This is a genomic window from Pseudoalteromonas sp. S16_S37, assembly GCF_014694405.1.
Classification (GTDB): Bacteria; Pseudomonadota; Gammaproteobacteria; order Enterobacterales; family Alteromonadaceae; genus Pseudoalteromonas.
On the sequence record NZ_JAAUWV010000033.1, the window covers coordinates 1 to 49,253 of the forward strand.

Annotated in this window: 42 protein-coding genes and 3 pseudogenes; 20 read left to right on the forward strand and 25 right to left on the reverse strand. The window is 44.9% G+C overall.

The window, feature by feature from the left end:
- Positions 1-149 precede the first annotated feature (149 nt).
- Complete coding sequence (locus HC733_RS14150) at positions 150-950, forward strand: alpha/beta hydrolase (RefSeq protein WP_238937555.1); 801 nt, start codon at positions 150-152, stop codon at positions 948-950.
- Positions 951-1,005: 55 nt separating this feature from the next.
- Here the strand turns inward: HC733_RS14150 and HC733_RS14155 are convergent, their stop codons facing one another.
- A complete protein-coding gene (locus HC733_RS14155; protein WP_190365679.1) occupies positions 1,006-1,377 on the reverse strand; it encodes a DUF3224 domain-containing protein in 372 nt (123 codons plus the stop codon).
- 89 nt (positions 1,378-1,466) lie between these two features.
- Between HC733_RS14155 and HC733_RS23540 the strand changes: the two genes are divergently transcribed.
- Positions 1,467-2,270: a helix-turn-helix domain-containing protein gene (locus HC733_RS23540; protein ID WP_190365680.1), complete on the forward strand. Its 804-nt coding sequence runs from the start codon at positions 1,467-1,469 to the stop codon at positions 2,268-2,270.
- Here HC733_RS23540 and HC733_RS14165 read toward each other — a convergent pair.
- Together HC733_RS14165 and panP are read right to left on the reverse strand one after the other, a co-directional pair.
- On the reverse strand, positions 2,267-3,307 hold the full coding sequence (locus tag HC733_RS14165) for a sensor domain-containing diguanylate cyclase (protein WP_190365681.1): 1,041 nt from the start codon (positions 3,305-3,307) through the stop codon (positions 2,267-2,269). The two genes, HC733_RS23540 and HC733_RS14165, sit on opposite strands and share 4 nt — an antisense overlap.
- A 132-nt stretch (positions 3,308-3,439) precedes the next feature.
- Positions 3,440-5,068, reverse strand: a complete 1,629-nt coding sequence (gene panP, locus HC733_RS14170) for a pyridoxal-dependent aspartate 1-decarboxylase PanP (RefSeq protein ID WP_190365682.1) — start codon at positions 5,066-5,068, stop codon at positions 3,440-3,442.
- A 426-nt stretch (positions 5,069-5,494) separates the two neighbouring features.
- On the opposite strand from panP, the gene HC733_RS14175 reads away from it, so the two are divergent.
- Positions 5,495-7,351: a bifunctional diguanylate cyclase/phosphodiesterase gene (locus HC733_RS14175; protein WP_238937556.1), complete on the forward strand. Its 1,857-nt coding sequence runs from the start codon at positions 5,495-5,497 to the stop codon at positions 7,349-7,351.
- Here HC733_RS14175 and trmB read toward each other — a convergent pair.
- The 7 genes from trmB to rph form a co-directional block, all read right to left on the reverse strand.
- Positions 7,319-7,987, reverse strand: a complete 669-nt coding sequence (gene trmB, locus HC733_RS14180; RefSeq protein WP_190365684.1) for a tRNA (guanine(46)-N(7))-methyltransferase TrmB — start codon at positions 7,985-7,987, stop codon at positions 7,319-7,321. The genes HC733_RS14175 and trmB overlap by 33 nt on opposite strands.
- Positions 7,987-8,760, reverse strand: coding sequence for an ABC transporter permease (locus HC733_RS14185; RefSeq protein WP_190365685.1), 774 nt, complete (start codon positions 8,758-8,760; stop codon positions 7,987-7,989). The genes trmB and HC733_RS14185 overlap by 1 nt, the downstream gene beginning before the upstream one ends.
- Positions 8,757-9,677: an ABC transporter ATP-binding protein gene (locus HC733_RS14190; RefSeq protein ID WP_190365686.1), complete on the reverse strand. Its 921-nt coding sequence runs from the start codon at positions 9,675-9,677 to the stop codon at positions 8,757-8,759. Before HC733_RS14190 ends, HC733_RS14185 begins: the two co-directional genes overlap by 4 nt.
- 1 nt (position 9,678) lies before the next feature.
- Positions 9,679-10,302: a UbiX family flavin prenyltransferase gene (locus HC733_RS14195; protein WP_190365687.1), complete on the reverse strand. Its 624-nt coding sequence runs from the start codon at positions 10,300-10,302 to the stop codon at positions 9,679-9,681.
- A gap of 28 nt (positions 10,303-10,330) precedes the next feature.
- Positions 10,331-11,701 carry a UDP-N-acetylmuramate:L-alanyl-gamma-D-glutamyl-meso-diaminopimelate ligase gene (gene mpl, locus HC733_RS14200; RefSeq protein ID WP_190365688.1) on the reverse strand — a complete coding sequence of 457 codons (1,371 nt, stop codon included), beginning with the start codon at positions 11,699-11,701 and terminating at the stop codon, positions 10,331-10,333.
- 256 nt (positions 11,702-11,957) lie between these two features.
- Entirely contained in the window at positions 11,958-12,602 is a 645-nt protein-coding gene (gene pyrE / locus HC733_RS14205; protein WP_190365689.1) for an orotate phosphoribosyltransferase, read from the reverse strand.
- Between the two features lie 31 nt (positions 12,603-12,633).
- Positions 12,634-13,347: a ribonuclease PH gene (gene rph, locus HC733_RS14210; protein ID WP_190365690.1), complete on the reverse strand. Its 714-nt coding sequence runs from the start codon at positions 13,345-13,347 to the stop codon at positions 12,634-12,636.
- 183 nt (positions 13,348-13,530) lie between these two features.
- On the opposite strand from rph, the gene HC733_RS14215 reads away from it, so the two are divergent.
- On the forward strand, positions 13,531-14,391 hold the full coding sequence (locus HC733_RS14215) for a YicC/YloC family endoribonuclease (RefSeq protein WP_190365691.1): 861 nt from the start codon (positions 13,531-13,533) through the stop codon (positions 14,389-14,391).
- Between the two features lie 374 nt (positions 14,392-14,765).
- Positions 14,766-16,022: a tyrosine-type recombinase/integrase gene (locus HC733_RS14220; protein WP_190365692.1), complete on the forward strand. Its 1,257-nt coding sequence runs from the start codon at positions 14,766-14,768 to the stop codon at positions 16,020-16,022.
- Positions 16,023-16,031: 9 nt separating this feature from the next.
- Here HC733_RS14220 and HC733_RS14225 read toward each other — a convergent pair whose 3' ends face one another.
- Positions 16,032-17,246 carry a type II toxin-antitoxin system HipA family toxin gene (locus HC733_RS14225; protein WP_190365693.1) on the reverse strand — a complete coding sequence of 405 codons (1,215 nt, stop codon included), beginning with the start codon at positions 17,244-17,246 and terminating at the stop codon, positions 16,032-16,034.
- Positions 17,239-17,550 (reverse strand): helix-turn-helix domain-containing protein, encoded by a 312-nt coding sequence (locus HC733_RS14230; protein ID WP_115425836.1) that lies wholly within the window; start codon positions 17,548-17,550, stop codon positions 17,239-17,241. The genes HC733_RS14225 and HC733_RS14230 overlap by 8 nt, the downstream gene beginning before the upstream one ends.
- Positions 17,551-18,314: 764 nt before the next feature.
- On the opposite strand from HC733_RS14230, the gene HC733_RS23645 reads away from it, so the two are divergent.
- Both HC733_RS23645 and HC733_RS23650 read left to right on the forward strand, forming a co-directional pair.
- Entirely contained in the window at positions 18,315-18,584 is a 270-nt protein-coding gene (locus HC733_RS23645; RefSeq protein ID WP_238937557.1) for a hypothetical protein, read from the forward strand.
- Positions 18,585-18,629: 45 nt separating this feature from the next.
- The gene (locus HC733_RS23650; protein ID WP_238937558.1) at positions 18,630-19,004 is read left to right on the forward strand and encodes a hypothetical protein; all 375 of its coding nucleotides are present in this window, start codon (positions 18,630-18,632) and stop codon (positions 19,002-19,004) included.
- A gap of 284 nt (positions 19,005-19,288) precedes the next feature.
- On the opposite strand, the gene HC733_RS14240 is transcribed toward HC733_RS23650, so the two are convergent.
- Entirely contained in the window at positions 19,289-19,501 is a 213-nt protein-coding gene (locus tag HC733_RS14240) for a hypothetical protein (protein ID WP_190365694.1), read from the reverse strand.
- Positions 19,502-19,639: 138 nt separating this feature from the next.
- Between HC733_RS14240 and HC733_RS14245 the strand changes: the two genes are divergently transcribed.
- The 11 genes from HC733_RS14245 to HC733_RS14295 all read left to right on the forward strand — a co-directional run bounded on the left by HC733_RS14245 (position 19,640) and on the right by HC733_RS14295 (position 35,373).
- Entirely contained in the window at positions 19,640-19,828 is a 189-nt protein-coding gene (locus HC733_RS14245; RefSeq protein ID WP_190365695.1) for a helix-turn-helix domain-containing protein, read from the forward strand.
- Between the two features lie 2 nt (positions 19,829-19,830).
- The gene (locus tag HC733_RS14250; protein WP_190365696.1) at positions 19,831-20,208 is read left to right on the forward strand and encodes a hypothetical protein; all 378 of its coding nucleotides are present in this window, start codon (positions 19,831-19,833) and stop codon (positions 20,206-20,208) included.
- A gap of 86 nt (positions 20,209-20,294) precedes the next feature.
- Positions 20,295-22,448 (forward strand): HsdM family class I SAM-dependent methyltransferase, encoded by a 2,154-nt coding sequence (locus HC733_RS14255; RefSeq protein WP_190365697.1) that lies wholly within the window; start codon positions 20,295-20,297, stop codon positions 22,446-22,448.
- A 2-nt stretch (positions 22,449-22,450) separates the two neighbouring features.
- The gene (locus tag HC733_RS14260) at positions 22,451-24,010 is read left to right on the forward strand and encodes a restriction endonuclease subunit S (RefSeq protein WP_190365698.1); all 1,560 of its coding nucleotides are present in this window, start codon (positions 22,451-22,453) and stop codon (positions 24,008-24,010) included.
- Positions 24,011-24,012: 2 nt separating this feature from the next.
- Positions 24,013-25,377 carry a hypothetical protein gene (locus HC733_RS14265; RefSeq protein WP_203219212.1) on the forward strand — a complete coding sequence of 455 codons (1,365 nt, stop codon included), beginning with the start codon at positions 24,013-24,015 and terminating at the stop codon, positions 25,375-25,377.
- Positions 25,377-29,663 (forward strand): hypothetical protein, encoded by a 4,287-nt coding sequence (locus tag HC733_RS14270; RefSeq protein ID WP_190365699.1) that lies wholly within the window; start codon positions 25,377-25,379, stop codon positions 29,661-29,663. The genes HC733_RS14265 and HC733_RS14270 overlap by 1 nt, the downstream gene beginning before the upstream one ends.
- 10 nt (positions 29,664-29,673) lie before the next feature.
- Positions 29,674-30,522, forward strand: coding sequence for a hypothetical protein (locus HC733_RS14275; protein WP_190365700.1), 849 nt, complete (start codon positions 29,674-29,676; stop codon positions 30,520-30,522).
- Between the two features lie 2 nt (positions 30,523-30,524).
- Entirely contained in the window at positions 30,525-31,682 is a 1,158-nt protein-coding gene (locus HC733_RS14280) for a hypothetical protein (RefSeq protein WP_190365701.1), read from the forward strand.
- Positions 31,672-33,357 carry a helicase HerA domain-containing protein gene (locus HC733_RS14285; protein WP_190365702.1) on the forward strand — a complete coding sequence of 562 codons (1,686 nt, stop codon included), beginning with the start codon at positions 31,672-31,674 and terminating at the stop codon, positions 33,355-33,357. Before HC733_RS14280 ends, HC733_RS14285 begins: the two co-directional genes overlap by 11 nt.
- Positions 33,350-33,907 carry a hypothetical protein gene (locus tag HC733_RS14290; protein ID WP_203219213.1) on the forward strand — a complete coding sequence of 186 codons (558 nt, stop codon included), beginning with the start codon at positions 33,350-33,352 and terminating at the stop codon, positions 33,905-33,907. The genes HC733_RS14285 and HC733_RS14290 overlap by 8 nt, the downstream gene beginning before the upstream one ends.
- The gene (locus HC733_RS14295; RefSeq protein WP_190365703.1) at positions 33,904-35,373 is read left to right on the forward strand and encodes a serine/threonine-protein kinase; all 1,470 of its coding nucleotides are present in this window, start codon (positions 33,904-33,906) and stop codon (positions 35,371-35,373) included. Before HC733_RS14290 ends, HC733_RS14295 begins: the two co-directional genes overlap by 4 nt.
- Positions 35,374-35,593: 220 nt before the next feature.
- On the opposite strand, the pseudogene HC733_RS14300 reads toward HC733_RS14295, so the two are convergent.
- From HC733_RS14300 to HC733_RS14320, 5 genes and pseudogenes are all read right to left on the reverse strand, one after another.
- Positions 35,594-36,352: pseudogene (locus HC733_RS14300) on the reverse strand (DUF927 domain-containing protein); the annotation flags it as partial.
- A gap of 132 nt (positions 36,353-36,484) precedes the next feature.
- Positions 36,485-37,045, reverse strand: a pseudogene (locus HC733_RS14305) (DUF927 domain-containing protein); the annotation flags it as partial.
- Positions 37,032-37,292, reverse strand: a complete 261-nt coding sequence (locus tag HC733_RS14310) for a helix-turn-helix transcriptional regulator (protein WP_446727641.1) — start codon at positions 37,290-37,292, stop codon at positions 37,032-37,034. The gene HC733_RS14310 and the pseudogene HC733_RS14305, both read right to left, overlap by 14 nt.
- Positions 37,293-37,632: 340 nt before the next feature.
- Positions 37,633-38,898: a type II toxin-antitoxin system HipA family toxin gene (locus tag HC733_RS14315; protein WP_190365704.1), complete on the reverse strand. Its 1,266-nt coding sequence runs from the start codon at positions 38,896-38,898 to the stop codon at positions 37,633-37,635.
- The gene (locus HC733_RS14320; protein ID WP_036984862.1) at positions 38,895-39,200 is read right to left on the reverse strand and encodes a helix-turn-helix domain-containing protein; all 306 of its coding nucleotides are present in this window, start codon (positions 39,198-39,200) and stop codon (positions 38,895-38,897) included. The genes HC733_RS14315 and HC733_RS14320 overlap by 4 nt, the downstream gene beginning before the upstream one ends.
- A gap of 318 nt (positions 39,201-39,518) precedes the next feature.
- Here HC733_RS14320 and HC733_RS14325 point away from each other — a divergent pair, with 318 nt between their 5' ends.
- A complete protein-coding gene (locus tag HC733_RS14325) occupies positions 39,519-40,832 on the forward strand; it encodes an ATP-binding protein (RefSeq protein WP_190365705.1) in 1,314 nt (437 codons plus the stop codon).
- A 229-nt stretch (positions 40,833-41,061) separates the two neighbouring features.
- Here HC733_RS14325 and HC733_RS14330 read toward each other — a convergent pair whose 3' ends face one another.
- The 5 genes from HC733_RS14330 to HC733_RS14350 all read right to left on the reverse strand — a co-directional run bounded on the left by HC733_RS14330 (position 41,062) and on the right by HC733_RS14350 (position 46,537).
- Positions 41,062-42,156, reverse strand: coding sequence for a hypothetical protein (locus tag HC733_RS14330; RefSeq protein ID WP_238937561.1), 1,095 nt, complete (start codon positions 42,154-42,156; stop codon positions 41,062-41,064).
- A 95-nt stretch (positions 42,157-42,251) separates the two neighbouring features.
- A complete protein-coding gene (locus HC733_RS14335; protein ID WP_190365707.1) occupies positions 42,252-43,670 on the reverse strand; it encodes a DUF6880 family protein in 1,419 nt (472 codons plus the stop codon).
- Between the two features lie 212 nt (positions 43,671-43,882).
- Positions 43,883-44,887, reverse strand: coding sequence for a YecA family protein (locus tag HC733_RS14340; RefSeq protein WP_190365708.1), 1,005 nt, complete (start codon positions 44,885-44,887; stop codon positions 43,883-43,885).
- Positions 44,884-46,257: a type II toxin-antitoxin system HipA family toxin gene (locus tag HC733_RS14345; protein ID WP_190365709.1), complete on the reverse strand. Its 1,374-nt coding sequence runs from the start codon at positions 46,255-46,257 to the stop codon at positions 44,884-44,886. The genes HC733_RS14340 and HC733_RS14345 overlap by 4 nt, the downstream gene beginning before the upstream one ends.
- On the reverse strand, positions 46,247-46,537 hold the full coding sequence (locus HC733_RS14350; RefSeq protein ID WP_190365710.1) for a helix-turn-helix domain-containing protein: 291 nt from the start codon (positions 46,535-46,537) through the stop codon (positions 46,247-46,249). The genes HC733_RS14345 and HC733_RS14350 overlap by 11 nt, the downstream gene beginning before the upstream one ends.
- Before the next feature lie 623 nt (positions 46,538-47,160).
- On the opposite strand from HC733_RS14350, the gene dcm reads away from it, so the two are divergent.
- The gene (dcm, locus tag HC733_RS14355; protein WP_190365711.1) at positions 47,161-48,204 is read left to right on the forward strand and encodes a DNA (cytosine-5-)-methyltransferase; all 1,044 of its coding nucleotides are present in this window, start codon (positions 47,161-47,163) and stop codon (positions 48,202-48,204) included.
- 61 nt (positions 48,205-48,265) lie between these two features.
- On the opposite strand, the gene HC733_RS14360 is transcribed toward dcm, so the two are convergent.
- Both HC733_RS14360 and HC733_RS23195 read right to left on the reverse strand, forming a co-directional pair.
- Entirely contained in the window at positions 48,266-48,844 is a 579-nt protein-coding gene (locus tag HC733_RS14360; RefSeq protein ID WP_190365712.1) for a hypothetical protein, read from the reverse strand.
- A gap of 220 nt (positions 48,845-49,064) precedes the next feature.
- Positions 49,065-49,253: pseudogene (locus HC733_RS23195) on the reverse strand (IS5/IS1182 family transposase); the annotation flags it as partial.

A 49,253-nucleotide genomic window follows, 5' to 3' on the forward strand; every position in this document is an offset into this window, starting at 1 on the left:
ATTGGCACGTGAAAATCAACAACAATAACGTTAGATGGTTAACCGAATCTAAAGATAGCAATCCAAATTGAACAACCTCAGTTTTTTGAAAAACCGAGTTTTTCAGAATCGACTATGTAAAAAAATAATAACAATAAGGAACGCATATTTTGAAAACGCTGCTTGTAATGCTATTTGCTTTAATTGCCTTTGCTAGCCATGGTGCAAACTTCTCAAATGTTGACTTGCCACACTCACAGTTTATGAGCGTGACTCCTGAAGTAACCATTGCCCTCCCCGCTTCTTACAAACAAGATAAGTCAAAGCATTACCCAGTTTTATACCTGCTAGATGCCAAGCTCAATGACGAGTCAGTGTTTGGCATGCTGCAAAGGCTGCATAGTTCAAACGGCGCTAACGAGCATATTATCGTGGGGATCGAAAGCCATGACAGGCTCAACGACTTTGCGCCTACCGTCAACAAAGACCCTAGAGGACCTGTTGGCGCTGGAGGCGGGGCCGATAAGCTACTCGATTTTATTCAGTCTGAGCTGATGCCTACCATCAATAAAAACTACCGAACCAAGCCACACAATGTGATCGCAGGCCACTCTATTGCGGGCTTATTGGTGATACACAGCTTTCACGCGCGCCCTAGCCTTTTTCAAGGCCATTTAGCGTTTAGCCCTGCTGTTTGGTGGGCAGCAAGAGAAACCGCCAACGCGACGAAGCAATACATGCACTCAAACAAGAAAGTAGGCAACTTTTTATATATGAATATTGGCAGCGAAGGCGGCGAGATGCGCCAGGTGTACGATGATTTATCACAAACAATTTTAAGAAATCGCTCTACCGATTTAGTTGTTCAGTTAGATACATTCAATGATGAAGGCCATGATTTTACCATGGCTGCGGGTTTGTATAATGCGCTAAGAGCACTGCACCAGTATCAGCAAGGTAACAACCTCTAAAATACGCATAATACGCTTAGCTGAAGGGATTAACTTCAGCTAAGTTGTTACCCGATTAGCCTAAGCGATACTGCGCTTGCCCGTCTTCAGTTGAGCTAAACTCACCTTGTGCATTTAGCCAATCGTTGGGCTCACTGGCTATCACTGTAAACTGGCTACTGGCAACGCCAGCCACAAACTGCCCCGTGTGCATTAAAGTGAGTAGATAAGGCGTGCCGTTAATGCTGCCCTCTAGCATTTCAAAACCAGTAAAATGCGCATCGCTCGTACTGTTGTATTTTAATTGATATTTAAGCGTGCTCTGACCTTGAATATCGCCACTGTAACTTTGCTTTACCAACGCAGTTTTTAACTTTGCTTGCTCTGCAAAATCTGTATCGGGTGTTTCTTGCCATTGCTGTATTTGTAGGGTGCCTGTTAATGTCATAACGCCTCAAAATTTGTTTTATTAATTAACCTTAACATTATCACCCTCTTCGCTTAGAGTATTGTAAAAACACGCCAGCAGACGCTATTGTGCAACAGCCTATTGTAGTTAACAAAGCCAACATCACTGGGGTGATGCATCATACTCAAAGCCAACAATTTTATGAGCTAAGGCGCTATGTGCCCACCGACGAGTTAGCTTATCTGGTTGAGCAATTTTGGATTGTTGATTGGGCATTACCAACGGGGGAGATACATGTTCAGCGCAACCTGCCCGACCCCAACTTTCATCTTGTTTTAGATAAAAATACGCTGTCGTTACTGGGCCCCGTGAGTAAATCTTATCAATACACCATGCGTGGAGCCGGTCGGGTTATTGGCGTAAAGTTTGCGCTTGCCGCAAGTTTACCAGCACACGATATTGTGCCTAGCCAGTTTGTAGACACACGTATTTTAGCGCAGGAAAAGTTTACTTTTGCAGCGCAGCTAACCAACCAGCTTATGCGTGCCGATGATGATAACCGTATCATAAAAGCCCTAAGAGAGGCGTTAAAACCGTTTTGTATCGCGCCGAAACAACCGCAACTGAAAGTACAGCAGCTGGTTGCGATGATAAAAAATAACCCTGAACTTACGCAGGTTGAGCAGCTATCGCAAAGTGCCAACATGCCAATGCGTACAATACAAAGATACTTTAAAGAGCAACTTGGCTTAAGCCCCAAATGGCTGATCAGAAAATACCGTATGCATCAAGCGCTGGCATTGTTAGATTTAAGCGATAAGTCACTTGCAGAGGTGACCATATGGTTAGGCTATAGCGACCAAGCACACTTTATTAAAGACTTTAAGCACTTTACGGGGGCAACACCCGCACGTTTCAGCCACAAACGTTAGTACACCACCACGCAATTTCTGCCTTTTGCTTTGGCGTCGTACACTGCGTGATCGGCTTCTTTTAATGACTGACTAAATGGTTTTGCTAAATTAACCTCACCCACCCCACAACTTACCGTTACTTGAATATGATGAGTACCACTTTCAATTATGTTCTTTTCAACGTTTTTCCGTAATCGCTCTGCAACTTCTACCGCGCCCTCTACCGAGGTGTTAGGCAGTAAAACAATAAACTCTTCGCCACCTAAGCGGCATAAGCAATCTTCAGTTCTCAAGGCTTGTACACATTGCTGTGAAAATGCTTTTAAAACAATATCCCCTATTTCATGACCATAACTATCGTTAATCTGCTTAAAATGGTCGATATCCAGCATAACCACACTCAGCTGCTGGCCCAATCGGATATGTCGGCTGATCTCACGGTGTGCGTAGTCCATCAAGTAACGGCGGTTTTTTAACCCCGTTAGCGCATCTTGAAACGCCATTTTAGTGAGTTGTTTTTGCAAAGACCAAAGATCATTAACCAGTAATCGACGACTACAGCAATCGGCCATCATTTCTGCATAAGCAATTTCGGCACTTTGCCAAGATCGTTGCTCACCTGTGCCTTCAAAACACACCACGCCATGTGGAATGCCATTTTTAAAAATGACCGTATCAAGCATGGTGGTAATATTATGCACATCGAGATAACCGTCTTTAAATTCGCTGGTACGGGGATCGCTCGCAGCGTTGTGAGCATCTATAGAAATACCACTGGCTATTGCTTTGAAATAGTTAGGAAACTCTTCACAGAGCAACTGGGGGTATTCATCTGCACTTAGGTCGTTTTGCCATTGGGTGCTGGCTACATTGATAAGTTTTTTGGGCGCGGTGATATCATCGAATAACCAAACAGACACATGCTCTACAGCAAGGGTTTTTTTACCCTCGTTGATCAGATCTTGCAAAAAATTTTGGTAACTGCCAGATACATCTAACTCTTCAGAACTCATTCGTCTTAAGCGTTGAGTTACTTCACTGAGGTCAATAAACATAATAAGCCACTATTTTGGAATAAAACATTGGTGCCTGTAAGCCATACCCACTTGCTCATAATAATACCTAAAAGAAGGAACAAGTGGGTAATATTTTATACACAAATATTTTAAAAAATAGTACCGTTATTATTATTTCATATACTTCGATAAATACTTTTTGAATATAGGATCGGTTTTAGCCAATGCCTTTTGCTCATCCAAAATACTTTGCAAAATACTGTGTGAGGTTAAAGGGTTAGCCAGCACAACACGAAATACCACTGTTGGTTGATGATCATATTGCAGCGGTGTTAAGCGCGTACGTGATACAAACGAAATACCAGCCTCACGCTGACGTTTTTGCATACTTGCGGTAAAGCGGTTCAAAGCCGCATAAATATCAATGCGCTCTTGCTCGTTGGCGTTTTCTATGGCTTTACGTATTTGTTGCGGTACGTAACGGTACGTGAGCAAACACAGTTCAGGCTGTGAAATAAGCTCAAAATCAGGGTCTTGCTCTATTAAGCTGGCAAAATACTTGGCCTTTTCTATGCCTTTATCAATAAGCATTTCATAGCCTTTGCGACCAATAACACGCAAACATGCATGCACAAGCATCGCCATGCCTGGGCGACTACCTTCAAGCGTATGGCTACCTAAGTCTTTTGAACCTTTACGTAAAATGTATTCGGCATGGTGCTCAATGGCATCCGATGCAGCAGGGTCTTTAAATAACACCAAGCCCGCTCCCATCGGCACGTACATCTGTTTATGGGCATCAATGGTGATAGAGTCAGCACGCTCGATACCATCAAGTAAGTGACGGTTGTTACCAGATAACAAGGTTGCTCCGCCCCAAGCCGCATCAACATGAAAATGACAGCCCAGCTCTTCACTGAGATCAGCCATTTGCTCTAATGGGTCAATATTGCCAGTTTCGGTTGTACCAGCAACCCCCACTAAGGCCATAACCTTGATCCCCTGCGCTTCAAGTCCTTGTGCTTTTTCACGCATTTTTTGCACATTCACTTTATTATTAGCATCGGTTTCAATGGCTATAAAGTTGTCTCGACCAAGACCGAGCACATCAGCCGCCTTGCCTAGTGAGTAATGTCCCCGTTCAGACACTAACACTGCCAATCCCTTGTAGCCATAATGCAGCATGGCAGCAACCATACCTTGCGCGGCAATACCTTTAAACTGACCATCGGCCTTTAATAAACGGTTACGCGCAATCCACAAAGCAGTAATGTTGGCAACCGTTCCGCCTGAGCAAAATGCGCCCAAAGACGTGCTAGCACTGTGCATCCACTTATCATAAAACTTATCAGAAGCACCATAAGCTAAGTGGTGCATCATACCCAGTACTTGTCTTTCAAGTGGTGTGAATGCTTTCGATGTTTCGATTTTTACGAGGTTTTGATTTAGCCCTACCATCAACTTAGACAATGGTAATACAAAATGCGGCAATGCCGATGTCATATGACCGATAAAACTCGGGGCGGCAGTATGCACTGAGTGTGCAACCAACTGCTCCATAATATCTTGTGCATAATCAGACACAAACATAGGTTCTTCTGGGATCACTGCAGACTGAAAGTCCTTCTCAATCTCGTGTAAGGGCTTTTCTATCGCTGCAATGTTCTCGTTTAAAAAACCTGCTAAGTTACTTGAGATCTCTGACTCTATCTTACTTAGAGTCGAGTCAGGCGCTTCTGGCACCGTAAAAATACGCATCAAACTTTCTTCAGAAGCGACAGCACAACGCTTTGGACCCATTACATTACCCAGTTAATTATGAACAGCCTACTTACCGTTCATACGCTTGTTATTTTGAAATGGCTAACTTTACTGCAAGTAAGCCACAATGTCTCCTATTGTAAGTCGAAAAATCACGATATGACCAAGTTAGTTATGACATTTTAATGTTTGAGCCAAGACAATTCTCTGAAATTTACCCATCGCAAAGCCGCGATTAAATCTCCAAAACATCATCAATTTTTATTAAAACAGCTACGAGTGCAAGCTAAAACAGCTACATAAAACTGCAATAACACACCGTTATAAGGTCTATCCAAATGGTAAAAAGCTGACTAGACTAGATGGGCATACTCAATTTACATGTTTTGCAATCATTTTGGACAAAGTTTAAAATTTGGGAACAGATTAATTAAAAGGATAGTTATGTACCGAAGGACGTCGGCAATGACTTGGTCGCTAATAGGGTTTTCATTATTTATTTCGAGCCTCGCGGGATATGTGGTTTATACATATCAATCGACTCGCACAGCGATCATGGCTGAGATTGATGAACAACTTTTGCGAGCAGCTAAAAGCACTCAGCTACTGGTTGGTGATGACTATCATGATCGCTTAAATGCCATTACCCCCGAAGAATTCCAACACAAAAGTGTACAACTTACCGCTTTGGCAAAAGCCATAGATGTCGAGTACGTTTATACCATGGTATACCAACCGCCACATGTGCACTTTACGGCATCAAGCTATACCAAAGCGGATATTAAGCACAACAAATTAACTCAGTTTCTCGATCACTATAAAGAAGCCACAACAATAAATAAAACTGCCTTTCAATCCACCGAGCCTGTTTTTGAAGTCTCAAGAGATAAATGGGGGCACTTTAAAAGCATTTTTGTACCTTATATATCGAGTAATGGTACGGCCTACATTGCAGGGGCTGATATGACCATTAGTCAAGTGGATACACTGCTACAAGAAAGCGTGGCAAAAGCCACCTTAACGGCGTCTTTTTTCTTTTTTATCGCAGTATTGGTCGCAATATTTTATATCGCACTGTATAGAAGATCGATGAGTACCGATCCTCGCACTGGTTTTGCTAATCGAGTGGCGCTTGAACAAGACTTAAGTAAAAAACAAAGCCAACACCTCAGCTTGGCAATCATCTCAATTGATGAATTAGAAGACATCATTAGCTTTTACGGCACCCACGTAGGCGACAGAGTATTAAAAAAGGTGATGGAGTACTTTAAACCTATTACTTCACCACATCGCGTATACCGACTAGCTACTTCTAAGTTGGTTATTATGAGTGATATCAAAGATGGCGAAGCCTACTTAAGCCGTATTATTGCTGACTTTCCTAAATCGAGCCCAGTTTTAACTAAGCCGCATTTGTATATCCAATTACATGCGGGCATTGCCACGGGTAATAAATCTTTATTGCTAGAGAATGCCTCTATTGCATGCCGCCAAGCTAAGCAAGGGAATCAGTCGATATGCATGTTTAGTGTCGACAGCCAAGATGCGCGTTTAAAGCAAAAAAATCACTTAGCCATTGCCAATATTTTGCAAGATGCATTTGCCGATAACCGAGTAGCGACCTACTTTACACCCAGAGTAGACCCAAAAACTCAACAGGTGGTACAGCATGGATGTAGTGCTCGAATAGTGACCGAGCAAGGCGCTATCTTAAAAACTGAAAGCTTTAGCGAAGTGGTGCGTCAATCACGCTTACAAAGTCAATTAACGCGCAATATTTTAACCCAGTGTATTGATCGTTTTAGAAAATCAGGTACGGCGTGGAGCATAAAACTCAGTTATCACGATGCCACAGATCCACAATTACTGGATTTTATTGATCAAGAACTCAGGCGCTACCCGCAGCCGCGTTTGATCACCTTTGAACTGGATGAAAAAGACGTACTAGAGCATTTTAATGCTATGGCTGTGTGTATTAATGTACTCAAAAGCAAAGGTGTTAAGGTATTGATCAATGCAGTAAGCAGTGGGCTATTAACCGTTAGCCGCGTGATGAAGTTAAATATTGATATGATTTTACTTGATGAAAGTAACACCACCCACATTGCCGACGATGAGCAAGTTTTTGACTTTATTAAACATATTGCAAAATTATGCCACGACAAAGACATAATGTTGCTAGTGGCAGGTGTGGAGTCTGAAGAGCAATATAACCAACTTTCTAAAGCGGGCGTTGACTTAGTCGAGGGCCGCCATATTGCCACCGCAGCCCCTCATTTATGCACTAAGTTAAGACAACTGAGCAACCAAGCGCGTGCTTGATTGACCACTGGCCCAGTATTTACGCTCAAATGGTGTAATGGCCGTATCACTATGGTACGGCTCAACTGGGGTTGGATGACCTGCCAATTGTAAAGCGCGAGCAAACTCTTTTACGTAGATATCCCAGTTACTGCGCACTTCAAGACGCCCACCTAGTTTAACAATATAAGGAAATACAGCCGCACCGTGCCAGCGACGCTGAACATGTTTTGCCTTAGGCCACGGGTTTGGATAAAACAAATAATGATGTGTTGGACGCCAGTTTGCCTCTACCGCTAAACGCCAAAAATCATTTAAGTCTGCCTGTACTAACAAATACTGCCCCGACTCTGTTTGTTTATATTCCACATCGTGTTTATCTAATCGGTGAGATGACTTATCAATTCCGATCACCAACGCATCAGGATGCTGCTTTGCTAAATTAGCGGTGCTTTCACCCACTCCGCAACAGGAGTCTAAAATAATTGGCCCTGCAAACGCCTGTACACGTTCATTCACTTCGTCAAAAGCGCGTTGTGTGTGCTGTGCAATTGGCTTTTTAAACTCGGCCGATAGATGCTTATTTACGATGTCGTCGAGCTTGTCGTGCAAGCTCGGTTGATTTGATACTATGCTTCTTGAATTTGCTTCACTCATCAGTGACGTAACCCTACTCCTCGGCGTATTAAACTCAACGCCAAGATAAATAATCCAGAAATAAACGCCAATAATACCGCAAATGCCACGTAAATGTTGACATCCGACACACCTAAAAAGCCGTATCTAAAGGCATTGACCATATAAATAATCGGGTTTACTTGCGACACACCTTGCCAAAACTCTGGTAATAATGTGATTGAATAAAACACCCCGCCTAAATAGGTCAGTGGCGTTAACACAAAGGTTGGAATAATGCTGATATCGTCAAAGCTGTTAGCAAATAACGCGTTGATCAAGCCGCCTAAAGAAAAAACAGCAGAAGTTAAAATCACCGTGGCAATGATCACCCCTAAATTATGGATTTGTATGTCGACAAAAAACAACGATACTAGACTCACAATAAAACCGACGCAAATTCCTCGCGCCATGCCACCGCCCATGTAACCCAGTACAATGATATAGTTTGGAACAGGCGCTACCAGCAGCTCTTCAATGCTTTTTTGGAACTTGGTGGAATAAAAGCTAGATGCAACATTCGAAAATGAGTTGGTGATCACTGACATCATGATAAGACCTGGAACAATAAATTCCATGTAGCTAAAACCGCCCATATCACCAATACGAGAGCCTATTAAGCTGCCAAAAATCACAAAATACAAAGTCATGGTAATCGCAGGTGGTACTAGGGTTTGCACCCAAATACGCAAAAAGCGAATACACTCTTTAATCCAAATACTTTTTAGCGCAACGCTGTAACGACCTAAACTCATGATGCACGTCCCTGCTCTAATAGTCCCACAAATAGCTCCTCTAAACGATTGGCTTTGTTACGCATACTCAGCACCGTATTGCCTTGCGTGGTGAGTTGCGTAAATACCTCATTAAGCCCCTGAGATTTAGCCACTTCTACCTCAAGCGTATGGTCATCAACCATCTTAAATTGATAGCCTTGCAGGTTCACAGGCTGAATTGGTGCTTTAAGGTCCAGCACAAAGGTTTCTTTATCCAGTTTCGCAAGCAACGCCTTAATCGTGGTGTTCTCTACGATAATGCCCTTGTCGATAATCGCGATGTTTTTACACAACAACTCGGCTTCTTCAAGGTAGTGCGTGGTTAAAATAATGGTCACGCCTTGTTTGTTTATTTCGCGCAAAAAGTCCCACATTGAGCGGCGCAGTTCAATATCGACTCCAGCAGTTGGCTCATCAAGGATCAGTAGTTTAGGCTCATGCATTAAAGCTCGGGCAATCATCAAACGACGCTTCATACCGCCCGATAGAGTGCGCGCTTGTTTGTCTTTTTTATCAAACAAACCAAGCTGTTTAAGGTATTTTTCGGCGCGCTCATGGGCCAGAGCTCTGGGTACACCGTAGTACCCTGCTTGATTCACTAAAATCTGATTTAAGGTTTCAAACTGACCAAAGTTAAACTCTTGTGGCACAAGGCCAAGCTCAGATTTAGCATCTTCAAGCGCGGTATCTATGCTATGACCAAACACCTCTACTTTACCCTCGGTTTTGTTTACCAAAGAGGCAATAACGCCGATAGTCGTTGATTTACCCGCACCGTTTGGGCCAAGTAATGCAAAAAAATCACCCTGCTCTACTTGCAGGTCAATTCCTTTTACGGCTTCAACACCGTTTTTGTAGACTTTTTTTAAGCCTTGAATATTCAATGCAATCGTCATGTTAGTGTTGTTCTCCATAACCCCAACGCTTAGTTAGGGTATGTTCGATATGTAAATGATCTAAAATTCTGGCCACCATAAAGTCGACCAAATCTTCAATTGATTGAGGCTGATGATAAAACCCCGGTGCCGCTGGCATAATGGTGACACCAAGCTGGCTCAGTTTGAGCATGTTCTCAAGGTGAATCGAGCTAAACGGGGTTTCTCTGGGTACTAAAATAAGTTGCCCACGCTCTTTGATCACCACATCTGCTGCACGCTCAAGCAGGTTATCAGAGGCGCCTGTGGCTATGGCCGATACGCTGCCTGCACTACATGGACATACCACCATTTTTTTAGGGGCAGCAGAGCCCGACGCGACTGGGCTAAACCAATTATCTTTACCGAATACTTGGATTTGCTCGGGCTGCGCATTAAACAGCTCACTGAGTTGCGCCGTGGCTTTTTGCTCATTACCTGAGAGCTTAATGTTTGATTCGGTATCAAGCACGACTCTTGCAGCGCTTGAGATCAACACAAACACTTGGTAGTTCATCGCTACCAAAACCTCTAAAAGACGCAATCCATATGGCGCGCCAGATGCGCCACTGAATGCCAAAGTAATTGCTGGTTTAAAGTTGTTCACACGTTTGCCTTTGAATTAAGTTCAATATTTATGCGTTAGCCTTAAGCGCGCTCAACAATTTTTGGTGTAATCCTTCAAAACCGCCATTGCTCATGATCAGAATATGTTGCCCTGGTTGCGCTTTTGCACATACCGTTGCAATGATCTCATCGGTGCTATCAAAGCACTGTCTGCCCGCTTTGCTTGCTTGCTCTTTTAATGACCAATCAAGCCCTTGTGGTTCAAACAAATACACTTCATCAGCTTCACTGAGTGATGCCAGCAGTGTATGTTGATGCACACCCATTTTCATGGTGTTTGAGCGAGGCTCTAAAATGGCAATCACTGGTTCATCGCCTATTTTGGCTTTTAAGCCCGCAAGGGTGGTTTTAATGGCTGTGGGGTGATGGGCAAAATCGTCATACACATGCACTCCATTTGCTTCACCGAGTAATTCCATACGACGCTTTGGCGATTTAAATTCGCGTAATGCATCAATACTAACAGAGACAGGAATACCCACATGACGCGCCGCAGCAATCGCCATAACGGCATTTTTTACGTTGTGTTCGCCAATCGCTGACCAAGTCACAACGCCTTCAAGTTGACCGCCTAAGTACACTTCAAATTGTGAGCCATCGCGCTTAAGTAACTTATACGTCCAATCACCGTTTAAGGTTTCTTGCAGGCTCCAAAAGCCACGTTTAACAACCTCAAGCAATGCCGTATCGTCGGCTGGATAAATTGCTTTACCTTGACTTGGTAAGGTACGTAACAAGTGATTGAACTGAGTTTGAATGGCATCCAAGTCTTTAAAAATATCCGCGTGATCAAACTCTAAATTATTCATAATAAGAGTGCGCGGTAAGTAATGTACAAACTTACTGCGTTTATCAAAAAACGCCGTGTCGTACTCGTCTGCTTCAATGACAAAAAACGGTGTATCGCTCACGCGAGCAGACACCCCAAAGTTTTGTACTATGCCACCAATTAAAAACCCTGGGCGCAAGCCCGCATACTCTAATAACCATGCCAGCATACTCGCCGTGGTAGTTTTACCATGCGTACCCGCCACCGCCAGCACCCATGATTTTTGCAGTAGATTATGTTTTAACCACTCTGGCCCCGAGGTGTAAGGCAAGCCCTTTTCAAGCACATATTCAACGCAAGAATTACCACGACTCATAGCATTGCCGATGATCACCATATCAGGCGCGGGATCTAACTGCTTTGGATCATATCCAGAGGTAAGCTCAATCCCTAAAGATTCTAACTGTGTGCTCATTGGCGGATACACATTTTGATCAGAGCCGGTTACTCGGTAACCCAAAGACTGAGCGATAGCGGCAATCCCCCCCATAAAGGTGCCGCAAATACCTAAAATATGAATATGAGTTTGTTTTTTATCCTGACTTGCCATGAAAATAATGTGCCTTATTAAGTGTTATACCGCGGTTGGCGCGATGCCTACTATGCCAAATTTAAGCGCAATAGACCAATCATAACAGCTGTGTGCAGTGCGCTTAGCGCTGTGCGCAATAATACCCAGCCATGCTGAACAATTTATGATACCAATGTGCTTAACCAAGTGTTATTGCAAGTTGCTATAAGTACCGATTAGATAAAAAAAATGCCAGTCGCTGACTGGCATCTTTTATCACTTAATAACGTGTGGCTTAAGCAACACCGTATTGATCGCGGTACGCTTTTACCGCTGCTAGGTGTTCGCCCATGCTACCTTGCTCTTCAAGGTAAGTAATTAAATCAGCAAGTTTCACGATTGAAACCACTTTGGTATTAAAATCGCGCTCAACTTCTTGAATCGCTGAAAGCTCAGCTTTGCCTTTTTCTTGACGGTCAAGGGCGATTAACACCCCAGATAGGTCTGCACCCGCTGCAGCAATGATCTCCATTGACTCGCGAATTGCAGTACCCGCTGTTATTACATCATCAACCAGCATAATGCGGCCTTCAAGCGCAGAGCCCACTAATGAGCCGCCTTCGCCGTGTTGCTTTTTCTCTTTACGGTTAAAGCAATAAGGCACATCTTTGTTGTAGTGATCAGCAAGTGCAACCGCGGTTGTTGTGGCGATTGGAATACCTTTGTATGCCGGACCAAACAAAACATCGTACTCAATACCAGCATCTTCTAAAGCCGCCGCATAAAAACGACCTAAACGCGCTAAGTCACGACCAGTATTAAACAAGCCTGCATTGAAAAAGTAAGGGCTAGTACGGCCCGACTTTAAAGTAAACTCACCAAACTTAAGCACCTGCTTCTCAAGGGCAAATTCAATAAACTCTTTTTGATATGCTTTCATGTCTTACCTACTAAACTGTTACTGAGCGAACTTATGCAAGTGCTTTTTTTTGTAAATCAATGATTTCTCGAATCGAATGCTTAGCAAGCTCTAGTAGCTCGTCTAACTCATCAAACGAGAACGGTTCGCCCTCGGCGGTGCCTTGTACTTCAATCAATTTACCCGTCTCGGTCATGATCACGTTCATGTCGGTTTCGGCTTCTGAGTCTTCCAAGTATTCAAGGTCAGTGATGGCCTCACCGTTGTATACACCCACTGAAATTGCAGCAATCATAAACTTAAGCGGGTTGGTGTTGATCATCCCTTTTGCGCGCATGTGGGTAAGTGCATCAACCAATGCCACACACGCACCACTGATAGAGGCTGTACGTGTACCACCGTCTGCTTGCAGTACATCACAATCGATTGTAATAGTGTTTTCGCCAAGCGCTTTTAAATCAACCGCTGCACGAAGTGCGCGCGCGATCAAACGCTGAATTTCCATGGTACGACCGCCTTGCTTACCTTTTGCAGCTTCGCGGTTGTTACGAGTGTGGGTAGAACGCGGTAACATGCCATACTCAGCGGTGATCCAGCCTTTACCTTGACCTTTCATAAAACGCGGTACACCCGCTTCAACAGTGGCAGTACACAGTACTTTGGTGTTACCAAACTCCACTAATACCGAGCCTTCGGCATGCATTGTGTAGTTACGAGTAAATGTTACAGGTCTAATTTGGTTTGCTGTTCTTTCGCTTGGACGCATCCACGTTCCCCTAAAGTCAAAGTTTTGCCTATTATAATGGCTCAACCGATACGATGCCATGCGTTAAGCAATAAATAGTTGTGGTATCACGTTGTAAATTTGATAAATAATTGGGCTGTCGCCTTGCGCGCTTTATAAGCTATAATGGCGCCTGAAATTTTGTTAATAGATTAGGAACTTTACATGATCCATAGTATGACCGCCTACGCACGCCGAGAAGTAAAAGGTGATTGGGGCACTGGGGTTTGGGAAATTCGCTCGGTTAACCAGCGTTACCTTGAAATCTTTATCCGCGCACCTGAGCAATTCCGTGCCATGGAGCCTGTTGTACGTGAGCGCCTACGCAAGCACTTACAGCGTGGCAAGGTTGAAGTGTATTTAAAGTTTACAGCCAACCCTGCCCATGTCGGTGAGCTATCTATTAACGAAACACTGGCAGAGCAATTAATTAAAAGTGCCAAGTGGGTGCAACAGCACAGCCAAGGCGATATCAACCCAGTTGATATTTTACGTTGGCCAAGTGTAATGGAAGCACAAGAAGTTGACCTAGACACAGTTAACGGTGAGCTTTTAAAAGGCTTTGATGAACTGGTTGAAGACTTTAAAGCCGCACGCGCTAGCGAAGGTGAAAACCTCGAAACCATGATCACCACACGCCTTGATTCAATTTTAGAGCAAGTGGCCATTGTTGAAGGCCATATGCCAGAAGTGAACAAGTGGCAGCGCGAAAAACTCACCGCCAAACTAGAAGAGCTAAAAGCAGAAATTGACGAAAACCGCCTAGAGCAAGAGCTAATCTACCTTGCGCAAAAGCAAGATGTAGCCGAAGAGCTAGACCGCTTAAAGTCGCACGTAAAAGAAACTCACAAAATCTTGAAAAAAGGCGGCGCCTGCGGCCGTCGTTTAGACTTTATGATGCAAGAGTTCAACCGCGAGTCGAACACCCTCGCCTCTAAATCAATCAACACCGAGATCACCACCGCAGCGGTAGAGTTAAAGGTATTGATAGAGCAAATGAGAGAGCAGATCCAGAACATCGAATAGTTTTTTTGCCCGTCCAAGAATGTCTTAAAAGCCCTGTATTACCTTGTAAAGAGCCTTGTAAAGAGCCTTGTAAATACAGGGCTTTTTTATTTTCCCCGTCCAAATCGGTTTGCAGATGTCCGTTACCAGTTGCTGTTTAAGTGGTGGGTAAAATGGTGGGCAAGCCCTGTTTTTTTGACTCAATAAACAAAAAGTCAAGGTATCTGGTGAGCAGATTTTTGCATCTATCTCACCACCGCCTTATGCCATCTCCACTTATCGTGCTGCTTGCAGGTTGTTCAATCACTCAACTATCGAACCAATCGATAAACAAACAGTGGTGGGCAATGGTGAGCAAATTTTAACGATTTCTTAGGAATATAGAGTAACAAACAATGGCAAAACTAACCGCAACTCAGGTGCAGTCTTATGCTCGCACCGCAGCAGCAAATAAAAAATACAGTGATGGTAATGGCCTATATTTTTGCGTAAGAAAATCTGGCATGCCGTATTGGATGCTAAGGTATACCAGCCTAAACGGACGACGAGAAGCCACGCTCGGTCAATATCCAAGTATGACCTTAGCAGAGGCTCGACTTGAATCGTCTAAAATGCAGCTACAACTTCAGCAAGGTGAAGACCCATTAGCAATCCGTGCTATTGAAACCATCCCTGAGATTCAAAATGTCAGTCAGCTGTTTCAAGACTGGTATGCCAAAGACTTAAGTCGCCGATTAAAGCACCCCAATATACCCAAACGTGTTTTTACCAAAGAAATTGCACCAGTGATTGGTCAACTTCCTATCCAAGCTGTGCGCCCCACACATGTACGCGAAGTATTAGAGCGCATTCGAGAAAGTAACCGCCCTACCATTGCCAACGACACCTTGATGTATATGAAGCAGCTGTTTCGGCATGCGATAAAGCTAGACTTAACGCTGAACAACCCAGCCGCAGCATTTACCGTGGACGATGCCGGTGGCGTGGAGTCCAGTAAAGACAGAATGCTCAGCAAAGAGGAAATTCACTACGCCTTTAGCGTGTTTCATACCCATATCAATAGCTTTGGCCGCGACAACTACCTCGCTTGCTGCCTGTTTTTGGTGTTGGGTGTACGCAAAAGCGAACTGTGCGAAGCCATGTGGCGTGAAATGGATTTAACCACAGGCGTATGGGATCTACCCAAAGAACGCAGCAAAACCGGCGTCCCAATCAGCATTCCCTTACCACGCCAAGCCATTGCTTGGTTTAACGAGTTGCAAATCCGCGCTTGTGGCTCGCCTTATGTTTTCCCAGCCAGACGAGCAAGCCATCGCCCACATATGGGGCCAGATACACTCAACCGTGCCATATCTAAACTCTTTGGTCGCGAGCCTGGGCGCAAAAAACAGCCACCCAATAAAATGGGTAAACTCGAACACTTCACCGTACACGATTTACGCCGCACCTTTCGCAGCCTTGCCGCCTCTTTAGGCATTGCAGGCAACGTGGCCGAACGCTGTCTTAACCATAAGCCAAAGGGTGTTGAGGGCATATATGACCGCCACGATTACTTTGAAGAGCGCCGTATTGCACATCAAACCGTAGCTGATGTGATCGAACCGCTGGTGAACTTTGAACCCGCTTCACAGCACCACACACGAGGGCGTTAACATGCAATTTTAGCGTAGCGGTATGCTTCGCAAATGTGTTTCGATTGCTTCAATCATCGACTTGGTAAGTGGTAAATGCGCTTTTTCTTTCGCCCAGATTTCATGAAAGCCTGCCACGGTTTGCTTGGCAGTATCTAATACCAATTTTTCTGGCAGCATGGCTTTAGCCGCTAGGTGTGATAATTCATCCAGCGTGAAATCACTGAATTTTTTGCTTCGGCTCACCTTCAGCGACGCACTATCATCGGGGATATAAGGAATGGTTGAGACAAAATCATAAGCAGGCGCAATCGATGCTGTGCGCTTGTCTTTGTAAATCACAGACCAATTCTTCAGATGCATATCCGCATTGCCAATTAGGGTATTGAACACCAATCGACGCGTAAATTCTGCGATGTCTTTGTCTTGACCTTCGATGCCGATAACCTGAGCAATATTGCGCATACTGGCTTTTTTGTATTTATCTTGAGGATAGACGCCAAACACTTGCGCAAAATCTTCAATATGTACGGCTTGATCACCTGCACGATCAAAGCGCTTGATCACAAACGCACTGTCACCAAATTTACCAATACCATCTGGGATATTAGCAATCTGGTTAATCGGGAGTAGCTGCGTTTCTGGCACATCCATTCCCAACATTCGAGCCAGTTCCATCATCGAATATTCATTTTCTGGCACAGCGTCAAAGCGAGACGATGGCAATTTTACAATCCAAGAGCCACCTTGACCGGTTGCAGGAATAGTCAAACCACCGTTTGCCTGTTGTACGGCTGAAAACTTCAACTGTACACCCGCTAATGAAAAACGCATTGGAACATCTATTTTCGTTTCATCGTCAATGTCTTGATGCACATTAGGCGGCAGCGCTTCGCCATCAGCAGGTTCAACCGTGATCGCACCTGCTAAATCTTGTCCTAACACCCACAATAGAAAAAATTCTCGTGCGGGGTTCACTCCGGCACGCTCTGCCAGGTAATGACGCATGGTTTCTTCTGGCAAAAGGTTAGAGAAAAACGGAGTTAACTTGGTTTGGGTCGGTTTAAAGTTAGTCAGCAAGCCACCTAGCGAATCTTTAAAGCCCAGCCCTAACACGGGCCGTGATTCATCATAAATGTACGAATCCATAAAGGCAAAAAGCGTTCTGTCATTGCCCACGTTAGTGATCGTTGCGATAGGTTCCCCGTAGAGCAACACGTTGAGCGTAGAAACATGATTAGTCATCGTCGTCTTCCTCTAACTGATATGCGGGCGACATTGCCTCACCTTCATCGCTAATCCCTTGGCTGCTTCGAATGATTGACTTGATGGCAGGAATGGACTTTTTAGGCGCAACCAATAGCTCTAGGTCGAGTACACGGGCAAGTGCAATTAAACTGGATATTCTTAAATCAACACCGCCAGACTCGATTTTCGAAATATGGCTTTGCGGTACACCCGACCGTGCGCTTAACTCTCTTTGGCTAAACCCCTTGCGTACCCGAGCTTCTCGAAGACTTTCTAGAATCTGCTCTGTTACATAGCTCATTTCGATATACCTTAATACATCAATTAACAATAATCATATACAAAAACATATCATCCTAATTCGAATACCACAAGAATGATTAGTTATTACACATCAAAAGCCTATATTTGATATGTAATTATAGATAAAAGTAACATCTACTCTCATTTACTGTGGGCAAATTGGACAATGGGGCATTAATTAGAACAGTTCGCTTACAAAATACCACACCCAGCTTTAAGCTAAATCAACCAACCCAATTACTTACTTTGAACAGCTGATGCAATCCCCCTCTATGCGTCATTTTCCATTCATGAGTTTCAACAGCCGCCACACACTTCCCCATGCCTTTACCCCCATACGCCAAAACCACTATCCGTTTGGCTTTTGGATCGAAACGCCAAACAGGGAAATTAGCCCATTTACTGTTTGGCGTCTCGATTGAAATCCAACGCTGCTAGGCATTGCCGGTTCTGGCACAAAGCAAGATTTGGCACTTTTTGCACTCTAAACCAACCTCGACTCCAATGTACAAACCGTTTGATTTTTCCAACCCAGAATGCAAACGATCGTTTGGCGTCTCGATTTTTTTGCACTAGCCAAATGCCGCCAAACAGCGCTGCATTGGACTATGTATATCAAACGGTTAGCCGCAAACAGGCCATAACAAAAAACCGATTTGACTGGTTAGTTTGATGGCCATTTCTTTCATCTATTTCACCACCGCGTCTGCACCCAACGACTGAAAATAGACGGCATGAAAAACCAACAAGGTAATAAGTGACGTGTTATGGGCAAGTGGCAGCGACTGGAATAGAGAATGGATACAGCAGGTGGTCGCTTTACTGGTTGGGAATGGCGCGTTTACCCTCTATCCAGCGCTAAGCCAGTGCGATAATGCAGCCGAACGCTTAACCCGCTGGCTGACCTTTCAGTTACCACGCGTTAAACAAGTGACCCCAGGCTGCCCGATTCACCAATGGCTAAATAGCATTGGCGCACAAGTGATCGTAGAAAAGTGGCAGAGCCCTGAGCAATGGCCAAACTTGTATTAGCTGCCTTTACCTGAGGTTGAAGGCCACGCGCAAGGCGGGTTGGTTGTGTTACCGGCACATTTTTTACCGGTATATATGAACGGCACGATTCAAACCAACACATTGCACGCAAACGCACCGGCCAACGCCCGTATCTTTTGGTGCATTACGCCTTTATCTAAAACAGGAAAACGCACTACCTTGCACCCCAAACAGCAAAACCGCGGCTTTTGCCTTCCCAGTTCGCCGAAGCAAATGGGTAAATCGTGCATGGGGTTATTACTGAGCGGTTTGATAAAAGAAAGCCAAAAACGAAACGGCAAAGTGGTCAGCCACCAAATCAACCTAGCGCTGCTGCACCACCTTTGTGGGCCGGAGAATGATGTGTGGATTACGAGCAAATGCTTTGGTAGCGAGAACGAAACTCAACAACAAGGCTAAATAACTTGATATTTTTTTGAAGAAAACCACAATTTCACTCAAGCTATTTAAAGCTGGTTGAGCCTTTACCTAGTGTTTTGGCTCGTGGCTGCGCCTCAGTCGCCGTTAAGACTGGGGCTTATCTCTTGCAAACTACCCGAAATCACAAGCCCCAGAAATGAGTAACCCCTCACAGGGCGCTGATCTAACGGGTAGCGGGAGGGGTATTGTTGGTGCGATTTTAATATCAAAAGCGCCAAATAGCTCGATATCATTTGATGTCGCTTTTTAATTGGCAGTATGTATCAGACTGTTTTAAACACCTGCTTTTTAAAGTCATTCATGGCGAGCTTATTAAGACGAGCTTCATCTGTACCTGCCTGTTCACTATTACAGTAATCACACATTGAATACTGGCTTTCAATTTGACCTTGTTGGCTCAAATGCTCAACCCTAATCTTTTCAGTATTAAGGATGAGTTGACCCATCTCGCAAATTGAACAGGTTCGAGTATTCATCACATATCCTCAAAACAATAAGTGTCTGGATGCTAGCACACCGCTTATTAAAAACCCTAAGTAATCCATTGACATAGCCAACCACTCACATAAACTGCATTTAAATGTATTTTTTCGACAAAAAAGAGTCTGTTCGTCATGAGTGATGAAGTGTTAACCATCAAAGAAGTGGCGCAATACCTGAAGGTCAATGAGCGCACTATTTACCGTTTGGCTGCCAGTGGTGAACTACCAGGGTTTCGTGTTGGTAACGCTTGGCGCTTTAAACAAAGTGACTTGGCAACTTGGGTGGCTAAACAAACTCAAAAATCAGCCTCAAAAGAATAATCATGGAACAACGCAGCATGGAAATAGCACAGTTAATCAAGCAACTCGGCTCTACACCTAAAAACGCGGCCACCGTATTTAGTGAAAACCGAACCTTGTGGCAATCACTCGGCTTTAGTCAAACGCAAGTCGCGCTTTGGCTAGCGTCATTACCCCAAAAAAATCAGCAAAATAAATCGTCATCGGATTATCAGGTTACGCCTGATATTGCAGCGCATTTAGTGTCACTTCTGCAACAAGCCGGCGGGCGAATGCCGTTGGCACAGGTTTTAAAAAAGCTGCCGCCTGGTATTACAACGAGCGAGCAACAAATACGCAAACTGGCGCAGCAGCACGCGCAGTTAGACATTAAAGGGCCCTTGCTGATTTTAGTGAATTAGCGCGCTCGTGAATTGGCAGGTTTAGTCACCCGCAACCAATCCAAAGGCATCGTTGAACGACTTAACATAAGAATGAAATAAACATCATGGCAAAAGAAGCAAAAGCAAAAAAACCAGACCCAAAGCAACAGCTCGAACAGCTGTTTAATGACCTAACCAAGCAATATACCGAGTTCACTCAACCATTAAATACGCTACCCGAGCATGAATTTGCCAAAGCGGGCCTGATACAAGGTTTGGTCGAAGGCAACTTAACGCCACCGGTGATGCTGGTTGCCCTAGCCGAAGGTCATTGGGAATACGCCGCCGATACCGCCAAATTTGATGAGTTAGCCTTTCAGCTGTTAAGCGATATTGAAGGCGATTGGCCGGTGTTTGCAGTAGTGGCCGATGGCAGCAACAATCGTATTTTGGCGTTATTTGGTGCCGATGGCTCCGATGGCACCCACGGTGTCGATAGCCTGCCAAGCCTTGAAGAGTTGCGCAGTTTTGACCGCCTAGAACGCGACCCAACGTTTCGTTGGTCCATGCGGATTTATACCCGTTTAATGCAGCGCTTTGACGCCTTTCATGAAAACGTCTATCGCGTCACCAAAGATAAAGTCAACGACAAAAACGACATCATCGAAGAAGTGGCCAAGTTACTGTTTTTAGAAAGCTTTCGTGTACACCACGATGAAGCCCTCACCTTTAACGACGAAGCCGGTAATACCTTACGTTTTCGCGATGTGTTTGATTGGCAATACGTTGCCGAACACGGCGATAAAGCGGTCGAGCAAATCAAAGCGGCGTTTGAACAATTTAAAAGCCACGAAGACTACGTAGTCATTTCAGACGATGGCTCGCGCAACGCCATCTTTGGCAAAGACACCCATTTGCGTTTGTCGGTAGCCAAAAACTACCAAGACCTGCTCGAAGCCATCCAAAACCTAGGGCCACTCAAAAGCAACGATGGCAAAACCCTTAAAGAATACGGCACCTTGGGCGATGTATCGGGCGATTTACTCGGCCGCGTGTTCGATGTGTTCTTACGTGCTAACTTTGAATCCAAAGGCGGCCTAGGCGTATATCTCACCCCAAACCCGGTAAAACAAGCCATGCTTGAAATCGCCATGCACGACATCGACGATGACGACAACATGCGCTCGCGCTTAGCCAACGGTGATTTTCGTTTTTGTGACCCAACTTGTGGCTCCTTTGGTTTTGGCTCGGTGGCCTTAAGCCAAATAGATAAATGGATCGACTTTAAACTGGTGCTGGCCGACGACAAAAAAGCCGCGTTAAAACAAAAACTACGCGAAAGTGCCTTTACCGGTGCCGATGCCGCGCCGCGTATGGTGATGCTGGCCCGCGTCAATATGGCGCTGCAAAACGCCCCCAAAGCGCAAATTTTTTATACCGATAACTCACTCACCACCCAAGCGCTAAAACCGAATAGTTTTGACTTGATCTGCACCAACCCGCCTTTTGGTACGCCCAAGTTTGATAAAGGCAAAAACGGCCAAAGCTCCAAAGCCAATTACGAAGCCAATATGGAACAAGTACTGGGTGGCTTTCGCCCAGCGGAAAAAGTGGTCGATAGCTACAACGCTTACTACGACCACCTAAAAATGAAGTGGGACGATACCGGCGATTTATATCTTAACGACGACGGCACGCCAAAATGGGCCGGTTACCGCACCGATTTACGCCAAACCGGTGGCAGTGATAAAAACCCTGTTTACAGTTTGCATCCCAGTACTTCAGGCCTAGCCCTTGGCAGCAAGCCCGATGGCAAAGGCAACTGGAAACAAGTCGGCGCCAATATTGACCCAGCGGTGCTGTTTATCGACCGTTGCCTGCAATTGCTCAAACCCGGTGGCCGCTTAATGATTGTCTTGCCCGATGGCATTTTATGTAACTCCGGCGATAGGTATGTACGCGAATACATTATGGGCAAAAAAGATGAACAAAGCGGCGAGTTTGTTGGCGGTAAAGCCATTGTCAAAGCGGTAATTTCATTGCCGAGCGACTGCTTTAAGCTCTCAGGCACAGGTGCCAAAACCTCGATTTTGTATTTACAAAAACGTCATGCCAACCCTAACCAGCCCGAGCAGTTTTTACCAGAGCAGCAAACCGAGGTGTTTATGGCGGTAGCCGAAACCTTAGGTTATGTGGTGAAAAACAATATCGAAGACTATAACGCCGGTGTCGCCAACGATCTGGATAAGATTGTCTCGGCTTATAAGCGGGGTGAATAGTCATGTATAAAGTTCGTGTTTTACAGGAAATAGACGATAGGCTTGATGCTGAATACTACAACCCAGCAGCATTAAGTACACTAAAAAAGATGGAAACCAAAGGTAAGGTTACGACGTTTGGCAGCCTTGTAAACGAGGGCTATCGAGTTGTTTACCATGGCACAGACTCAATCAATGGCTTAAAAGATTCTGAATTGCTACCGTTTTTATCTCCCACTCAAATTGATGCAAATGGCGCAATTAGCTTCGATGATGCAGATAAGCTTCCGCTTTACTACAAAAACCGATACCCGAAAGGTTTAGGTAAAGCAGGTGAAATTTTAGTTGAAGTTAAAGGTAACGTATCAAAGGTGGGCATTGTCCCATTAGAGTTTCCAAAAAACTTAATGATAAGCGGGTCACTATACAAAGCTACTCTCGATCCTAAAAGAGCAGACTCCCATTATGTACTCGCCTTTTTAAAGTCGAAACACGGTCAGATACTGAAAAACAGGCTAACAAGTAACACAATAATTAACTACATCGCTAAAGATGCACTGTATTCAATCCCTGTTATTGAGTTTGGAGAAAAAGCCCAGAAATACATCGGGGATAAAGTTCGCCAAGCCGAGCAACTGCGCGCTTGGGCGAAAGTGGCTGAGATGACAGCCGAAGAGTTATTTAATGGTTGTGTAGATTGGTCATCTGAAGTTCTTAACGTGGGAAAAATTAACAAAGTTTCAGTATCTGAATTAGATGGTCGGTTAGACTTGAAGTACAACTCACCGGCACGATTAGCACTACTCCGCCATATAAAAAACAAAGAAATCAAAACTACCTATCTTAACGGTTTAGTAGATATTTCAGCGATGATTGGTTGGAAAGGGCTTACAACAGAGTATTACACAAGCTCCGGGCCTTGGTTGTTGCGAGGTGTCGAATTCAGGGATGGTGTAATCGAATTTGAAAAGCTCGTGAGCGTTGATCTCGATAAATATTTAGAACAACCTCAGATTCATTTGAAAGAAGGTGACATCGCTTTCTCAAAAGATGGCACTATTGGTAAGGCTATTGTTATACCTGAACTTTCAAACGATATGGCGGCAGGGTCGACAATTGCTAGGTTGAGACCAAAGAGATCTACAGAAATAAATCCTTATTACTTGGAACTAGCGCTAAATCATGATTTTGTTCAAGTCCAAGTAGAGAGCTTTGCTACAGGAATCGCACAGCCACACATCACTCAAGAGTGGATTGCGCAATTAGTTATTCCGAGGGTTCAAGATGAAGAGTCTATAGGCGAAAGTTTGAAGCTTCATCATCTTGCGAATAATCACTCGAAAAAACTAATTCAAACTGCCAAAACTCTCGCCGAAGCTCTTATCGAAGGCCAACTGACCGAGCAACAGCTTATTCAAGCCCAACAAGCCTTGGATGATGGCGACAACAGTTTTGACCAAGCTATTTTAAGTAAACTTAGCAACGAAGGTTACGCCATTGAAGGCGCCACTCCGCTATTTAGCGATACTGAAGAGCTTTACCGTTTATTGGAAAGCGCGGCACACGCCGAGGCTGAGGAGTAAGCATGGTGGCCGTTGATAAGGACAGCAATATGGGCAGTCTCGCGCAAGCCAATAGCCTGTTAAGCCATGAAGCAGCGCAAGGCTGTTGCCAACTGCTTAGCCAGCTTTGGTCCAGTGGCGGCTTAGCGGCCAGTAAAACCACCGTGTTATTGGCCGCCATTCCTGCGCTTAAAAAACTATTACAGCCAATTGCGGCGGGTGCTATTGGCGATACAGCAGGCGATGTCAATGAAACAAATAACGCCTATTGCCTAAGCGCATATCTACTGAATGCTTACAGCGAACTCAGCCAATTAGGTGAATGGCAACTGGCGCTGTTGGGGCTAAACCCTGAAGTGCGTGCCCATTGGCTGAATTTAGCCGCTGCCCGCTGCCGTGAAGCAGGCGCAATGAGCGACCCACAAGTATTGGTTAAGCTAATCCAGCAATTAGGCAATGCCAGTGCATGGGTATTGGTGCAGCTAGAAAGAACTGATGTTCATCCACAACTTATCGCCGGGCCACTGGCGCAACTTGAGCGCGATTTACTCGGCCACAGCCTTAACGATAACGCCGCCATTCCGGCGTTATGCCGACTTTTGCGCGCTTGTTTTACGTTGCACACCTTAAGTGAACAAACCGAAGCGCTGACGCCAATCCAACCTATAGATAACACCGCCAAACAGCTGGCCAGTAACTGGTGTCGTGGCCGTTTATTGGCGCTGCCTGAGTCTTTATTGAGTGAATTCAACCTCAAGCAGCCCATTAAATCGCCCATTAAACCGGCCTTTAAACCAAGTATCGATTGGTTGTTGGTGTCGCAGCCTGTTAATACTGAGGCGACCTACATTGAACACTTTGCCCAGCAGCCGTGGTGGTTTTTATTAAGCCTAATCGGCTTTGTGCAAGATGCTTGGGCCGCCGAGCAACGTGGCGGTTTATTGCTGACTTTACCCGCCGGGCAAAACGCTTTTGCGCCAAGCCAAGTGAATGTGGCGGTACAAGGCATTGACGGCGATGAAGTGAACTTAGGCAGTTTAGCCGAGTTTTTAGTGCAATTACTGAACGAGCTGCATATTGCCCTTTACCCAGCACTAACCGATAGCGCAGAAGATATGCAGCGCTTAAACCGTGCGCTTAGCCCGCTCATTGCTGAATTATTGGCGAAAAAAATCTGGCAATTTAACGAGGCTGGCCGCGGCGAACCCGGCCATTACCGCATTCACCCCGAGTTTAGCGATGCCTGTTACAGCCTGCCGCTCGCACCGCTGTTTGGCTACAAAAGCCAATATTTACAACAGGCCATTAAGCAGCTGGCACAAACAAACTATGCCAATCAAAAACGCACCAGCGCGGCTAACAGAATAAACCTAGAAGGATTTTTGTGATGAGTTTTGAATTAGATAATGTGGTGGTTGATAAGTTAGCCAAGCAACATCGCTGGGCCGCCACCGGTGTATCGGACTACCCACCGCGCGATCCATTAGTCGGCCAAAGCCGTTTTTTTAAACGCTTTCAAACCTTTTTACACACGGTTGACCATGACGACGACCGCTTTGCCCATGTATTTGCGGTAGAAGCCGAATGGGGCCGTGGTAAATCTCGTTTAGGTCATGAACTCGTCGCGCAAATTAACGACTGCTCTAAGGGCTGGTTTGTCCGTGATGAGCAAGGCCAATTGCACGATCAGCAGTTGTTTAACACTGAAGCGCAAGATAAATACTTAGCGCTGTATATTCGTTATTCGCAAGTGGCGTCAGACTATCAAAACTCCGATAACTGGTTTGCCTTTGGTTTGTATCAGGCGCTATTGCCACTGGCGACCCAAGCCTTTGATGGCTCCATTCAAAGTGAAATTGCCAAACAAGCCTATGAGCGTTTAATGCCATTTGGCTTTAACGCTGCACTATTGGCCGCTGCGCTTGAGCTCGATAAAAACCACAGCGAAGAAGACCTTTACACCGACCAAACCTTAGTGGTCAGCCTAGTGCAAGCCGCCTACGACGTACTCAAACGCTTTGGTGTGCAGTATGTGTTAGTGGTGCTCGACGAGCTAGAAACCGTGGCCGAAGCCGCCACCTTTGGTTTAGAAGACGAGCAAGACAAACGCCTCGATGGCCAAGCCATTCGCTTAATTGGTAAAGCGATTAAAGAAGAAGATCCGCGCCGTAAACTGCCTTGGTTGCGTTATGTGGCGCTGTGTTCGCCACTCTTGGGCCAGCAACTGCGTGAAATTCAATCGGTGGCGCGCCGTTTTGAACTCGTCGAGCTTGAACACAACGCCTTTGCCGATGTATCAGACTATGTCGCCAGTCTTTTAAAAGAAGGCAAACTGGGCTTTGATTACCCAGCGGGTTTAGTTGAAGCGGCCTACGCCATGAGTGGCGCTAACTTTGGTTGGTTTAACGTGGTGATGGCCAATGTGGATGCGGTGCTTAACCAATTCCAGCAAGCAGGCCGCAGCATTAATGATGTCGGTGATTTGTTTGAAGCCGTACTGGCTGGCTCTGGCCGTGTGGCGAAACATGTGCTCGATAAAGGCGCGATTGAAGGTATTCAAACCCGCGACCAAGCCCTATTAGCCCAGTGTCGCAGCTTGCTGTATGGCCAATTGCCGGTGCGTTTGGCTGACGTTAGCCAAGCCAGTGCATTACTGGCATTGAAGAACGAAGACCAAGAGCCGATTGCCGCTTACTACCGCAAACTGAGCATCGACCGCTTACAGTGCCGCCAAGCGTTAGAGCAAGCTAAGTTTGTGCGTAAAAATGATGAATGGTTATATCCGGCCGTTGACCAAGCGCTGAGCCTAGATACTTTGCTCGATAACCTGCGTACCTTTTCCATTAAAGAGCTGGCCGCCAGTGGTGATAAAGGTGCGGTATTGCTGCCGTTATCTAAAGGTGAGTTTAAATACTTACTGAGTTTATTGTACGACCACCCGGCCATTGAATTTGCCGCCGATGCCCTATGGCATAAATTAGTCGGCGATACCGCCGAGCTGGATGCCAGCGAAGCGACTCACATTGGCCCCAGTGTGGCGATGTTGTTGCGTTTAGATTTACGTTATCGCAGCGCGCAGCAAAATTCGCTGATTTTTAAAGACCCGAGCATGGGCGATGGCCACGAACAGGCAATGGCCGAACTGGCTAAACAAAGCAGCCAAAAACCGATTATTAAAGCCTTAACCCGTGTTACCGGCTTTGTTCGCTTATTGGATAACAACTGGCGCTATGACGAAAACTTGCTGAGCAATAAAGCCGGCAACGACGACGCACCGCTGGCAATACTAACCGAGCCAAAAAGCCGCCAAGGTGGCTTGTTTACCTTAGAAGGTTTTAAGTTACACCCAGAGGGTAAAGCCTTATTTGCTTGGGTGAGCAATCTGACTGAGCTTAATAAGCTACATACCTTTGCTGCTGAACATAGCCGCCAAAGTGGCCGCACGCCCGTTTTGGCGCTCACAGCCTCTGCCCATTTAATGGAGCAATACAGCCGCTTGGATGACAGTAATGAATTACGCGATGCGATACTGCTGCATTATGTCAACCCCAGTGAAGCCGACCAATTAGAGCGTATTGGTTTAAGTTTGGCCGCCTGCCAGCAACATGGCGTGACCTTAAGTGCTGAGAGCTTCACCGCCAAGTTTAAAAACAAGCTGCATGCGTTAAGCACCTTTGCCAATGATGCGATTCATAAGTGGCGCCAGCGTTTGCAACAACGCGGTTTGATTGCTTGGCCGCTAAAAGTAGACGGTAAATTATCGCCCATTGATCGCGACTTATTGTTTAAAGGCTGGTATCAGCTGGCTATTGCCCACCCAGAACTTAACGGTGTACTGGATTTACAGCAGCAACATGGTGTGCCAGTGGATGAACTCAGCAGTTTATTAGATAAACTCAAAGTGCCGGGCAGCTACATGGCCAAAGGTTACACCGCTGATGAACATGCGGGTTTATTTACTGAGCTGAATAATGTGCAGCGCAGTACTGCGCTAATCCCGCTGTTTTTAGCCCGCATTGCCCACCCCAACAAACAACAAAAGTGGCAGTTTGAGCGCTTTAAGCAACAGTTTTATTTTGCCTATGTCGCCGAGACCAGTATTACCGCCAGAGGCGTGTTTAATGATTGGATGTGGTGGTGTGGTGAGCTGAATTTACTCACCCTAACTAACCCAACTGATAAACAAGCCATTTGGGAAAGTTACCCACGTTCGCGTTTAGAAAATGCCATTATCGAGGCGCAAAACTGGTTTAGCGGTAACGCTATGGACAGTTACAAAGCCAACGTGGAAGTGATGAGCCGCGTATATGGTTATGGCCGCATTAATGAAGTGTTCGCGCCTTTAGGCAAAAACCAGTTGGGCTATGCCACGGTCGAAGCCAAAGAGCAGTTAGAAAAAGCACAAACACTCTTTAATGCGCTGAAGCAGCAAGAAGAAAAGCTCGAGGATATTAGCGAGCCCAATGAGGCTCACCTGTTAGCGGGGCTTATTGATAAGCGCGCTGAGGTATTGGCTTTGGTCGCTAAGGTTAAACCACTTAATGGCACGAAACCAACGCTGAAAGATGCACACATTCTTGATTTAGAAGATAAAACAACGTCGCTTTATCAACGGGTTGAACAAGCCTGTTTATTTGCTGAATTTGTCGAGCGAAGTGCCGAGCGTATTAATCTTCGACTCGCCGATTTAATCAAAGACGTTGAGTCAGACTGTTCCGCGATCGCTCATTTTCCAAAAAGTTTATACACCAACACGCTTCGCACCATTGGCCATATTTTAGATGGCGCATTAAAAGAGGATGCCAGCAGTGCCACAGGCCAAAAAGAGCAGCAAGCTGGCAGTGATACGTTATTACACTACCTGCGCAAACTCGATTTAGGTAAAGCGCAGGATAAGCTTTCAGCTTTAGCGTTGGAGGTGGGCTTAAACCTGCACACTGAACAACAGCTGCCACTGCCAGAAGTTCAAGGCAGTATTTTAGCGAGCTACCGTAATTGTAAAGAGCGCTTTGAGAAGTTAGTGAATAACCTAGCCGAGCAAAACCAACGTGCCCAACAGCTACAACAATTACTCAGTAGTGCCACTGCCGAGTATGAGCACGCAAGTGATATTGCCGAATTACCGAAACTGATCATGAAGTTACAACTGATTGACGATGCAATAGCGGATTTACCCGCTGATGCTGAAAGCAAACGCCAGAGCATGCAAACCACTTTACGCAATGGCCAGTTCTCGGGGTTACGTGATTTACCAGAAGAGCTACTCAAATCGGCACGCGGGCAAATTGCTCCTATTCAAGGCCAGTTGTTAAAAATAGAGGAACGTTTAAACCATGTTAAACGCGCCGCCATCGAGCAGGTTAATAGCTGGTTGCCAGTATTAAAGCCGCTATTAGCTTCCCAGCAGCAACCGCTACCTGCTGAGTTAACACTAAACGACGTCGCCAAGTTAGGGATAAGTGAGCTGGTGATGGTGTGTGATAAAACTTTGGCTGATTGGCAGAAACAAGGAGAAGCTATTTTACAAGGTACTGAGTTAACACTGGTACAGTGGCAGCCGATTTATCAAGCACTCAGCCAAAATCAAGAGCCTGCATTAACGCCTGAGCAGCAACAAGGTTTAGTCGCTAAAGGCATAGTTAAAATGCGCCTCACCTTTGCTACGGGGTTGTAGAGGTGATGCAATGAGTATTTATTTGTCAGCCGCATTGGCGAGTAATCGTAAAGGTCGCTTTTTGCAATCAGTTGCGGGGGCGACTCCACTTGAGAGTGACTGGCTAAGCTCACCACCTGCGGGTGGCTTGCTATTAGTGCAAGCTGGGGAGTTAACCGACCATGAAGCTTGCCAGAACTTGTATTTATGGGCCATGCAAGCGGGCTGCGCTGCTTTAGTTATTAACCCACAAATAACTGAACTGGCCACGTTGGCTAAGCTACCTTTTGCGCTGGATTGGTCATTAGCACCGGCGACCTTGAGCGCGCATGAGCCTGAGTTAACCGCCTTGTTAGCCAGTGAAACAGACCAAATGATTACTGGCTTTGCTGGTAGTGCAGATCGTTTACAACATATGGCGGGCGATGCTGTGCATACCCGCTATATACGCAAACATAGCAACAGTGGCTTATTGGCGGTGACGACGTTGCCTTTGTGGTCGTTAAGTTTGCTCGACCATGCCGAGATTTTAGTGAGCTGGCTAAATTGGTTTTTGGACCATGCGGGGCTAGCGGCACCTATTGCTGAGAAAAAAACAGCGTTAGCGGAATATTCGCCGGACAAATACGACTTGGTTGTATTGCTGCTGCTCTTTGCAGGAAGTGGTAAAAGCCTCACTGCACTGTGTGAAAACGAGGCAGTTAAGCTGATGTTTGATGTGCATAGCCTTGATATCACTAAACGTAGCGAAATATTGCTACAGCATGGTTTTATTAACGAAGCAGGGTTAACCGAAGCAGGCAAAACTGCGCTTAAAACGTCGCAATATTGGGCTTATGCACCGCTACTTAGCGAGCAGTTAAACACAGGAGCGCTATGAGCATGAATGAGAATAAAACAATGAATTTAGCGCAGTCACTCGCCATTGATAGCCAGCTGCGCTTACCAGGTAGCGCAGGGCGTTTGCTAAAACAAATTCGTGATATTGAACAAGTAGCGCCACTGTTTCGTGATGCTGGCTTAGTGAAAGCTGTACCTAAACCAACAGTAGTGAATTTACGCGTGGCTGGCATAGCGACTAAATCATGCCTAGATAAAGCCTTGGGGGGCTTTATTTATGCCAGTGCTGCGGTGCGCACTGACTTATTGATAAATGAAAACAGAGTTAGCACCTTAGGTGGCGATTCGGTCTCGGAACTGGACGATATTGATTTTGAGGCGCAGCGTAAACGACTTGATTTGATTGAAATTCGCCAAGCCTACCAGTTGGTTGAAAAACAACTGTTAAGCCAAGAGCCTTGCGATTTAATTTTACTCGATACGCCACTGTTTTTAGCGCGTGATATGGCGCCACTGGAGCGCAACCTTCGCCATAAGCATGAGTACGACAAAACCAAGCAAGCAATAGAAATATTTTGGCAAAATCATCGCTCGAAACTGTTCCCGTGGAATCCAACTGGCGTTGTACTGGCTAGTATTTTGGCTGAGCGTTTTAGTGCCATTGTCAGTATTGCAAAGCAAGATTTACGAACCGAGCAAGGTCGTAAGCAGATTTTAGAATCAGATGGTTTTTCTAGCGAGTTGATGCAAAGCCTAGCAGGACTGGATGAAAGTTTGGCAGGTGTGGGTGACTTGCGTTTTATTAACGGCATTTTGGGTAACTATTCGCGGACCATTGCCTTTCGTTTGTCTGAACAAGAAAACCGCATAGAGCCCAGTGCAGAAGCAAAACAAGGTCTCATCGGTTTTCATTTTCGCAGTGCTCGTAGTGGTCAAATAAAAATGGTGCAGCTAGCCGGTGATGAGCCCGATTGGCAGAGTGCAGACTTAGATTTAGTGGCATCGCGCTTAATGGTGCTGGATATGCAGAACAAAGGTAATGCTATGCCATTACCGCAATTATTGGGTTACCAACAACTTGGAATTTTACCTAAGTTTGCCAAGTTTTATCGCCAAGGTTTACACGGTGCACTTAAAAATAATGATATTGAAGCTGGCTGGTTGGCTGGTTTAGATGAGGGATTAAATAATGGCTTATAAAGTTTTAGGTAAATTAGTCGGTAATACCGGTGATGCCAACCAGTTAACTATGGTGGTAAAGGATTCGTTTTCAGTGCGCCGTGGTGAGTTTGTTCGCATTATGCATCAAGAACGCAAAGATGAAGGCGAAGTCGCGGTACTGGGACGCGTAATGAAAATAAGCCGTACTAACATGTTGTATAACGCAGGTTTTGGCGATGGCGTGACTGAGCTCGAACTTTTACCGGGCGCGAATGTTACCGGTGAAAATATGTTTGCTCAGGTTGAATTGGTTGGCTATCGCTGCCCTATATCTCGTCAGATCAAGATCCCGCGCCGCCCGCTTAACCCAGGCACCGCGGTTGAAACCGTCGACTTTCAGTTTTTGAGTGATTTTTACGAGTTTAATGAGCACTCTAGTTTGCACCTTGGCAACTTGGTCGGCTACGACAAAGGTGAGAATACGGTTCCTGTTTTTATAGATGTAAATAAACTGGTTACTGAGCATTTGGCTGTGTTAGCGATGACGGGCTCAGGAAAGTCATACACGGTTGGCCGTATCATTGAGCGCTTGGTTGCAATAAATAACGGTACTGTAGTGGTGTTTGACCCTCATGGTGAATATGGTAAAGCCCTCGCTGGTGGAAACCTGCAATTCTCTAGTTTGTTAGATGCAACTGACGATAAACGCGATCAAGAAACGTTACCACTCATTAAACAAACCTTTGAAAAGCTACAAGCTGCGGGTGCGGGGATTCAGGTTTACTCACCGCAGCATGAATCGTTTAAACATAAATACGCCAGTAAAAACGCTCCTCTTGCCCTTCAATTCGACCATTTTGAAATGGACGATATTGCGGAAATTTTACCGGGTTTAACGGAGCCTCAGCAGCGTGTGCTTGATGTGGCCATTCGTTATTGGCGCTCAGTGGATAAAGTGGAGCCACGAGATATCAACCGATTGAGGCATTTGTTAGGTGATGGTATTGAAGAGCTTAAAGAGTGGGGTGATCTCTCTGAAGCTGAAGCGAAGGCGCTATCAGGTCGCAGTGCTGCCGTTGCGTCGATGAAGCTTTCTCGTGTGCTTAATGAAGCCCAAAGTTTTTACAGTGCAACGATGGCTGAGCCGACCGATATATATAAAATGGTGGGGCGCCCGAGTAATCAACAAGGGCGTTTAGTGGTTGTCGACTTACAAGGTTTGAGTGATACCGCAAAACAAGTCGTTTGTGCGCTGTTATCGAGCGAAATTTTAAAGGCGGCTTCAAGCAAAACAGATCCACTTCGTCCTTGCTTTATTGTGTACGAAGAAGGCCATAACTTTGCGCCCGCAGGCGGCAATGCTGTGAGCCATCGTATTATTAAAAAGATTGCTGGTGAGGGGCGTAAGTTTGGAGTTGGTTTTGCCATTGTCAGTCAACGCCCGTCCAAATTGGACTCAGACGTGACCTCTCAGTGCAATACACTGATTACGATGCGCTTGAAAAACCCGGATGATCAGCGTTTCATCGCCAAAGCTTCAGATATGGTGAGCAAAGCCGACTTGGACGAACTGCCGAGCTTATCAACCGGTGAAGCTTTAGTGTGCGGACGTTCTATTCCGGCTCCGCTATTGGTGAAAGTAGGAAGTAAGGCGCTTATTCACGGCGGTGAATCGCCTGAGGTATTGCGCGTTTGGGGCACCTTTAATGGCTAAGCTACCCATGCCTGAGTTTGCTTGGGTAAGCGAGATGTTTCCACTTATCAGTAACGGTAAGCTATTGGACCAAGATGTATTGGTCCATAGCTTGGGTTGTAGTGTCTGGAATACTTTCGGCCATGAACAATCGTTTATGGCAATGGTGGAATGCCCAGCACCTGGTACTTTTGGCGCGGATATTCGCTCAGATTCAGGTTGGTTTGATAAAGCATCGGCATCACCTTTATGTTTAATTGAATTTGAACGATTTGATGGCTCTATTCGTGGCCAACAAAAGCTAGAAGAAAAATTAAAAAACTTATTAGAGGCAGCGCAGCGCTGGGGACATTCCCCAAAAACCTTAGTTCTCAGTGCATGGAGCCAAGGCTTAGTGAGTGCGCCTGATACGCAGAAACTAAAAGAGATCTGTCGTTCGGGGTTCACGTCTTCTACTGGCACGTTCGTACAGTCAGATTCTGAGGTTGAAGTGGTATTTAGTCGCTTCTTATTTGTAAAAAATCTAAATTCTATTGCTTTGGATAGAATTCACTATGAGGTGTTGATATGAATATAAAATCAGCACATTTTTTACCAGGGACAAATAAGCGTCTTGGTGATAAATATTTATTACTTGAATGCCTAGGTGATGGCAGCCATGGCTGGGTATGGCGCGCCGAGCGCTTGCAAGATGGGCAAATTGTCGCGGTAAAAATCCCTAAGGATATTACGCGAGAAGATCGCCATCTAGCCGAAGGGAAAGAGCTGTTAGATGTTGAACCGCACGACAATATTGTACAAATTTATGATATGGGCCGGATTGATAACGAATGGTTTTATATCGAAATGGAGTATTTCCCAAGCCAGACTTTGGCGCAAAAACTTGATGATAGGCAGCGTAACTTTGGCCAGACTTATGAGCGATTATTTAAGATTTATCGCCAAGTACTGTGTGCAGTGCAATATCTGGCAGAGCTATCTGTTCCTATCTCCCATGGTGATATCAAGCCGCACAATATTTTAGTTGGTGAGCGGGACCTTGTGAAGTTGACTGATTTCGGTAGCTCAGCTTTACCGGAAGAGAACTATGTTCGCACCCGCGAAAATGGTGGTACGGTTTTATATTCCGCCCCTGAGTTTTCTAATGTCGATAGCCGTAGAGGTAACTTAGAAGAGCTGTTGCTGGGTGATATTTATAGTTTAGGTGTACTGCTATACCAATTATTAACAGGAACTTTGCCGCATGATACTCCACAGCAAGTTCAACGTAGCGCCCCTTTTAAGCGCCCGACAGAAATAAATAGTTCTATTCATCCAGACTTAGAACAGGTTGTACTCACCTGCCTGCAAAAACAGCCGCAGCATCGTTATTTAACTGTTGGCGCATTGATTCAAGCATTTGATATTGCCAGCAATAAACAACTAAAAGTTGGCTCTATTGCTCCAATGTATCAGGCTAAGCCAGATCAGGATTGGTCGAGTGCCGTGATTGATGCAATGTCTGAACAGTCTTACCAAAAAGCGGCTCAACTGGCTTCTCAGGAATATAATCGCAGTAAAGACTTACAAGCTTTACACCAACAACTCATTGCCTTGTATCGCGCAAACCGTTTGTTTGATTTTGAAAAGGTCGTTGAGAACAATAAATCTATCTTAATTGAAGGCAAGATGGCCCAACCTTCAGAGCTATTCGAGTTGATTGTTAAGGTGAACTTACAGTTACGCAATATTGCTCAAGCTAAATTCTGGTTACTGCAAAGAAAACAAATTGCAGAAGAAAACACGGCGACTATGTATTTAGAGTCATCTATCCTCGGCCTTGAGGCAAAGTATCCACAAGCGAGGGCCTTATTGGAAAAAGTAAACCAAGCAACACCAATGAAATTCCACGTATTGAGCCAACTCATTTTAGTTTGTGAACAGATGCGCGACTACTCTGGCGCTGCAGCTTACTTAAAAGCAGCTTTGCGTGTAATGCCATCTGATAACAGTATGAAAGAAAAGAAAGAGCTCTATGCAAAGCTTGGAGTGATATAGGTCTAAACATGCTTTCACGTTAAATCGTTAAGTGGGCCCATTCAATAGAAACATTAAGTACATCTCAGTAAAATTAACGGCGCAACGATTGTGTCCACTGCCAATACACAACAAGTACGCTAGCGGCATTGTCCGCTTTATACTTTAATCCTCGCCCAGCCCTTAGGTTGACTGGCGGTTCACTGAAAGGTGACAAGCCCACACAGGATTCATCGCCTCTTTAGTCATCCAAAATACTGCCTTTAACACAGTACATGCGTGGGCGGGTGTTGTCGGGCAGGCTGACTTTGCGCTGTGGGCGGTTGCCATCGGGGATTAGGTAGCCTGCGGCCATCAGTGCTTTGGCGGCGCGATCTGGGCTTAGGCCTTCGGTGGCTTCGCGCCAGCCGGTTGGGTAAAACAGGTAAAGGGTTTGTGGGCCCGTGGTGTTATGTTCAGGATGAACGGTATGCCGCGAGCGCATGGATGCGCAGGAGCGGCCAAGCCAACCGGCGCGTTGGCGTACTTGGCTGCTGTAACCGGTTTGTTTGGGCGTAAAGCGGCTTTCGCCATGCTGCTCAATAAAGCTGCGCACCTGGCGAATGGCTTGTTGGTCTTCATTGGCGGCCACACCACCGCGAGCGAGTATCCATTGGTTAAGCTGGCTTAAACAGGCGGCTTCGACACTTTGGGTTGGCCAATCGAGCACCTTGGCCTGAATCGCTAACAGGCCTGCGCTGGCCAGTAAGGCAAATTTTTCGGCAACTCGACGCACTTGGCCGTCTGACTCGGGAGGTAAACTGGCTAAAAAGCGTTGGCGTACGTTTTGGAAAACGGGGCGCACCTGTGCGCTGTGCTGCGTTAAATACCGTAACCAGTCCAAGGCCAAGCTGCCGTAATGTTGACGACTTTGTTGTTTTAGTTGATCGGCTAAATCGGCGGCGTTCATACCATGACTATGGTTAAACACGCCCATTTAGAGACCGGCATCAGCACTCCCTCGTCATCTTTCTACCTGCAAGGGTGTTGGCTGCACTTTTTCACCCTAATCACTTAGGAAACTAAGCTCATAGGGTTCAAAAGCTTGCCGCCTACTTGCAGTCAGAAATCTATAGAGGGGATCAATCACGCGAACTTGTTGCCGCCAACTGTCGCTACTACCTTGTTGAATAAAGCCTTCTATCGGGTGCATGGTTTGCAGCACCATGCGCGGGTTGTTGTGTTCGCTTGGGTAAAAGGTGAGGCGCGGATGCACATAAGCGTGGTGATGCCAGCCAATGCAGTTCACGCTAATGGCTTTTTGCGTGGCCAGTTCGCCCATTTGTTGAATAAACAGCGAGAGCAACTGCCGCGCTTTGACACTGTTACTTAGCCGCATGCCTCGGCTGAGTAGGATTCGGCGGTACTCGCTGCCGTCTCCGGCCAATAGTTCTGCGGGCATGGCCCAATAGCGATGGCGATTGTCATCGTCTAACCAGTGCAATAAATAGCCGTAGTTTTCCCCTTGCGGATCGCGAGTACGAGCAGCTACTTGCAGCCAAGAGCAGATTTTAACTGGGCTATCTTGCCCTGCTGGTTGCATCACCAGCCAGTTTTGCGCGTTATAGGCAAAACCAGCCGGTAATGTTGGCATGTTGTTATTCACCTCATTGGCAGGTAACGGGGTTGATGCTGATGGTTTATCCACGGCCATAAGCAGCACCAATACGGCGGGTTTCAATCCACTGGTCGATATCGCTTTCTAACCAGCCCACGGCACGCGCACCAATACGAATGGATCGCGGAAATTCACCGTTGGCCATCAGGGCATAAATGGTGCTGCGGCCAAAGCCTGTTTTTGCTTTTACCTCGGGCAAACGCAAAATCCGCTGCTGACGCGCTGAGTGTGTTGATGTGGTGGATGATTGTGTAGTTGGGTTCATCGTTTCTATTTTTTCCAAAATAAGCCTCACTGATCTGTTAAGTTCTCTTAGGAGTTTGCCCCGCTATTATTAAAGAGTTAAACGGACGCAGTAGGCAGATAAATGCTCAGATCGTGCAGCTTTCTGAGGGTGCAGGTAGCGAGCTGCCCCAGAATTTACATAAAGCCCCAGGTGATAAATACCCTGTGGGCAGGGCTAGTATATTGCTAAGTAGCGTGAATTAAGGCGTTGCCCAAACCGCCCCAGAAGCCCAAGGGATGAGCGAAGTGTTAAAACACATGGAGTATGAGGTAAAGCATAAAGTGAAACTAAAACTTCTTTATCTGCTGAAAAATGAAAATATAGTTTCACTGACTCATTAAACGTTAAACGCTGATTGTTTCATGGCTTGCTCGGCTCGGCTGATCCCTAGCCGCTTAGCAACGATTTGCCATTGCTTCACCGCCATTAATACTTCATCGTAAATTTGCGTGGCTTGGGTCTGAGATAGTCGGAAGAAATCTTTTACGTCAAAGGCTAATTGGTAGTCTAAAGCGTTGTCTGCATCGGTAATATTCAGATGCAGGCCATACTTACCAACTATCGGGTTTAAATCATAAGCGGGCGATAACTTCCAGCCATTCTTTGTTAATAAAAAACCATGATTACGCAGGTGATCATCCGTGTTGGACACCGCAATATTAAACACGATACGTCGCCATAACTGTGCTAAATCAGCTTCGGTTTGTGCACCAGAATTGGAAATAAATTCAGCAATCTCTAAGTAGCTGGCACCTTGAGATTGTTCAGCATCATACTTTTCGTTTACAAAATAGCGAAGCTGTGTCATGGCCGATGAAAAATGCAGCCGCTTTTCACCGTCGCGGTCAAACCGTTTTGTTAAAAAGGTATGATGCCCAGAGGAAAACCGTCTAATCTCACTTGGAAACATGTCAACACCTGCCGCCAAGGCCAATTCATAACAGACCATCTCCCACGCCCCCACGTCATGGGTATCATTTAAATTGGGAAACTTGGCAATCCACAAGTGGCCTTGTTCATCTTTCACACAAGCCTTGGGCCTTGCACCACCTAATGATGAGCCTGGAGAAATCAGCATTTTCAACCAGCGATAATACTCGTCACTGTCGATGTTATCGTCTTTTTCAATCTGCATAGCTGCGTGCTCTAGCTCTCGCAAAGAAGTCATTGGCGGCGCAGCAAACTCAGAGTTGTCGTCCAAAAAAGCATCCGAGCCTACTCGCTTAAATCGAATCCCCCCCATCCGATAAGAGTCATGTACGCCCAGCAGGTAATCCAATTCGTTTAATCGACTTGTTGCTCGAATGCCTTTGCGCGCCTCAATCGCCGCACGCCGCTGCATTAAAATACGCCCCCATCTATCAGGCGATGAATCAAGAAATGCGCGAAAGTTTTTATCGGCTTCATCGTTATAGAGTTCACCGGGGTGAAGCGTTAGGATTGGATCAATTTGCAAGCGATAGGCTGAGGTTAAAAATGCTTTATCGTAGGCAAAACTAAATACACCACCTCGGCTTGAATCGCTGTAAGAAAGCAGCCCAATTAGTAAAGGCGCTTCAATTGGCTGCCAGTCGGCATAGACTTCGACGATTTCACGGCTCATTTTGAACCTTCCAGCAATTTTATGTTTTGCAGCTTGATACCCACTTCATCATGAGCGGCCATTTCTGCAAAGTTGCTTTCCATGCCAAGAACGGCCATCACTTTTAAGTAAGTGCCTATGGCAACGCCCGGATCACCGGCGAAGACTTTATTCACGGTTTTATGATCAAAACCAGTACGTTCACACAGTAGCTTTTTTGTAAAACCACGTCGTTTCATCGCCAACAGCAAGTCTTCACCAAAATGCGTCAGGATTTTGCGCTGCTTCGGAAACAGTACATTGTGTAAGTCACGCTTAGCCATATCACCAACCAAAGGGACTATATTCCCACTATTTAACCGTTAATGGGAATATAGTCCAACTTTTAAATTCAAGCAACGTCAACAAGTAAAATATGGGACTATATTCCCATTTTATTTAATATAATTGGATTTATATCCTACTTTTAGGCTTAGTTTGCGCGTTGGCCAAGGCGATGATGTGGATCCCTGAATGCCAAAGGCCATCAAATTACACTTTTACGCGCATAAAAATGTAAAATTTCGCACTTTTATGCGCAAAAAAATGTAGACTAAGTTATACTACAGCCAATTAACAGTCTTAATTGGCGGGAAATGACAATGCAGCGCAACTTACTAAACGCCCTAATAGCATGGAAAAATCAACCTGTGCGTAAGCCATTATTGATCGATGGCGCAAGACAAACAGGTAAAACCTATCTGCTGCAAGAGTTGTTTGGGAATACCTTTGCCAACATCCTTCGTATCGACTTCCTTGAAAACCCAGCTTACAAAGAAGCGTTCGATGGCTCGTTGTCACCTGACGAGCTAGTAATGAACATTGAGTTGTTAACCAACCAAGCGTTCAATCCAGAAACCGACTTGCTGATATTAGATGAAATTGGCGAATGTGAACGAGCCGTAACTTCGCTGAAGTATTTTGCCGAAAAAGCACCGTCCTATTTTGTCGCAGCCAGCGGTTCGAACATTGGCTTGCTCAATACCTTCCCTGTAGGCAAGGTAGAACAATACAATTTACGACCACTGACCTTCCAAGAATTTATTTACGCATCCAACGAGCAAGCACTGATCAAAGCATTTGATAGTCAAGCAAGCACACCGGCGGTGCACACTAAATTGATGGATAAACTAACCGACTATTTTTTTACCGGTGGTATGCCGGAAGCCGTTTCTGCTTGGTATCAGTTTAAGGATTCAAGCATTCTAGAGCGTGTTGAAAAAGTCACAAAAATTCATGCCGATTTAGTTGAAGGTTATCGCCGCGATTTCGGTAAGTACGCGGGCAAGGTCGATGCCACACTGATTGAATCGGTGTTTAATAGCATTCCAGCCCAGCTATCACTTGTCAGCGATGAGTCGGTTAAACGCTTTAAATTTAAGCATGTGCATGAGCGTAAATCTCGTTATAGCGATTTTGAAACCGCCATTCACTGGTTAACCTGTTGCCGTTTGGCCTTGGCAAATTATCCTATTGAAGGACAGCCAAAATCGCCTTTAGCGGCCTATAAAAAAGAAAATATGGTTAAACTGTTTTTGTTTGATGTGGGGCTGCTCAATCATATGCTCGGCAGCAGTTATAAAGAAATTAAACAGCAAAACTATGAGTACAAAGGTTATGTGGCTGAAAACTTTGTGCAACAAGAGCTTACCGCTATTGGCGTTGACCCAAGCTATTCATGGAATGACGCCCGCGCCGAAATCGAATTTATTTTGGCAACCGATGAAGGCGATATCATCCCTGTTGAAGTCAAAAGTGGTAAACGTACAAGAGCAAAATCGTTGGCATCCTACGTTGAAAAATGTACTCCAAGTAAAACCTTTAAGTTAACGGGTACACAAGGCTCTTCAGCGTTAGAACAAACCAATATCGTGATGCCTTTGTATTTCACGCAGTATTTACCACTAAGATGGTAAAAGCGCTTTGCCTAGAACCCCGAGGTCTACACAAAGTGACTTCATAAGTAACAATCTGTAGACCTTGATGTCTGCTATTCGACACTCAGGCTTATCAGTCGTGGACACCATAATATCCACATTGAGTTTTTCTATGGAATTGGGCACTTTAATAACCATAACTTACTGGTGTAAATGACGTGTTATATTCACCTATACCCATCCAACCTAAATATGTGTGTTGACCTTATTAAAGCAGCTGAGCCGCTTTGAATTTGGCCTTCAACGCTGAACGGTTTGCATAACGCGCTAATAAATCATTGGTTTTCACTTTAAATTCAGCCGTTTGATTCTGAATTTTAGCCAGTTCAAATAAGTCTATTAAGATCGCAACTGCTTGCTCGTAAGCCTTTGTTTGTTTTTTATCGATCAACGCGACCACTGTCCGCCAAAGCTGCGTTTGTTTGGGCATGAGTGAATTGAGATAGGCCAAACGCTGTTGTTGCTTAACCGCAGAGGCTGCTGCTAACCTTCGTGACGATGCCTGCTTGGCTTGCTCGAGCAAGCGACTTACTGATACCGCGGTAGTCGCAGTCGCCACTTCATCGCCATTAGGTGTTAAATGCTGAGTGAGCTTTTCTGCCAGCAGCGGCTCTGCGTCCAACAATCGTTGTAACCACGCTATCGACTCTGTTGCTGACAAACTACTTAAGGGCTTTAGCTCGCGCTGAGCTAAAGGCTTAGGGCTATATTCTGCAACGGCTGCAATCAAGTCTTGATCTAAATCCAATAAATTAACCAAGGCTTGCAACGAGGGATCAAGATGGTTAAAACCCGCCGGTATCGGCATGCTTGAGGCAACCGAATCACTTTGCCATAGCCAAAGCGCAGCTTTTAACCATGCCAAATACAGCGGACGATAATCACCTCTGAGCAACATCGCGCGAATGTCGGCAATCTCAGCCAACTCTTCTTTGTCTTCTATCCAGCGACCACTGTCTTCATCGTGAAAGCTAATCTCCAGCACAATTGAATCTTGTTGTTGCTGCACACCAATCAGATCGTCAATACAAAATGCCCGCAATTTAGCGACATTCACCAGCGCCGCCGGTAATCGAATAAGCAACTGTATCGCCCCCCAATTAGCTTGATACAGCGCCAAGTCAAAGCCCTGTAATAACACCTCACTCAACTCAGCGGGAAAGTCACTATAGTGATATTCATACTGCGCGCTATAAGAGGTAACCTGCGCCCGTGAGGATAAATCATGCAGGTATTGTTTTTGATTCTGTGTTAAAGGGGCGTCAATGGCTTGGAATTGATATAACTGGTATTCACTCATCACAAAAATCACCATAAATAAAATGCTGATAGGTTAACGAAAGAGGCGTTTCAAGGCAATCTGATTACTATTATGCGTCTGGTGGTTGCGCATTCTTGTTAGGGCAAAGGAAAGTCAATCTTTGACCAAAACGCACTTTTGCGAGCATGCTGAGCGCGCATCTCGGCCACGAATTCTCGATGCGCTTGGTGCTCTTGATAGTTCGTAATAGCGACATCCAATACACAAAGTTGATGCAAATAGCTCACCGCATAATGATAGGATTTAGAACGCGCTGCCTTGAGTGTGCTCACTATTAATACGCGATAACACACCGCCGCCGCAAGCGGGTAGCCCTGTATTGCCAAGCTTTTCGCCCAATCAGCGGCAACATAACCTACGGTTAATAATTCACTGGTGTTAACCATGATTTGATCGGCTGCCTCAGCAAATGCCCCAAGCTCCAGCAAAACATTGATTCTAATTGAAAAATATTTTATTTCTAGTGCTCTAGTCGATGCTCCTAGCTCAAGGATTTGTCTTTCTTGAGGGTTACTCACCGCTATCAATAGACGTAAATTCGTGACATTGGGTTCTGTTTCGTAGCGTTCGCGCCGCAGCTGCACCAGCGCATTGTTATCACCTGCAGCTTGGTAACAGGCATCCAGTAAGTTTTGTTGTTCATAGCGAACATGCCCGCTCCATTCCCCTTGCAGCCAAATGATGGCGCGCTGTGCATAACCTATGCTGAGCAATTTTTTTGCCATATGTTTTTTTTGTAACTCATTCGGCTCAAGGTTGCGTAGCAGCATGCTTTTTTCAAGTAACTCAGGATCTTTCAACGCAATAGCAATCCCCTCTAATCCCAATGCCGCATGTCTTGCGCCGAAGTTGTCAACAACATGGTGGCAAGACTCGCCTTGCGTTGAATTTTTTTGTGCTGCGAGAATCGTATTCTCAAAGTACAACGCTAATTGTGTTAATTCATCATCAGTCAGTAACAGGGCGCTATTTTCCAGCAAGTGATCCCATACGCCATATTCGTTTTCTGTAAGCTTCGCGAGCACTAGTTGCGGCCAATCATAGACTGTGTGAGCGTCCTTAGGCTCCTGTTCAAGCTCGCGTAACTGACTGGCGGCCTTAAGCCAAAGCAGTGCGGTTTGCTGGTACAATTCACCGACAAAGAATGACTCTTCCACTCGTTCAATCACGTTAACATGGCTTTGCATCAAGCCGTCCACCAGCATGAATACCGCATTAGCATCTGAATGCTGTTCCAGCAACTCGGCCACCACCGTCACTAATTCGTCCAACTCACTCTCAAATGATCCACAGTCTCGATAGGAAATAAAGCTCTGATCCCCTTTCAAGTTCTGCACCCGATTTTGCAATAACCTCATTCGATCAGAAACGAAAGGCTTGGTGACTAACAAAGCAATACGTTGATCAAGGGTGGCGCTCTCCCCCTGCAACCTTGCAATAAAAGCGACCAACTCGTCTTTGTTGAGTTGGTTTAGCTGAGCGATGAGTTTGTTCATACTGTACCACTTCCTTCTACTTCGTTTTTATTAATCAACATTAAGGTACGGATAGTTTTATCGTTTTAGTACCTCTAATACACTCACAATACTCTGTTACCAAGTATCAAATTAGCATTGCCCAACTCACCGCCCAACGCCTTCTTGGGCTTAAGTTTCATCACAGCGCTCGCTCGAATTTATAGTATTGCTATTCGCTCATAATGGCCTGGCTATGCGCTAATGGTGAATTGAAAAGTTTGTTTTAATAAAGGCTGTACCTGAACCACTCTGGCGACGGGTTCAGCGTTTATATAACGTCTTGGATCAATGGTCACAAATCCCCAAAACTGCAAAAATCGCTCAATAAATCGTGATTCGATGAGCATGCTTAAATTTCTTTCTGGCGAGAAGTAATCATCCATAGGGAATGCTAGCAGTAAATCAGGGAAAGCCACTTTCACCTCTTCAACCAACTGATCTACACTGCTGTGGCTTTGAATACGCCACAGCATAAACAGCCAAAAGGTTCGCAAGTCGGCATCAAACTCAAAACCGTCCAAATAGCCCCAGTTATATTTGCTGATGACGGCTTCTAACATAGGTTTAAAAAATGCCTGTATACCTAACTTCTGATACTGCTTTTGCGCTGTTTTTTTCACATGGTAGCGACCGCTACGTCGATAAATAATGCCACTAATTTCGGCGAGCACCCTGGTGTAGTGCAAGGCATTAAACTTGTCTTCGTTACTGCCTGCAAACTCACTGATACTAATGTTACGTTCGAATTGAGCAACGGCAAACTCGGGCAATAACTCACTGGCCTGTTTAACCAACTTAGTCGGCAAGTTGCCTTTACTGGTGGCTTTGAATGAGCCTTCTTGCGCCACGGCCTCATCAAGAATGAGCGCTAAATAGCGCATCACTGGGCTGGCATAAAGAGAGTCGGGTGTGCTGATGCTCACCCACTGTAATTCAGCAAAAGGCGCATACAGCCAATTGGCCATTTGTGTTGGCGTTACGCCACAAAAATCGGGATGAGGTTGATTATTGCGATCCTGAACTTTGTGTTGCAAAGCTGCGTTGAGTTCATCAAGGCTCAAATTTGGGTTCATGGCCAACATAGCTTCAACATCATCGAAAACTTGGGCATGTTGCTTGGAAACGCTGCTCATACAACAACGTTTAAATTTTTTACCACTGCCACAATGGCAAGGATCGTTTCGGCCGAGCTTCATTGCTGTCCCTCCTTATTGTTATATAGAAAAAGCGCTGCATTTTCCTGTTTGCGCTGATCCAATGTCTTAGCAATCGCAGACACTGTTGTTTTACTGATCCCTTGCTGCTTTGCAAGATAAGTAAATTGACTGATGGCTTCTGCAACTTCTTCAATGACTTGCCTTGCATCATGCCAACTCCCAAAGCCAGCACTGGTCGCTAGTTTTTGCATCACCTTAAGCGGTGGCGCTTTGCCATAACCACCAAACGCAGTGGCGTGTTCATTGAATGGATGTGGACTGTAGGTAACATCATAGAAAGGTGCAGGATCCCATTGACCGTCATCCGCTTGCAAAAACGCCCAGTTTTTACTGTGGTCGTCTTGATTAGACGACAGCAGGTTAAAAATGGCACGGCGAAATTGCAGTTGTCCAGCCGCTGGCGATTTACACAACTGACGGCTGGCTTTGATCAAGTCAATGTAATCTAAACTTGGCGTTCGAAAGTCTGCATCCAGCAGCCCGCAAGCGCTGTGCATATGCAGGCGACCTGAACTGCTCTTGCCGCTTAAATTGGTCTGCTCCGTGACATAATCAAAACGCTTAAGCGCCAACCAGGCAACCGCACCGCTGGTAGGCGGCGCTTCAATGAGTTGCCAAACTGGTGGTTGACACTTAGCTTGCTCAGCTATTTGCAAATAGACAGCCTCGCACAAACCTTCTTCATGCCCGAGCGCGAGATTTTTAGAAGTAAACTTAATCAGCCACGCTTCATCACCAGGCTTTGCAAAGGTTCGACAATGCCGAGCTTCCCCAGCAGGCATATAAATTTGTGCCTTAGGTCTTGCCCCACCCGAACTACCTCCGGCGACTAATGCGGCCAACACCTGTTGCGTATGCCCATCTAACTCATCGTGATTATCATCCATATAATCTGACATCGAAGAATCGAACAACGTTTGTGCTTCTAAGCCTAACGTCGCTAAATCAATGTCAGCGTTCGTGGTGGCTGAAAACTCAGACACAGGAGAAAAAGACAATGCTCCCATGCCTTTATCACCGACAAAGGCCAGTCTATCCATCGCAGTTAATTGATTAGGTAGGATGCCCTTTTGCCGGAAAATACGATCTTGCAACAGCATACCCCAGCCATCGGGTAAACAATCTCCAAATACGCCATGTACACCTTGGTGCGGCGCTTTAGGTGCGGCTTGAATTTGTGTGCTCGCTTGCAAGATAAAAGGCGATAAATTGCCAAACTGCTGCAAATAGCTTTCTGCATACTGGAAAAAAACACCTTGGCGATTCTGCGCTAGGACTCCAACAGATATCTGTTCACCTGAGCTTAACGTACGAGCTACGGCGAGTTTTTGAATGGGTTTAAAACTCATCTTTTAGCACCTCATCAATACTAGAGGGCATTGTAGCGCGCTCTTTGCTAGGTTGTGTGAGTTGATAGAGCCTATCTAGCGAATCAAGCGTCTGCCAAAGCAACAACAATTGGCGAAATGAAATTTGACCAGTCAACTCAAACTTCTTGATGGTGGCTGCAGGCACGCAGCTTCGCTCTGCCAGCGCTGTGCGTGACAGCTTTGCCTGCTTTCGTAACTCTCGCAGATAAGCCGCATAGGCTTGGCTTACATCGGTATCATCAAGTAAGGTAAAATTCATCCGCAAAGACCAAATGGACACAGTTATATCCATTATAGCCAAATAAAACAAAAAGTGGATATTATTGTATCCATTACCAAATGAAGTGTTGAAAAAATCACTCGATAATGCCTTTCAAAACTGCTATTTTTTAAACCCTAGCAGCAGCGTAAAAACGGCACTGTTTTTCCATTGCTAACCACTAAGATTTAGTAAAAGCCATAGACAAGTGGTGGGCAGTTTGGTGGGCAAACAGGCATTTTCGAACGGTTTCATTTCGATAAATCATTGAGTTTATTAAGGTCTAGGCCGCTACTCAATGAGCAAATACAGAATATAGAGTAAGGCTCAATATAAATGCAGCTATAAAGCCCTGTGAGCAAGGGCTTTCATATTATTCACTACTACTCTTAGCTAGAGTTGAGCCGTATATGCATAAGTGATAAAAGCTTCACCTGACTCAAAGCCAAAAAAGAACCGCAAAAACTGTACATATGTACAGTGTAATTCTATACTTCGTTTCATGGTATAGACAACCCCTTAATGTTATTATTACGAGTTGTCCATCACAATAGCTTCGCGGCTGTACAGACTGACCTTTATATAAATTTACTATCAAGTAACCGTAACAAGTGAGACTTTCAATGAAACAAATTTTCTCTGATTTAACAGCAAAAGATATCAAGAAAGACCATGAAAATCTCGCGATTATGACTCATAAAGTTGAACAGGAAAAAAATAAAAACAAGAAGTTCACTTTTATAGACCTATTTGCAGGTATTGGTGGAATCCGTAGGGCGTTTGAATCAATAGATGGCGGCTGTGTTTTTTCCTCTGAAATAGACCTTTATGCACAGCACACATACTATGCAAACTATGGCGTTGTTCCTTTTGGCGATATAACTAAAATTGAAAAAAGCAGCATACCTGATCATGATATTCTGTGTGGAGGATTTCCATGCCAACCGTTTAGCTCGATCGGAAAAAGAGAAGGTTTTGCTCATCCAACTCAAGGTACTATGTTTGATGAAGTATTGAAAGTTATCGATGAAAAACACCCTAAAGTTGTATTCCTAGAAAATGTACCAGGGATTGTAAACCACGATAACGGAAATACCCTATCTACTATAATTTCTGAGCTAGAAAAACGAAGCTATCAATGCCACCATACTCTATTAAACGCTAAGGATTTTGGTGTTCCACAAAACAGAAATAGGTTTTACTTAGTTGCTTTTTCATTTCCTTGCTCTTTCGAATTTCCAACTCCACCAATGGAAGTTGTAAATATAGGAGACTACATAGAGAAAAATATTTCTGGGTATTCGATTTCAGAACATTTGCAAAAATCTTATCTTTTCAAAAAAGATGATGGTAGGCCTATTTTAGTTGACCAACATAGCAAAGGGCACGTGAAGACTCTTGTATCTACATACCATAAAATACAAAGACTTACAGGGACTTTTGTTAAAGATGGTGAAACAGGTATCAGACTATTAACAGCTAATGAGTGCAAAGCAATTATGGGCTTCCCTCCAGATTTTGTGATACCCGTATCACGTACGCAAATGTATAGACAAATGGGTAATTCGGTCTGCATCAAGGTAGTTGGGGAAATAGCTAAACAAATTGATTTAGTATTGATGAAAGAACTAACTTCTAGATTAAAGACAAACAATAAAATGGCTTAAGTATAATCTTCGTAGCAACGTAAAAAAGCTCTGTACATGATTTTGTCCAGAGCTATCTGTGCTATGTTATTTCCTTCCCTGAGATCGTTCGTACCATTTCAGGTTCTACAATTTTGTAATTTTTTAAATCGCTAACGAGCTCATCAATATTATCAATGCTATATGCCTTATCTATAGAGACGATTTCTCCATTCTCAATTTTTTTATTTATATTTTTAATGTCATCTGAAGTTACTAAATATGCAAGACTTCTCCTATGAACATTTTTTAGGACGAGCGCTTCTAAATCAGCTTGTTTATACCTTTCTCTTAGAGTGGTTTTAAGTGAAATACAAATAGGGCCCACTTCTTCTGTGTTAATCAAAATATCGTACTCCACATTTGGAACAAATGCGGCCTTTGCTTGATAGTAAAAAGGCAGTATTCCTTTATTTATCAATACAGTAGAAAACAACAGTTCAAAGAATGTTCCGTTTATAGAGTTACTACTTTCCGGATGTACTTTGTAAAAAGCTGACCAGTGTTTTTGCATATACACTGATGGAGCAAGATCCTTGTCTAAACGAAAATCAGGTACTACATCTAAAAATACAGATACGGACTTCGATGTATCTTTTATTAAATTAAATCTATGGGGCACTAAATACTCCTTATATGCGCGATCTTATTAGCAAACCGCTAACTTCATAACATTTATGATTAATTTACCTTAGTAAGCTGAAATATGACAATATTTATATATGTAGTGGCACAATAAAAGCTTATTCTATAAATAGTCGATTCTGAAAAACTCGGTTTTTCAAAAAACTGAGGTTGTTCAATTTGGATTGCCATCTTTAGAGTCGGTTAACCATCTAACGTTATTGTTGTTGATTTTCACGTGCCAATGGCGCACATAGCCAACATAAAATCCAGACGTAAAAAAGCCTCAATAGGCTTAGGATTTTTCTAAAGTTTTGGCCCACACCCGCTAGAATGGCATTGAGTTTGTCGCCCAATATGCCTTTCAAGCGGTTTAATCCCAAATGGCCATCACTTTTCATGTGCCC

Excerpts from the sequence above, each read along its gene's own strand:
- HC733_RS14155 (WP_190365679.1), bottom strand. The coding sequence starts at position 1,377 with ATGACATTAACAGGCACCCTACAAATACAGCAATGGCAAGAAACACCC.
- HC733_RS14165 (WP_190365681.1), bottom strand. The coding sequence starts at position 3,307 with ATGTTTATTGACCTCAGTGAAGTAACTCAACGCTTAAGACGAATGAGT.
- panP (WP_190365682.1), bottom strand. The coding sequence starts at position 5,068 with ATGGGTCCAAAGCGTTGTGCTGTCGCTTCTGAAGAAAGTTTGATGCGT.
- HC733_RS14175 (WP_238937556.1), top strand. The coding sequence starts at position 5,495 with ATGACTTGGTCGCTAATAGGGTTTTCATTATTTATTTCGAGCCTCGCG.
- trmB (WP_190365684.1), bottom strand. The coding sequence starts at position 7,987 with ATGAGTGAAGCAAATTCAAGAAGCATAGTATCAAATCAACCGAGCTTG.
- HC733_RS14185 (WP_190365685.1), bottom strand. The coding sequence starts at position 8,760 with ATGAGTTTAGGTCGTTACAGCGTTGCGCTAAAAAGTATTTGGATTAAA.
- HC733_RS14190 (WP_190365686.1), bottom strand. The coding sequence starts at position 9,677 with ATGACGATTGCATTGAATATTCAAGGCTTAAAAAAAGTCTACAAAAAC.
- mpl (WP_190365688.1), bottom strand. The coding sequence starts at position 11,701 with ATGGCAAGTCAGGATAAAAAACAAACTCATATTCATATTTTAGGTATT.
- pyrE (WP_190365689.1), bottom strand. The coding sequence starts at position 12,602 with ATGAAAGCATATCAAAAAGAGTTTATTGAATTTGCCCTTGAGAAGCAG.
- rph (WP_190365690.1), bottom strand. The coding sequence starts at position 13,347 with ATGCGTCCAAGCGAAAGAACAGCAAACCAAATTAGACCTGTAACATTT.
- HC733_RS14215 (WP_190365691.1), top strand. The coding sequence starts at position 13,531 with ATGATCCATAGTATGACCGCCTACGCACGCCGAGAAGTAAAAGGTGAT.
- HC733_RS14220 (WP_190365692.1), top strand. The coding sequence starts at position 14,766 with ATGGCAAAACTAACCGCAACTCAGGTGCAGTCTTATGCTCGCACCGCA.
- HC733_RS14225 (WP_190365693.1), bottom strand. The coding sequence starts at position 17,246 with ATGACTAATCATGTTTCTACGCTCAACGTGTTGCTCTACGGGGAACCT.
- HC733_RS14230 (WP_115425836.1), bottom strand. The coding sequence starts at position 17,550 with ATGAGCTATGTAACAGAGCAGATTCTAGAAAGTCTTCGAGAAGCTCGG.
- HC733_RS14240 (WP_190365694.1), bottom strand. The coding sequence starts at position 19,501 with ATGAATACTCGAACCTGTTCAATTTGCGAGATGGGTCAACTCATCCTT.
- HC733_RS14245 (WP_190365695.1), top strand. The coding sequence starts at position 19,640 with ATGAGTGATGAAGTGTTAACCATCAAAGAAGTGGCGCAATACCTGAAG.
- HC733_RS14250 (WP_190365696.1), top strand. The coding sequence starts at position 19,831 with ATGGAACAACGCAGCATGGAAATAGCACAGTTAATCAAGCAACTCGGC.
- HC733_RS14255 (WP_190365697.1), top strand. The coding sequence starts at position 20,295 with ATGGCAAAAGAAGCAAAAGCAAAAAAACCAGACCCAAAGCAACAGCTC.
- HC733_RS14260 (WP_190365698.1), top strand. The coding sequence starts at position 22,451 with ATGTATAAAGTTCGTGTTTTACAGGAAATAGACGATAGGCTTGATGCT.
- HC733_RS14265 (WP_203219212.1), top strand. The coding sequence starts at position 24,013 with ATGGTGGCCGTTGATAAGGACAGCAATATGGGCAGTCTCGCGCAAGCC.
- HC733_RS14270 (WP_190365699.1), top strand. The coding sequence starts at position 25,377 with ATGAGTTTTGAATTAGATAATGTGGTGGTTGATAAGTTAGCCAAGCAA.
- HC733_RS14275 (WP_190365700.1), top strand. The coding sequence starts at position 29,674 with ATGAGTATTTATTTGTCAGCCGCATTGGCGAGTAATCGTAAAGGTCGC.
- HC733_RS14280 (WP_190365701.1), top strand. The coding sequence starts at position 30,525 with ATGAATGAGAATAAAACAATGAATTTAGCGCAGTCACTCGCCATTGAT.
- HC733_RS14285 (WP_190365702.1), top strand. The coding sequence starts at position 31,672 with ATGGCTTATAAAGTTTTAGGTAAATTAGTCGGTAATACCGGTGATGCC.
- HC733_RS14290 (WP_203219213.1), top strand. The coding sequence starts at position 33,350 with ATGGCTAAGCTACCCATGCCTGAGTTTGCTTGGGTAAGCGAGATGTTT.
- HC733_RS14295 (WP_190365703.1), top strand. The coding sequence starts at position 33,904 with ATGAATATAAAATCAGCACATTTTTTACCAGGGACAAATAAGCGTCTT.
- HC733_RS14315 (WP_190365704.1), bottom strand. The coding sequence starts at position 38,898 with ATGAGCCGTGAAATCGTCGAAGTCTATGCCGACTGGCAGCCAATTGAA.
- HC733_RS14320 (WP_036984862.1), bottom strand. The coding sequence starts at position 39,200 with ATGGCTAAGCGTGACTTACACAATGTACTGTTTCCGAAGCAGCGCAAA.
- HC733_RS14325 (WP_190365705.1), top strand. The coding sequence starts at position 39,519 with ATGCAGCGCAACTTACTAAACGCCCTAATAGCATGGAAAAATCAACCT.
- HC733_RS14335 (WP_190365707.1), bottom strand. The coding sequence starts at position 43,670 with ATGAACAAACTCATCGCTCAGCTAAACCAACTCAACAAAGACGAGTTG.
- HC733_RS14340 (WP_190365708.1), bottom strand. The coding sequence starts at position 44,887 with ATGAAGCTCGGCCGAAACGATCCTTGCCATTGTGGCAGTGGTAAAAAA.
- HC733_RS14345 (WP_190365709.1), bottom strand. The coding sequence starts at position 46,257 with ATGAGTTTTAAACCCATTCAAAAACTCGCCGTAGCTCGTACGTTAAGC.
- HC733_RS14350 (WP_190365710.1), bottom strand. The coding sequence starts at position 46,537 with ATGAATTTTACCTTACTTGATGATACCGATGTAAGCCAAGCCTATGCG.
- dcm (WP_190365711.1), top strand. The coding sequence starts at position 47,161 with ATGAAACAAATTTTCTCTGATTTAACAGCAAAAGATATCAAGAAAGAC.